At 73.4% G+C, this 54439-nt stretch carries 56 protein-coding genes and 1 riboswitch (2 of these 57 cut by a window edge); of the genes, 28 read left to right on the top strand and 28 right to left on the bottom strand.

Annotated features, from left to right (window positions below):
* On the top strand, nucleotides 1-298 hold the end of the coding sequence (gene dnaE / locus F6X51_RS05330) for a DNA polymerase III subunit alpha (protein WP_150962174.1). Its footprint begins 3203 nt before the window's first position; the window shows 298 of its 3501 coding nt (coding positions 3204-3501); its start codon lies beyond the left edge, outside the window; its stop codon occupies nucleotides 296-298.
* Nucleotides 299-400: 102 nt separating this feature from the next.
* Here dnaE and F6X51_RS05325 read toward each other — a convergent pair whose 3' ends face one another.
* Both F6X51_RS05325 and F6X51_RS05320 read right to left on the bottom strand, forming a co-directional pair.
* Nucleotides 401-1132: a gamma-glutamylcyclotransferase gene (locus F6X51_RS05325; protein ID WP_150962173.1), complete on the bottom strand. Its 732-nt coding sequence runs from the start codon at nucleotides 1130-1132 to the stop codon at nucleotides 401-403.
* 59 nt (nucleotides 1133-1191) lie between these two features.
* Nucleotides 1192-1644, bottom strand: coding sequence for a hypothetical protein (locus tag F6X51_RS05320; protein ID WP_246696632.1), 453 nt, complete (start codon nucleotides 1642-1644; stop codon nucleotides 1192-1194).
* Nucleotides 1645-1754: 110 nt separating this feature from the next.
* Here F6X51_RS05320 and recO point away from each other — a divergent pair, with 110 nt between their 5' ends.
* Together recO and parC are read left to right on the top strand one after the other, a co-directional pair.
* The gene (gene recO / locus F6X51_RS05315; protein WP_150962172.1) at nucleotides 1755-2486 is read left to right on the top strand and encodes a DNA repair protein RecO; all 732 of its coding nucleotides are present in this window, start codon (nucleotides 1755-1757) and stop codon (nucleotides 2484-2486) included.
* Nucleotides 2487-2536: 50 nt separating this feature from the next.
* On the top strand, nucleotides 2537-4786 hold the full coding sequence (gene parC, locus F6X51_RS05310; RefSeq protein ID WP_150962171.1) for a DNA topoisomerase IV subunit A: 2250 nt from the start codon (nucleotides 2537-2539) through the stop codon (nucleotides 4784-4786).
* A 203-nt stretch (nucleotides 4787-4989) separates the two neighbouring features.
* On the opposite strand, the gene infA is transcribed toward parC, so the two are convergent.
* Nucleotides 4990-5262, bottom strand: coding sequence for a translation initiation factor IF-1 (gene infA / locus F6X51_RS05305; protein ID WP_109890537.1), 273 nt, complete (start codon nucleotides 5260-5262; stop codon nucleotides 4990-4992).
* A gap of 235 nt (nucleotides 5263-5497) precedes the next feature.
* Nucleotides 5498-6619, bottom strand: a complete 1122-nt coding sequence (locus tag F6X51_RS05300; RefSeq protein WP_150962170.1) for a branched-chain amino acid ABC transporter substrate-binding protein — start codon at nucleotides 6617-6619, stop codon at nucleotides 5498-5500.
* 206 nt (nucleotides 6620-6825) lie between these two features.
* Here F6X51_RS05300 and F6X51_RS05295 point away from each other — a divergent pair, with 206 nt between their 5' ends.
* Genes F6X51_RS05295 through F6X51_RS05280 form a run of 4 tightly spaced genes read left to right on the top strand, consistent with a single transcriptional unit; the run spans nucleotide 6826 to nucleotide 9473 of the window.
* Entirely contained in the window at nucleotides 6826-7149 is a 324-nt protein-coding gene (locus F6X51_RS05295; protein ID WP_150962169.1) for an XdhC family protein, read from the top strand.
* Between the two features lie 2 nt (nucleotides 7150-7151).
* Nucleotides 7152-7853, top strand: coding sequence for an XdhC family protein (locus tag F6X51_RS05290; RefSeq protein WP_150962168.1), 702 nt, complete (start codon nucleotides 7152-7154; stop codon nucleotides 7851-7853).
* On the top strand, nucleotides 7850-8881 hold the full coding sequence (locus F6X51_RS05285) for a molybdopterin-binding protein (protein WP_150962167.1): 1032 nt from the start codon (nucleotides 7850-7852) through the stop codon (nucleotides 8879-8881). The genes F6X51_RS05290 and F6X51_RS05285 overlap by 4 nt, the downstream gene beginning before the upstream one ends.
* Nucleotides 8874-9473 (top strand): nucleotidyltransferase family protein, encoded by a 600-nt coding sequence (locus tag F6X51_RS05280; protein ID WP_150962166.1) that lies wholly within the window; start codon nucleotides 8874-8876, stop codon nucleotides 9471-9473. Before F6X51_RS05285 ends, F6X51_RS05280 begins: the two co-directional genes overlap by 8 nt.
* 21 nt (nucleotides 9474-9494) lie before the next feature.
* Here F6X51_RS05280 and F6X51_RS05275 read toward each other — a convergent pair whose 3' ends face one another.
* Nucleotides 9495-9653 (bottom strand): DUF2256 domain-containing protein, encoded by a 159-nt coding sequence (locus tag F6X51_RS05275; RefSeq protein WP_191970014.1) that lies wholly within the window; start codon nucleotides 9651-9653, stop codon nucleotides 9495-9497.
* Nucleotides 9654-9671: 18 nt separating this feature from the next.
* The gene (locus F6X51_RS05270; protein WP_150962165.1) at nucleotides 9672-10538 is read right to left on the bottom strand and encodes a methionyl-tRNA formyltransferase; all 867 of its coding nucleotides are present in this window, start codon (nucleotides 10536-10538) and stop codon (nucleotides 9672-9674) included.
* Nucleotides 10539-10673: 135 nt separating this feature from the next.
* On the opposite strand from F6X51_RS05270, the gene F6X51_RS05265 reads away from it, so the two are divergent.
* Both F6X51_RS05265 and F6X51_RS05260 read left to right on the top strand, forming a co-directional pair.
* Nucleotides 10674-11408: an SDR family NAD(P)-dependent oxidoreductase gene (locus F6X51_RS05265; protein WP_150962164.1), complete on the top strand. Its 735-nt coding sequence runs from the start codon at nucleotides 10674-10676 to the stop codon at nucleotides 11406-11408.
* A gap of 5 nt (nucleotides 11409-11413) precedes the next feature.
* On the top strand, nucleotides 11414-13054 hold the full coding sequence (locus F6X51_RS05260; RefSeq protein ID WP_150962163.1) for a cryptochrome/photolyase family protein: 1641 nt from the start codon (nucleotides 11414-11416) through the stop codon (nucleotides 13052-13054).
* Here F6X51_RS05260 and bcsS read toward each other — a convergent pair.
* Entirely contained in the window at nucleotides 13021-13788 is a 768-nt protein-coding gene (bcsS, locus tag F6X51_RS05255) for a cellulose biosynthesis protein BcsS (RefSeq protein WP_246696631.1), read from the bottom strand. The two genes, F6X51_RS05260 and bcsS, sit on opposite strands and share 34 nt — an antisense overlap.
* Nucleotides 13789-14131: 343 nt before the next feature.
* Between bcsS and F6X51_RS05250 the strand changes: the two genes are divergently transcribed.
* Nucleotides 14132-14734 (top strand): exopolysaccharide biosynthesis protein, encoded by a 603-nt coding sequence (locus F6X51_RS05250; RefSeq protein WP_281407627.1) that lies wholly within the window; start codon nucleotides 14132-14134, stop codon nucleotides 14732-14734.
* A gap of 19 nt (nucleotides 14735-14753) precedes the next feature.
* Here F6X51_RS05250 and F6X51_RS05245 read toward each other — a convergent pair whose 3' ends face one another.
* Genes F6X51_RS05245 through F6X51_RS28860 form a run of 3 tightly spaced genes read right to left on the bottom strand, consistent with a single transcriptional unit; the run spans nucleotide 14754 to nucleotide 16653 of the window.
* Nucleotides 14754-15578: a metal ABC transporter permease gene (locus tag F6X51_RS05245; protein WP_407658446.1), complete on the bottom strand. Its 825-nt coding sequence runs from the start codon at nucleotides 15576-15578 to the stop codon at nucleotides 14754-14756.
* Nucleotides 15579-15616: 38 nt separating this feature from the next.
* Nucleotides 15617-16522: a metal ABC transporter ATP-binding protein gene (locus tag F6X51_RS05240; protein WP_150962160.1), complete on the bottom strand. Its 906-nt coding sequence runs from the start codon at nucleotides 16520-16522 to the stop codon at nucleotides 15617-15619.
* Entirely contained in the window at nucleotides 16519-16653 is a 135-nt protein-coding gene (locus F6X51_RS28860; protein ID WP_281407626.1) for a hypothetical protein, read from the bottom strand. Before F6X51_RS28860 ends, F6X51_RS05240 begins: the two co-directional genes overlap by 4 nt.
* A gap of 209 nt (nucleotides 16654-16862) precedes the next feature.
* On the opposite strand from F6X51_RS28860, the gene F6X51_RS05235 reads away from it, so the two are divergent.
* Entirely contained in the window at nucleotides 16863-17363 is a 501-nt protein-coding gene (locus tag F6X51_RS05235; protein WP_150962159.1) for a Fur family transcriptional regulator, read from the top strand.
* Between the two features lie 40 nt (nucleotides 17364-17403).
* On the opposite strand, the gene F6X51_RS05230 is transcribed toward F6X51_RS05235, so the two are convergent.
* The gene (locus tag F6X51_RS05230) at nucleotides 17404-18909 is read right to left on the bottom strand and encodes an exopolysaccharide biosynthesis polyprenyl glycosylphosphotransferase (RefSeq protein ID WP_150962158.1); all 1506 of its coding nucleotides are present in this window, start codon (nucleotides 18907-18909) and stop codon (nucleotides 17404-17406) included.
* A gap of 409 nt (nucleotides 18910-19318) precedes the next feature.
* On the bottom strand, nucleotides 19319-19714 hold the full coding sequence (locus F6X51_RS05225; protein WP_246696630.1) for an antibiotic biosynthesis monooxygenase family protein: 396 nt from the start codon (nucleotides 19712-19714) through the stop codon (nucleotides 19319-19321).
* Nucleotides 19715-20170: 456 nt separating this feature from the next.
* On the opposite strand from F6X51_RS05225, the gene F6X51_RS05220 reads away from it, so the two are divergent.
* Complete coding sequence (locus F6X51_RS05220) at nucleotides 20171-20617, top strand: helix-turn-helix domain-containing protein (protein WP_150962157.1); 447 nt, start codon at nucleotides 20171-20173, stop codon at nucleotides 20615-20617.
* Here F6X51_RS05220 and F6X51_RS05215 read toward each other — a convergent pair.
* The 4 genes from F6X51_RS05215 to cbiE are packed head-to-tail and all read right to left on the bottom strand — an operon-like array spanning nucleotide 20604 to nucleotide 24452.
* On the bottom strand, nucleotides 20604-22001 hold the full coding sequence (locus F6X51_RS05215) for a cobyrinate a,c-diamide synthase (RefSeq protein WP_150962156.1): 1398 nt from the start codon (nucleotides 21999-22001) through the stop codon (nucleotides 20604-20606). The genes F6X51_RS05220 and F6X51_RS05215 overlap by 14 nt on opposite strands.
* Complete coding sequence (gene cobM, locus F6X51_RS05210; RefSeq protein ID WP_150962155.1) at nucleotides 21998-22780, bottom strand: precorrin-4 C(11)-methyltransferase; 783 nt, start codon at nucleotides 22778-22780, stop codon at nucleotides 21998-22000. The genes F6X51_RS05215 and cobM overlap by 4 nt, the downstream gene beginning before the upstream one ends.
* Nucleotides 22777-23214, bottom strand: a complete 438-nt coding sequence (locus F6X51_RS05205; protein ID WP_150962154.1) for a cobalamin biosynthesis protein — start codon at nucleotides 23212-23214, stop codon at nucleotides 22777-22779. The genes cobM and F6X51_RS05205 overlap by 4 nt, the downstream gene beginning before the upstream one ends.
* Nucleotides 23193-24452 carry a precorrin-6y C5,15-methyltransferase (decarboxylating) subunit CbiE gene (gene cbiE, locus F6X51_RS05200; protein ID WP_150962153.1) on the bottom strand — a complete coding sequence of 420 codons (1260 nt, stop codon included), beginning with the start codon at nucleotides 24450-24452 and terminating at the stop codon, nucleotides 23193-23195. The genes F6X51_RS05205 and cbiE overlap by 22 nt, the downstream gene beginning before the upstream one ends.
* Here cbiE and F6X51_RS05195 point away from each other — a divergent pair.
* Nucleotides 24451-25203, top strand: a complete 753-nt coding sequence (locus F6X51_RS05195) for a cobalt-precorrin-6A reductase (protein WP_246696629.1) — start codon at nucleotides 24451-24453, stop codon at nucleotides 25201-25203. The two genes, cbiE and F6X51_RS05195, sit on opposite strands and share 2 nt — an antisense overlap.
* A 98-nt stretch (nucleotides 25204-25301) precedes the next feature.
* On the opposite strand, the gene cobJ is transcribed toward F6X51_RS05195, so the two are convergent.
* The 9 genes from cobJ to F6X51_RS05150 form a co-directional block, all read right to left on the bottom strand.
* Complete coding sequence (cobJ, locus tag F6X51_RS05190; RefSeq protein ID WP_150962151.1) at nucleotides 25302-26072, bottom strand: precorrin-3B C(17)-methyltransferase; 771 nt, start codon at nucleotides 26070-26072, stop codon at nucleotides 25302-25304.
* Entirely contained in the window at nucleotides 26069-26854 is a 786-nt protein-coding gene (locus F6X51_RS05185; protein WP_150962150.1) for a precorrin-2 C(20)-methyltransferase, read from the bottom strand. Before F6X51_RS05185 ends, cobJ begins: the two co-directional genes overlap by 4 nt.
* Complete coding sequence (locus tag F6X51_RS05180) at nucleotides 26854-27486, bottom strand: precorrin-8X methylmutase (protein WP_150962149.1); 633 nt, start codon at nucleotides 27484-27486, stop codon at nucleotides 26854-26856. The genes F6X51_RS05185 and F6X51_RS05180 overlap by 1 nt, the downstream gene beginning before the upstream one ends.
* A 4-nt stretch (nucleotides 27487-27490) precedes the next feature.
* Nucleotides 27491-28804 (bottom strand): precorrin-3B synthase, encoded by a 1314-nt coding sequence (gene cobG, locus F6X51_RS05175; RefSeq protein WP_150962148.1) that lies wholly within the window; start codon nucleotides 28802-28804, stop codon nucleotides 27491-27493.
* The gene (gene cobN / locus F6X51_RS05170; protein WP_150962147.1) at nucleotides 28801-32229 is read right to left on the bottom strand and encodes a cobaltochelatase subunit CobN; all 3429 of its coding nucleotides are present in this window, start codon (nucleotides 32227-32229) and stop codon (nucleotides 28801-28803) included. The genes cobG and cobN overlap by 4 nt, the downstream gene beginning before the upstream one ends.
* 216 nt (nucleotides 32230-32445) lie before the next feature.
* Complete coding sequence (gene cobW / locus F6X51_RS05165; protein WP_150962146.1) at nucleotides 32446-33480, bottom strand: cobalamin biosynthesis protein CobW; 1035 nt, start codon at nucleotides 33478-33480, stop codon at nucleotides 32446-32448.
* Nucleotides 33477-33887: a DUF1636 family protein gene (locus tag F6X51_RS05160; RefSeq protein ID WP_246696628.1), complete on the bottom strand. Its 411-nt coding sequence runs from the start codon at nucleotides 33885-33887 to the stop codon at nucleotides 33477-33479. Before F6X51_RS05160 ends, cobW begins: the two co-directional genes overlap by 4 nt.
* 52 nt (nucleotides 33888-33939) lie before the next feature.
* Nucleotides 33940-34728, bottom strand: a complete 789-nt coding sequence (locus F6X51_RS05155) for a CbtA family protein (RefSeq protein ID WP_150962144.1) — start codon at nucleotides 34726-34728, stop codon at nucleotides 33940-33942.
* 28 nt (nucleotides 34729-34756) lie between these two features.
* The gene (locus F6X51_RS05150) at nucleotides 34757-34951 is read right to left on the bottom strand and encodes a CbtB domain-containing protein (protein ID WP_150962143.1); all 195 of its coding nucleotides are present in this window, start codon (nucleotides 34949-34951) and stop codon (nucleotides 34757-34759) included.
* A 34-nt stretch (nucleotides 34952-34985) separates the two neighbouring features.
* Nucleotides 34986-35178, bottom strand: a riboswitch (cobalamin riboswitch).
* Nucleotides 35179-35293: 115 nt separating this feature from the next.
* On the opposite strand from F6X51_RS05150, the gene cobU reads away from it, so the two are divergent.
* The 4 genes from cobU to F6X51_RS05130 all read left to right on the top strand — a co-directional run bounded on the left by cobU (nucleotide 35294) and on the right by F6X51_RS05130 (nucleotide 39426).
* Nucleotides 35294-35803, top strand: a complete 510-nt coding sequence (gene cobU / locus F6X51_RS05145) for a bifunctional adenosylcobinamide kinase/adenosylcobinamide-phosphate guanylyltransferase (protein ID WP_150962238.1) — start codon at nucleotides 35294-35296, stop codon at nucleotides 35801-35803.
* Nucleotides 35800-36411 carry a cob(I)yrinic acid a,c-diamide adenosyltransferase gene (gene cobO, locus F6X51_RS05140; RefSeq protein ID WP_246696627.1) on the top strand — a complete coding sequence of 204 codons (612 nt, stop codon included), beginning with the start codon at nucleotides 35800-35802 and terminating at the stop codon, nucleotides 36409-36411. The genes cobU and cobO overlap by 4 nt, the downstream gene beginning before the upstream one ends.
* Nucleotides 36412-36526: 115 nt before the next feature.
* Nucleotides 36527-37978 (top strand): cobyric acid synthase, encoded by a 1452-nt coding sequence (locus F6X51_RS05135; protein ID WP_191970013.1) that lies wholly within the window; start codon nucleotides 36527-36529, stop codon nucleotides 37976-37978.
* A 542-nt stretch (nucleotides 37979-38520) separates the two neighbouring features.
* Nucleotides 38521-39426, top strand: coding sequence for a methyltransferase domain-containing protein (locus F6X51_RS05130; protein WP_150962142.1), 906 nt, complete (start codon nucleotides 38521-38523; stop codon nucleotides 39424-39426).
* A gap of 27 nt (nucleotides 39427-39453) precedes the next feature.
* On the opposite strand, the gene cbiB is transcribed toward F6X51_RS05130, so the two are convergent.
* Nucleotides 39454-40458: an adenosylcobinamide-phosphate synthase CbiB gene (gene cbiB / locus F6X51_RS05125; RefSeq protein ID WP_150962141.1), complete on the bottom strand. Its 1005-nt coding sequence runs from the start codon at nucleotides 40456-40458 to the stop codon at nucleotides 39454-39456.
* Here cbiB and cobD point away from each other — a divergent pair.
* The gene (gene cobD, locus F6X51_RS05120) at nucleotides 40435-41478 is read left to right on the top strand and encodes a threonine-phosphate decarboxylase CobD (RefSeq protein WP_150962140.1); all 1044 of its coding nucleotides are present in this window, start codon (nucleotides 40435-40437) and stop codon (nucleotides 41476-41478) included. The two genes, cbiB and cobD, sit on opposite strands and share 24 nt — an antisense overlap.
* Before the next feature lie 3 nt (nucleotides 41479-41481).
* Here the strand turns inward: cobD and F6X51_RS05115 are convergent, their stop codons facing one another.
* Nucleotides 41482-42657 carry an MFS transporter gene (locus tag F6X51_RS05115; protein WP_150962139.1) on the bottom strand — a complete coding sequence of 392 codons (1176 nt, stop codon included), beginning with the start codon at nucleotides 42655-42657 and terminating at the stop codon, nucleotides 41482-41484.
* 336 nt (nucleotides 42658-42993) lie between these two features.
* Between F6X51_RS05115 and F6X51_RS05110 the strand changes: the two genes are divergently transcribed.
* From F6X51_RS05110 to F6X51_RS05085, 6 genes are all read left to right on the top strand, one after another.
* Complete coding sequence (locus F6X51_RS05110) at nucleotides 42994-43197, top strand: hypothetical protein (protein WP_150962138.1); 204 nt, start codon at nucleotides 42994-42996, stop codon at nucleotides 43195-43197.
* A gap of 143 nt (nucleotides 43198-43340) precedes the next feature.
* Nucleotides 43341-44750, top strand: a complete 1410-nt coding sequence (locus tag F6X51_RS05105) for a malonyl-CoA decarboxylase (RefSeq protein ID WP_150962137.1) — start codon at nucleotides 43341-43343, stop codon at nucleotides 44748-44750.
* 43 nt (nucleotides 44751-44793) lie between these two features.
* Nucleotides 44794-46314 carry a malonate--CoA ligase gene (locus tag F6X51_RS05100; protein WP_150962136.1) on the top strand — a complete coding sequence of 507 codons (1521 nt, stop codon included), beginning with the start codon at nucleotides 44794-44796 and terminating at the stop codon, nucleotides 46312-46314.
* A gap of 124 nt (nucleotides 46315-46438) precedes the next feature.
* The gene (locus tag F6X51_RS05095) at nucleotides 46439-47596 is read left to right on the top strand and encodes a YihY/virulence factor BrkB family protein (RefSeq protein ID WP_150962135.1); all 1158 of its coding nucleotides are present in this window, start codon (nucleotides 46439-46441) and stop codon (nucleotides 47594-47596) included.
* Nucleotides 47597-47674: 78 nt separating this feature from the next.
* Nucleotides 47675-48106: a peptide-methionine (R)-S-oxide reductase MsrB gene (gene msrB / locus F6X51_RS05090; RefSeq protein ID WP_150962134.1), complete on the top strand. Its 432-nt coding sequence runs from the start codon at nucleotides 47675-47677 to the stop codon at nucleotides 48104-48106.
* A 271-nt stretch (nucleotides 48107-48377) separates the two neighbouring features.
* A complete protein-coding gene (locus F6X51_RS05085; RefSeq protein WP_150962133.1) occupies nucleotides 48378-49319 on the top strand; it encodes a CYTH domain-containing protein in 942 nt (313 codons plus the stop codon).
* Nucleotides 49320-49356: 37 nt separating this feature from the next.
* On the opposite strand, the gene F6X51_RS05080 is transcribed toward F6X51_RS05085, so the two are convergent.
* Complete coding sequence (locus F6X51_RS05080; protein ID WP_322098519.1) at nucleotides 49357-49785, bottom strand: L,D-transpeptidase; 429 nt, start codon at nucleotides 49783-49785, stop codon at nucleotides 49357-49359.
* A 225-nt stretch (nucleotides 49786-50010) separates the two neighbouring features.
* Between F6X51_RS05080 and F6X51_RS05075 the strand changes: the two genes are divergently transcribed.
* The 4 genes from F6X51_RS05075 to metF all read left to right on the top strand — a co-directional run.
* Complete coding sequence (locus F6X51_RS05075; RefSeq protein WP_150962132.1) at nucleotides 50011-51405, top strand: dicarboxylate/amino acid:cation symporter; 1395 nt, start codon at nucleotides 50011-50013, stop codon at nucleotides 51403-51405.
* 7 nt (nucleotides 51406-51412) lie between these two features.
* On the top strand, nucleotides 51413-52324 hold the full coding sequence (locus F6X51_RS05070) for an ROK family protein (protein WP_246696626.1): 912 nt from the start codon (nucleotides 51413-51415) through the stop codon (nucleotides 52322-52324).
* Nucleotides 52325-52458: 134 nt separating this feature from the next.
* On the top strand, nucleotides 52459-53472 hold the full coding sequence (locus F6X51_RS05065; RefSeq protein WP_150962131.1) for an ArsR/SmtB family transcription factor: 1014 nt from the start codon (nucleotides 52459-52461) through the stop codon (nucleotides 53470-53472).
* A gap of 79 nt (nucleotides 53473-53551) precedes the next feature.
* Nucleotides 53552-54439 carry the 5' portion of a methylenetetrahydrofolate reductase [NAD(P)H] gene (gene metF / locus F6X51_RS05060; RefSeq protein ID WP_150962130.1) on the top strand. It continues 33 nt past the right edge of the window, so only the first 888 of its 921 coding nucleotides appear in the window; it begins with the start codon at nucleotides 53552-53554; its stop codon lies beyond the right edge, outside the window.

Genomic DNA, 54439 nt, shown 5'->3' with positions numbered 1-54439 from the left:
CCAGGCCAATCTCGAGGGCGAGGACGTGCGCGCCCGCATCCAGACCGCCGAGCCCCTCGACCAGGCGGTGGCCCGCTACCAGAAGGGCATGCGCATCTATCTCCGCGACGAGCGCCCGATCGTCTCCGTGCAGCAGCGCCTCGCGGTGCGGGGCGAGGGCGAGGTCTCCCTCATCCTCCTCCTCGACGGGGGCGAGCGCGAGGTCGAGGTCAAGCTGCCGGGCAAGTACCAGGCGACCCCGCAGATCGCGGGCGCCCTGCGGGCGGTGCCGGGGGTGGTCCAGGTCGAGGTGAACTGACGCCGGGCCGCGCATCTCGGCCGATGCCCCGGCGGCGCGCCGCATCGGCGCGTCCGGCTGGACGGCGGCGCGACCGCAGACCGGCGCGCCCGCGCATCGCGCTCAGCCCGGACCCGGCTCCGCCCGCGGACCCGGGACCGGCCCGAGGGGCATCCCGCAGCCCCGCAGCCGCTCGGCGACCAGCGCCTGCAGCGCCATCAGGTGCCGGTCGCGGATGCCGAGTTCGGCGCAGGCCTCGGCCGTCCGCAGCAGGTACTCGGCGCTCGGCCCGAGATGGCCGCAGGCCAGCGCGATCTTCTCGGCGATCTCGGCCTCGGTGAGGCGCCCGGCGTAGCGGTCGCCGAGGCGGTTGACCACGAAGGCGAGGGCGTGGACCCGGCCCGCCGCCGTGTCGACGGGCAGCCAGCGCGCCTCGTAGCCGCTGCCCTTCATCTCCCGGCGCCAGACCGGCATCAGGGTCGCCACCGGGTCGCTGCCCTCCAGCCGGAAGGCGACACCCTTGCAGAGGCCGCCCCGGTCGAGGGCGAGCACGAAGCCCGGCCGCTCCCGCGTGCCGCGGAAGCGGCGCTGCAGCAGGCAGAAGCGGCGGTGGAAACCCCGCACGGTGCCGATGCGGCGCTCGCGGACGGCGAATTCCGGCTTCCACATCAGGGAGCCGTAGGCGAAGACCCAGATCTCCCCGGCGGGCCCCGGCTTGCCGGCGACGGCGCCCTCGAGGCCGGGCAGGAGTTCCGCGTCGGTCAGGAGGTGCAGGGCGGTGGCGTCGTCCTCGACGGGATCGGGGTGGGCGCGGGCGATCAGGTCGAGGGTGAGGGAGAACGGTGGGGGCGCCATGCCCCTCAAGGGAGCATCGCCGCGGCGCCCGCGCAACCCTCCCCGGTGCGCGCAAGGCCTCAGCCGCGCCGCGCGGCGTCGGTTTCGAGTTCGGGGAAGGGCACCGCGCGGTGGCCGCTGCAGGCCTCCTCGTCGTCCGCCACGACGCTCAGGCGCTGCGTCCCGATCTCCTCGCGGATCACCACCTTGGCGCGCTCGGCCTCGAACGGGGCGCGGCCCCGCATCCGGCTCGTGACGCAGTAGAGCGTGCGCCCGCCATCCTCGAAGGGCCCGGCGATGCGGCTCTTCTCGAAGCGCACCGGCAGCACCGACACCGACCCGAACTGCACCTGGGCGAGGGCGAGGGCGGCGACCCGCTCCCTGAAGGTCGCGGGGGCCGGCGCCCGGGCCAGGATGGGCGGCGGCCCGGAGCCGGTGCAGCCGCCGAGGAGCCCCGCGAGCAGAAGACTCGCGAGCAGGCTCTCGGGGAGGCGAGCGAGGCCGGGGACGGGGGCGGGGCGGGCGCGAATCACGGCGAGTCTCCGGCGGAGCCCCGAGATTATCGTTGCCCCCGCAACCGGAAAAGGCCGTGCGCCCCGGGATTTTGCTCACAATCCCGCGCCAGAATCCTTATCTGTCTGCCATGCAATGGAGCGACGACGCCCTCGTGCTCGGCCTGCGCAGGCACGGCGAAACGGGGGTCATCCTCGAGGCGATGACGGCGGCCCACGGCCGGCATCTCGGCCTCGTCCACGGCGGCCGCTCGCGCCGGATGCAGCCCGTGCTCCAGCCCGGCAACCGGGTCCGCGTCACCTGGCGGGCGCGCCTCGACGAGGGCCTCGGCGCCTACGCGGTCGAGCCCCTCGAATCGGCGGCCTCGCGGCTCATCGGCTCGGGGCTCGCCCTCTACGGCATCACGCACCTCGCCGGCCTCCTGCGCCTCCTGGCCGAGCGCGATCCCCATCCGGGCCTCTACGCGGCGGCCCGGGTCCTCGTCGCCCATCTCGACGACCCCGCCATCGCTCCGGCCCTGATGGTGCGGTTCGAGCTGGCGCTCCTCGGCGAGCTCGGCTTCGGCCTCGACCTCGACGCCTGCGCGGCGACGGGCGCCAACGACGCGCTGATCTACGTCTCGCCGAAGAGCGGGCGCGCGGTCAGCGCCTCGGCCGGCGAGCCCTACCGCGACCGGCTCCTGCCGCTGCCGGCCTTCCTGTCCGACCGGCGCGGCGCCAACCGGGTGCCGGGCCCCGAGGATGTTCGTCAGGGGTTTACCTTGACGGGGTATTTCCTGGCCCATCACTTCTGGGCGCCGCGCGGCCTCGCGGTTCCGGAGGAGCGGGCACGATTCGTCGCACTCGGGCTCCCCCCCGCGTGAGTTTGTTCGTGATATGTTCCATTGTTTGAACACACCTGATCGGATTTGACATGGGCCAGCCCTTCGAGCCGCCAACCGGCGACGGCATCGAGAGCGTCGAGCTGAAATCCGCGCTGGAGGAGCGCTACCTCGCCTACGCGCTCTCCACGATCATGCACCGCGCCCTGCCGGACGCGCGCGACGGCCTCAAGCCGGTGCATCGGCGCATCCTCTACGGCATGCGCCTGCTCCGCCTCGACCCGAACACGGCGCACAAGAAGTGCGCCAAGATCGTGGGCGACGTCATGGGCGACTTCCATCCCCACGGCGACCAGGCGATCTACGACGCCCTGGTGCGCCTCAGCCAGGACTTCGCGCAGCGCTACCCGCTGATCGACGGACAGGGCAATTTCGGCAACATCGACGGCGACGGCCCGGCGGCCTACCGCTACACCGAGGCGCGCCTCACCGAGGTGGCGCGGCTCCTCCTCGACGGGATCGACGAGGACACGGTCGATTTCCGGCCCTCCTACAACGGCGAGAAGGACGAGCCCTCGGTCCTGCCCGCCGCCTTCCCGAACCTGCTTGCCAACGGCAGCCAGGGCATCGCGGTCGGCATGGCGACCTCGATTCCGCCCCACAACGCGGCCGAGCTCTGCGACGCGGCCCTCTACCTGATCAGCCATCCCGAGGCGACCTCGGCCCAGCTCAACACCTTCGTGCAGGGCCCGGACTTCCCCACCGGCGGCATCCTCATCGATTCCGCCGAATCCATCCGCGAGGCCTACCGCACCGGCCGCGGCGCCTTCCGGGTGCGCGCCCGCTGGGCGAAGGAGGATCTCGGGCGCGGCACCTGGAACATCGTCGTCACGGAGATCCCCTACGGCGTGCCGAAGGCGCGGCTGATCGAGAAGCTCGCGGAGCTGCTGCAGGAGCGCAAGCTGCCGCTGCTGGCCGACGTGCGCGACGAATCGGCCGAGGACGTCCGGGTGGTGCTGGAACCGCGCTCGCGCAGCGTCGACCCCGTCATCCTGATGGAATCCCTGTTCCGGCTGACCGAGCTCGAAGCCCGCATCTCCCTCAACATGAACGTGCTGGTCGGCGGCCTCGTGCCCCGGGTGATCGGGCTCGCCGAGGCCCTGCGCGAGTGGCTCGACCATCGCCGCGTCGTGCTCCAGCGCCGCTCGCGCCACCGCCTCGGTCAGATCGAGCGGCGCCTCGAGATCCTCGGCGGCCTGCTCATCGTCTATCTCGACCTCGACGAGGTGATCCGCATCATCCGGGAGGAGGACGAGCCCAAGCTCGCCCTGATGAAGCGCTTCGAGCTGACCGAGGTCCAGGCGAACGCGATCCTCGATACCCGCCTGCGCTCCCTGCGCAAGCTCGAGGAGATGGAGCTGAAGCGTGAGCTCGACGCGCTGACGAAGGAGAAGGAGGGGATCGAGGTGCTTCTCGGCTCCGAGAAGGAGCAGTGGAAGTCGATCACCCAGCAGATCCGCGCCGTGAAGAAGGCCTTCGGGCCCGAGACCGCGATCGGGCGCCGCCGCACCAGCCTCGAGAACCCGCCCGATACCGCCGGCATCGACTTCACCTCGGCCCTCGTCGAGCGCGAGCCGATCACCGTGATCGTGTCGAACAAGGGCTGGATCCGGGCGCTGAAGGGGCACGTCGCCGACCTCTCGGGCGTCGCCTTCAAGGGCGACGACACGCTGAAGATCGCCTTCCCGAGCGAGACCACGGCGAAGATCCTGGTGCTCGCCTCGAACGGCAAGGTCTTCACCCTCGACGCCTCGAAGCTCCCGGGCGGGCGCGGCTTCGGCGACCCGATCCGCCTCATGGTCGACCTCGATGACGGCACCGAGATCGTCGCGGCCTTGCCCTACCAGCCGGAGGGCAAGCTGCTGATCGCGGGCTCGGACGGACGGGGATTCCTCGCGCCGGCGGATGCGCTCGTGGCCAACACCCGCAAGGGCAAGGGCATCCTCGGCCTCGACGGCGACGCGAAGGCCGCGCTCCTCGTGCCGGCGCAGGAGGGCGACCACGTCGCGGTCTGCAGCGCGGACAAGCTGCTCCTCGTCTTTCCCCTGTCGGAGCTGCCGGAACTCGCCCGCGGCAAGGGCGTGCGCCTGCAGCGCTGCCGCCAGACCACGCTCGTCGACGCCTGCGTCTTCGGCCTCGGCGAGGGCCTGCCCTGGCGCGACGGCTCGGGCCAGTCCCGCCTCGCCAACGCGCAGATCCTGGAGAAGTGGATGGGCCACCGCGCCGAGGCCGGCACCCTGATGACCCGCAGCTTCCCGAAATTCGAGCGCTTCGGGAAGTAGGACGCGACCCGGATCCCGGACCCGTCCGGGATCCGGCCCGATCGTTCATCCCGGGACGAGCGTGCGAGGCGCGAGCCGGCAGCGGCGGCGCATAGCCGCTCCGGAGGTTTCCTCAGGTCCACGACAAAGCGGCCCCGGTCACGCGTGGCCGCGCATCCGAAGGCCGCTCGAGCCTCGATGAAGGATGTGGAGCGGGGCGGCGCTCAGCGGCGCCGGAACTGGCCGCCGCGGACCGGGGGACGCGGACCCGAGCGCTCGTCCTTGTGACGGAACACGAGGCGGCCCTTCTCCAGATCGTACGGCGACATCTCGACGGTGACGCGGTCGCCCGCGAGGGTCTTGATGCGGTTCTTCTTCATCTTGCCGGCCGTGTAGGCCACGATCTCGTGGCCCTGGTCGAGCTGCACGCGGTAGCGGGCATCCGGCAGGATCTCGAGAACGAGACCGTCGAACTGCATCAATTCTTCTTTCGCCATCCACCATCTCCAGCCGGGATGCCTGACGGGAAGGCGTCCCGGGGCCCAAATCTCCAGCCAATCAGCAAAACGCCGGGGCGGCGGGTCCGATCCCATCGGATGCGCGAGGCCGTCAAGCGTAGCTCGGATGTAATGTTCGGAGGATGCCGACGCAAGCTTGCCGGCTCCGCAGGCGGTCTCCGATCGACAGGAAACCGGCCTCATCTGCGCCAAATGCCCGTTTTCGGCCGTCTCGTCAGGGCGCGACTTCGTTGCCCGCATAGTCGAGGCGCCCGTCCGGCGTCCGGCGCCAGACCCGGAGGGTGACGTCGCTCGGGCTCGGATCGCCCCGTCCGTCGAAGCCGATCTCGCCGACGACCGTCCGGAACGGACCGCCCGCGTGGAGGGCCGCCGCGACCTTGCGGCCGTCGCCGGTCCTCGCCCGGGCGATGCCCTGGGCCAGGATCTCCACCGCCGCGTAGGCCTCGGCCGCGACGGCGTCGGCTTCCGGGCTCCGCGGAGCCGGCCGCGCGCCCTTCGGGTCGGGCAGCCGGTGCGGCTCGGGGGTCACCGTCATCAGCGTACCGTCGCCGCCGGGCCCCGCATTGGCGGCGAAGTCGCGGTCGAGGATGCCGTCGCTCGCGATCACGGGCGCGTCGAGCCCGGCCTCGCGCAGGGACCGGACGAGGAGCGCGCCCTCCGGCGCGAGGCCGCCGAAATACACCGCGTCGACCCGCGCCGCCTTCAGCTTGGCGACGAGGTCCGACGCGTCCCGGGCGCCCCGGGGCAGGCTCTCGAACACGGCCTCGCGGTGGCCCCGCGCCTTGAGCTTGCGGGCGACCTCGTCGGCGAGCCCCCGCCCGAAGCTGCTGCGGTCGTGCACGAGGGCGATGCGGCCGCTGCCGTAGCGGTCGGCGAGGTAGGCGCCGGCGAGCGCCCCCTGCTGCGCGTCGCTCGCCACGGTGCGGAACAGGTTCCACTGGCCCCGGCCGGTCAGGGGGGGCCAGGTGGCGCCGGGGGTGACCACGACGATGCCGGCCTCCTCGTAGACCGGGGCGGCCTGGGCGGTGACGGCGGAGCTGAGCGGCCCGACCACGAGGCTGATCCCCTCCGCGGCGAACCGGCGGGCGAGCGCCACGCCCTGGCGGGCGTCGCTCGCATCGTCCCCCACCGCGAGGACGAGCTTGCGCCCGCCGGCGCCCCCCGCCCGATTGATCTCCGCCACCGCCTGCTCGGCCCCGAGCCGCAGCCCCTGCCCGAAGGCGGCGTCGGGGCCCGTGAGCGGCGCCGACAGGCCGATGCGCAGTGGCGCGGACGCCTGCGCCCATGCGCCATGGGGCAGGAGCAGGAGGGCGAGGAGCAGCGGCCACGACGTCATCGGAACTTGCCTCCCGGGGGCGGTCCTCAGGACATCCTGGGCTCCGCCTTGATAATCCGGCGCCCCACGTGCGCAAAGGCACGCGGGAACGCGGATACGCCGCGCGGTGCCTTGCAGCGCGGGCGGTGGAATTTACGTGGCCCGATCTCATCTAGGAAGGCGGGGAGGCCGTTCGCGTGCAGGCCAGGCCCCGGGACCCCGCGACCATGATCTCCACCGAAACCGATATCCTCGCCGCGGCCGAAGGCTGGCGGCGCGACGGGCGCCGCGTGGCGCTCGCCACGGTGATCGAGACCTGGGGCTCGGCCCCCCGGCCCGTCGGCAGCCACCTCGTCATCGACCAGGAGGGCAACTTCCTCGGCTCGGTCTCCGGCGGCTGCGTCGAGGGGGCCGTCATCACCGAGGCCCTGGACGTGATCGAGGCGGGGCAGCCGCGCGTCATCGAGTTCGGCGTGGCCGACGAGACCGCCTGGCAGGTCGGCCTCTCCTGCGGCGGGCGCATCCGCATCTTCCTCGAGCGGATCGACTGACGATGCGCGCCGACACCCTCGCCCAGCTCAACGCCGAGCGCGCCGCCCGCCGCGCCGCCATCCTGGTGACCGACGTCGCGGACGGGCACCAGCGCCTCGTGCGCGAGGCGGACATCGCCGCCGATCCCCTGTCCGAGACCCTCACGGCCCACCTCGTCTCGGGCAAGAGCGGGCTCGCGGCCGCGGAGGGGCGCCAGCTCTTCCTCACCGTGCAGGTGCCGCCCGTGCGCCTCGTGGTGATCGGGGCGGTCCATATCAGCCAGGCGCTCGCCCCGATGGCGGCGGGCCTCGACCTCGCCGTCACGGTGATCGACCCGCGCACCGCCTTCGCGACGCCGGACCGCTTTCCGGGCGTGCCCCTGGTGGCGGAATGGCCGGAGGCCGCCCTCGCCGGCCCGGTCCCGGCCCTCGACCGCTACTGCGCGGTGGCGGCCCTCACGCACGACCCGAAGATCGACGACCCGGCCCTGATCGCGGCCCTGCGGGCGGGCTGCTTCTACGTGGGCGCGCTCGGCTCCCGGAAGACCCACGCGAGCCGCGTCGCGCGCCTCGGCGCGGCGGGCTTCACGCCGGACGACAGCGCGCGCATCCACGCACCGATCGGCCTCGACATCGGCGCGGTGAGCCCGGCCGAGATCGCGCTGTCGATCCTTGCTCAGATCGTCGCGACGCTGCGCCGGGAGAGAATCAGGGCCGTTCCGTGAAATTCGGCCCCGTTCCCATCCGGGAGGCCGCCGGCCTCATCGCGGCCCACTCGGTCAAGGCCGGCGCGGTCTCGCTGCGCAAGGGCAACCCGATTCCGCCCGAGGTCGCCGTCCGGCTGCAGGACGAGGGCGTGCGCGAGGTGGTGGCCGTCACCCTCGAGCCCGGCGATGTCGGCGAGGACGCGGCGGCCGAGCGCCTGGCCGGGCAACTGCTCGGCCCCGGCCTGCGCCGCGACGCGCCCTTCACCGGCCGCTGCAACCTGTTCGCGACCCGGAACGGCCTGCTCCAGGTCGGGCGGTCCGGGATCGACGCGGTGAATTCCGTCGACGAGGCGATCACGGTGGCGACCCTGGCCCCGTTCAAGCCGGTGGTGGCCGGCGAGATGGTGGCGACCGTCAAGATCATCCCCTACGCGGTGCCGGGTTTCCTCCTGGAGGAGGCCTGCGGGGCGGCCCGTCCCGGCCTCCTCGGCGTCGCGCCCTACCGGCTCGCCCGCGTCGGCGTCGTCTCGACGGTGCTGCCCGGCCTCAAGGACGCGACAATCGACAAGACCCTGCGCAACCTGCGCCGCCGCCTCGCCCCGACCGGGGCGGAGATCGCCACCGAGCGGCGGGTGCCGCATGCCCGCGAGGCCGTCGCGCGGGCCCTGGCGCAGGTGATCGAGGCGGGGGCGGAGATCGCCGTGATCTTCGGAGCCTCCGCGATCGCCGACCGGCGCGACGTCATTCCGGCGGGGATCGAGGCGGCGGGCGGCACCGTCGCGCATCTCGGCATGCCGGTCGATCCCGGCAACCTGCTGCTCGTCGGGGCCCGGGGCGGCGTGCCGGTGATCGGGGCGCCGGGCTGCGCCCGCTCGCCGAAGGAGAACGGCTTCGACTGGGTGCTGCACCGCCTGCTCGCCGGCCTGCCCGTCACCCGCGCGGACATCGTGGGGCTCGGCGTCGGCGGCCTCCTGATGGAGATCGTGTCGCGGCCCCAGCCCCGCGCCGGCGGCGCCAGCGCCGAGACGGAGGAGGACGATGCCTGAGGCGGCCGTCGCCACCGTGCTGCTCGCGGCCGGCCGCGGCACTCGCTTCGGTACGGCCCCGAAGCTGCTCGCCGACCTCGACGGCCGGCCCCTGGTGCGCCACGCGGCCGAGGCGGCGCTGGCCGCCTCGGCCCGGCCGGTCGTCGTCGTGCTCGGCGCCCACGCGCAGGCCTTGCGGACGGCGCTGGCCGGGCTCGACCTCGTCCTGGTCGAGAACCCGGATTACGCGGCCGGCCTCTCGACCTCCCTGCGCGCCGGGCTCGCGGCCCTGCCGGCGGCGATCCCCGGCGCCCTCGTGCTCCTCGGCGACATGCCGCGCGTCACTCCGGCCCAGCTCGACCGGCTGGTCGCGGCCTTCGCGGCGGCCGACCCGCGTCCCGCCGCGGTGGTTCCGGTCCATGCCGGGCGCCGCGGCAACCCGGTCCTCCTGAACCGGCACCGCCTCGCCCCCGACCTCGCGCGCCTCAGCGGCGACCGGGGCGCCGGGCCGATCCTCGCGGGCCGCACGGACGTGCTGGAGATCCCGGGCGATGCGGGCACCGCCCTCGACATCGACACGCCTGCGGCGCTCGCGGGACTGGGCGGGGATTAGCCGCGCGGGCCCGGATCCGCCTCATCCGGGCCGCCCCCGCTTCGCCTCCGCCCGGCAGCGGTCGGAGCAGTAGCGGACCTCGTCCCAGACCCGCTCCCACTTCTTGCGCCAGGCGAAGGGCTTGCCGCACCGGGCGCAGGTCTTCGTCGGCAGGTCGCCCTTGCGGCGCATCGGCGGCATGATCGGCTCCGGTCCGGGTCAGCGCCCGATCTGCGCCGCCTCGCTCACCGGCACCGGGCTCCAGCGGGTGAGGACGATGTAGCCGTCGCGTGCCGCCACCACGACGCTGCGGCGGTAGCGGTGGACGACGGTGCCGGGCGTCAGCGTGTGGGCCTCCCGCCAGCCGTCGGCTGCGGCGACGAAGACCCGGGCATCGCCGAGGCGCGCGATGGTCTCGATGGCTCCGAAGGCCCGGACCCGGCGCAGCACAGCGTCGACGTCCTTGCGGAAGTCGAGGGTGCGGTCGGCGTCGCTGACCCGGGCCCAGTAGGAGCCGTCGCCCTGGGGCTCGGGCCGGCGCCAGCGCTGGGGCAGTTCCCGGGCGATCGGCCCCGCGGCGAGGCGGCGGGCCGCCATCTGGCACTTGGCGAGCAGGCTCTCGTGGGTCTCCTGCGGCGAGACCGGGAAGAGGTCCTGCGCGAGGATGTCGCCGGTGTCGAAGCCGTCCTCCGACAGGGTGTGGGCGGTGACGCCCCAGGTCTCGTAGCCGTCGAGGATCGCCTGGAACAGCGGGTAGGGGCCCCGGCCCGTGGGCAGGGGCGAGGGGTGGACGTTGATCCCGTAGGCCGCCCGCCCGCGCCAGCCCGTCACCAGCCAGGGATAGCCCGAGACGACGAGCGCCCAGTCCTTGCCGTGGGCCGCGTGGAGCGCGTCGAGGTCGGCCTGCCGGATGCGCGAGAGCTGCATCGGCAGGCGGCGCTGGCGGGCCTGGGCCACCACCACCTCGTTGTGGTCGTAGAGCCCGTCGCAGGGACGGGTGAACAGCTTGACCGGCGTCCAGCCGGCCTGGACCAGCGCATCGAACACACCACCGAGGAAGTCGATGCCCGCGAAGGCGAATTTCATGACGATCCTGACGCCGAACGGGCGATCCGAGACACGGGGCCTGCGACCATACGGAGCGGGCGGTTGCGGCTGCGGCAACTCCACGCGGGCCATCCGCGCGTTACCTAAGGGATCCTGAGGGGAAAGGGAGCGCCGATGCAACGGGTTGTGATCTACGGCGGCACCGGGGGGATCGGGCGGGCCACCGCCCGGGCGCTCAGGGCCCGCGGCTACCCCCTCCACCTCGTCGCCCGCGACGCCGCGCGCCTCGAGGAGGCGGCGGACCACCTCGGCGACACCACCATCACGGCGGGCGACGCCACCGAGCCGGGCTTCGCCGACCAGGTCGCCAAGGAGGCCGGGGACCGGCTCGGCGGCCTCGTCTACGCGGTCGGCACCATCAACCTGCGCCACCTCGTCCGGCTCACGCCCGAGGACATCGAGACCGATTTCCGCGTCAACGCCCTCGGGGCCTTCCTGGCGGTCCAGGCGGCGGCCCCGGCCCTCAAGGCGGGGGCCGGCGAGGCGGGGGCGGGCGTTGTGCTCTTCTCCACCGTGGCGGTCGCGCAGGGCTTCCCCTCCCACGCCTCCGTGGCGATGGCGAAGGGCGCGGTCGAGGGGCTCGCCCTCTCGCTCGCCGCGGAACTCGCCCCGCAGGTGCGGGTCAACGTGGTGGCGCCCTCGCTCACCCGCACGCCGCTCGCCGCCGCCATCACGGGCAACGAGACCCTCGCTTCCGGGATCGCCTCCATGCACGCCCTGCAGCGCCTCGGCACGCCCGAGGACATCGCGGCGCTCGCGAGCTTCCTCGTCTCGGCGGAGGCGGGCTGGATCACCGGCCAGGTCATCGGCGCCGATGGCGGCCGCTCGATGCTGCGCACCAAGGGCTGAGGCGCGTGCCCCGAAGCGAGGCGCGGCCGCCGGCGCCGCGGATTCTGCGTTTCCTCCTCGGGGATCAGCTTCACCGCCGCATCGCGACGCTGACCGACCTCGACGCGGAGCGCGACGTCGTGCTCCTCGTCGAGGTCGAGGCGGAGGCGACCTATGTCCGCCACCACAAGCAGAAGATCGCCTTCCTGTTCTCGGCCATGCGCCACTTCGCGGCGGAACTCGCGGCCGAGGGCATCGCGGTCGACTACGTCCGGATCGACGCGCCCGGCAACAGCGGCAGCTTCACCGGGGAGCTCGAGCGGGCGCTCGCCCGGCACGCCCCCGACCGGGTCGTCGTCACCGAGCCCGGCGAGTGGCGGGTCTGGGAGATGATGCGGGGCTGGCGCGCGGATCTGCCCGTGCCGCTGGAGATCCGCCCGGATAACCGCTTCCTCTGCCCCCGCGCGGACTTCGCCGCCTGGGCCGGCGACCGGCGGGCCCTGCGGATGGAGACCTTCTACCGCGGCATGCGGCGCCGCACCGGCTTCCTGATGGAGGGGGCGGAGCCCGTCGGCGGCCAGTGGAACTTCGACCACGACAACCGCAAGCGCCTGCCGAAGGGCCACGCGGTGCCCCCGCGCCGCGGCTTCGAGCCCGACGCGACGACCCGCGCCGTCCTCGACCTCGTGGCGATCCGCTACGCCGACCATTTCGGCGATCTCGACGGCTTCGCCTGGCCGGTGACCCGGGCGGATGCCCTCGCGGCGCTCGCGCATTTCATCGAGGCCTGCCTGCCGTCCTTCGGCGATTACCAGGACGCGATGAAGGCCGGGGAGCCCTTCCTCTACCACGCGATGATCGCCCCGGCCCTCAATGCGGGCCTGCTCACGGCCGAGGAGGTCTGCGCGGCGGCCGAGCGCGCCTTCCGGGACGGCGCGGCGCCCCTCAACGCCGCCGAGGGCTTCATCCGGCAGATCCTCGGCTGGCGCGAATACGTGCGCGGCCTGTACTGGGCCCGCATGCCCGATTACGCGCGGACCAACGCCCTCGAGGCCGTCCGCGATCTGCCCTGGTTCTACTGGTCGGGCGAGACCGCGATGAACTGCCTCGCCCAGTGCGTCGGCGACACGCGGGCCCAGGCCTACGCCCATCACATCCAGCGCCTGATGGTGACGGGCAACTTCGCCCTGATCGCCGGGATCGACCCGGCCCAGGTCGAGGAATGGTACCTCGTCGTCTACGCCGACGCCTACGAGTGGGTCGAGTTGCCCAACGTCCACGGCATGGTCCTGTGGGCCGATGGCGGGGTGATGGGCTCGAAGCCCTACGCGGCATCGGGGGCCTATATCGACCGGATGTCGGATTATTGCGGCGCCTGCGCCTACGACGTGAAGGCCAAGGCCGGGCCGACGGCTTGCCCGTTCAACTACCTCTACTGGAACTTCCTGATCGAGAACGAGGCGCGCCTCGCCGGCAATCCCCGCATGGCGATGCCCTATCGGACGCTCGCCAGGATGGGCGACCGGCGCCGGGCGGAGATCCGCGCCGATGCGGGCCGCTTCCTCGACGGCCTCTCCGCCGCGAAGCAGGACCCACCGGACGGCCAGCTCAGCCTCGGCCTCGCCGGTCCCCCTCAGAGGTCGGTCCAGGCCGAGACCGCGACGTAGGGGCTGCCCGCCCCACCGCTCGATTCGAACTGGAAGCCCGCCGAGGCCCGCAGGCCGAAGCGGCCGATCGCGAAATCCGTCCCGTGCAGGCCGATGCTCCACTTCCGGTAGCCGGTCCGGTCGGCATAGAGGCCGACCTCCGGGCCCAGATAGGTGTCCCAGAGCCGGTAGCCGAGGGCGATCCGGGTCCAGGCATCGCCGCGGGCCGAGCCCAGGATCGCGGTGGCGGCCAGGAGGGTGTCGGTGCTCGGCCGGGCCCAGACCTCCCCGTGCAGGCGCAGGCCGGTGCGGCCCGGGAAGACGTACAGGGTGTTGCCGTCGAGGATCGCCTCGCGGCTGCCCTCGACCCCCGCATAGGCGGCCACCACGCCCCAATCGGCGAACCACTGGTAGCCGACGAGCGCCGAGCCGAGGAACGTGTGGCGCGCGAGGCTCGCCACCCCGGCCCGCGTGTCGCAGGTGCAGGAGCTCCGCTCCACGCGCCGCCCGATCCCGGCGCTCGCGAGCGCGACGAAGCCCGGCCGGTCGAGCCGGTCGAGGGCGATCTTCGCGCCCGCCGTCGCGAAGGTCGAGGCGGCGGCATCGAGGCTCCCGAACAGCAGCGTGCTGGCCTCGCCCTCCGCCGCCGGGGCGCCCGTCGCCATCGGGGTCCCGGTCGCCATCAGGGCCAGCGCTCGGGCGAGCCGGCGGCGCCGCAACAGGACGGCGCGGCGGCGCTGGGCGGGACGAGGCAACGTGGTCCTCACGGAGCCAACCTGTGAAGCAATGACGAGGCGGTCTCGGAAGACTATGGTTCAGATCAGCTTGTCGACTCTCATCAATATTGCGAGAGCGAACATTTCAATCATATCTGTTCAACTATAGAGCAGAAAACAATTCGCGCTCGAGTGATTAATACTCTAGGTTATATGATTGGCGGGAATATTAACCTGAGCGAGGCTCGGCGCCGGTTGTGCGTCCGCGCACCGGTCGGGCGATCCGCCGCCGAGCTCGGCGGCCCGCCGGGTCCCCCCGCGCTTGGCGCTGGGTCCGAGATCGGCTAGAGCCCCGGCCGGGAACAGCAGCCAGCGGCCAGCCTTGTATTCAAGTGCACGAACTTCCGACGTCCTCACCGTGCTCGCGAGCCAGGAGGGCGATCGGCTGACCGTCGGCGACATCGTCGCCGTGCTGCGCGATCGTGCCTTCGCGCTGCTCGTGGTGCTGCTCGGCCTGCCGAACTGCCTGCCGATGCCGCCGCCGATCCCGCTGATCTGCGGCCTGCTGCTGATGCTCGTGGCCGCGCAGATCGCGGCCGGGATGTCGGCGCCCTGGCTCCCCCGCATGCTGCTCGAGCGCTCGATCGCCCGCAGCGACGTGGAGCGGGCGGTGAAGCGGGCGGTGCCGCTGCTGCGGCGCCTGGAGCGCTGGTCGCGCCCGCGCATGAGTGTGTTCGAATCCGCGCTCGGCATGCGCGGCATGGGCCTGATCCTGCTCACCCTCGCGATGGCGCTGATCGTGGCGGCCCCCGTGGTCGGCCAGATTCCCCTCGGCCTCGCGGTCTGCCTCGTCGGGCTCGGCCTGGTGGAGCGCGATGGCGTCGTCGTCCTCGTCGGGCTCGGGATCGGGGCGCTCGGCGTCGCCCTCAATGCGGGCTTCGTCTACGCGATCGTCGCCGGCATCATGAGCCTGTTCCACCTCTGAGCCCGGATCGCCGGGCTCCTCAGGCCTCGAGGTGGCGCGGCCGCACGAGGCGGTAGAGGAGGCCGCCGCGGGGGCCGACCAGCATCGAGGCGAGATAGAGCGCCCCGGCCGAGAGCACGATGGCCGGGCCGGTCGGCAGGTCGGCGTGGTAGGACAGGCTGAGGCCGGTCAGGCTCGCCAGCGTCGAGACCAGCATCGAGGCCGGGATCAGTCCGCTGAGGTCGCGCGCCCAGAACCGCGCCGTGATCGCCGGCAGCAGCATCAGACCGACGGCGAGCAGCGTACCGAGCGCCTGGAACCCCCCGACGAGATTCATCACCACGAGCGCCAGGAAGGCGAAGTGGACCGGCCCGCCCGCCCGGCTCACCGTGCGCAGGAAGAGCGGGTCGACGCATTCCATCACGAGGGGCCGGTAGAGGGCGGCGAGCGCGAACAGCGTCACGGTGGCGATGCCGCCGAGGAGCAGCAGGGCGGCATCGTCGAGCGCCAGCACGGTGCCGAACAGGATGTGGAGGAGATCGATCTGCGAGCCGCGCAGCGACACGAGCAGGACGCCGGCCGCCAGCGAGATCAGGTAGAAGGCCGCGAGGCTCGCATCCTCCTTGAGCTGTGTCGAGCGGGTGACCAGCCCGGCGAGCAGCGCCACCGTCAGGCCCGCCGCGAGGCCGCCGAGGGTCATCGCGGGCAGCGACAGGCCCGCCACCAGGAACCCCGCCGCGGCGCCCGGCAGGATGGCGTGGCTCATCGCCTCGCTCATCAGGCTCATGCGCCGCAGCATCAGGAAGACCCCGACCGGCGGGGCCGAGAACGAGAGCGCGAGGCAGCCCACGAGGGCCCGGCGCATGAAGCCGAATTCCAGGAAGGGCGCGACCAGGGCGTCGATCACGCCGCGTCTCCGTGCCGGTGGGGAGGGGCGTGCACCGTGCCGTGCTCGGCGTAGCGATGCGGGGCGTGGTCGTGCTGATGGTGATGACTGTGCGCGTGGTCATGCGCATGGTCATGCGCGTGATCTTGCGCGTGATCCTCGGCGGCGGCGTGCGCGTGCCCCGCATGGTCGCGGGCGCAGATCGCGGCGTTCTCGTCCCAGGCCTCCGAGATCCGAGTGGCGCGGGCGAGGTTGGCCGGCGTCAGCACCGTCCGGGTCGGCCCCCAGGCCACGGGCTCGCGGGCGAGGAGCAGGGTCGAGGGGAAATGCGCCCGCACCTGCCCGAAATCGTGCAGGGCGGCCACGATGGTGCGGCCCTCGGCGTGCCAGCCCCGGATCAACGCGACCAGATCCCCGGTGGTGCGGGCGTCGATGCCCGTGAAGGGCTCGTCGAGGAGGATCACGCGGGCATCCTGCAGGATCAGCCGGGCGAACAGGGCGCGCTGGAACTGGCCCCCCGAGAGGGTGCCGATCGGCCGGTCCTCGAAGCCGTCGAGGCCCACCGCCCGGAGCGCCGCCACCACCTCGGAGCGGCGCCCGAGCAGGCTGCGCCAGGGGCCGAGGCGGCGCCACAGGCCCATGCTGGCGAGGTCGAGGACGCTGAGCGGGAAGGTGCGGTCGATCTCGTCGGCCTGGGGCAGGTAGGCGATCGCCTCGCCCGAGCGCTCGATCCGCCCGTCGAGGGCCGGGATCTCGCCGACGATGCCCTTGAGGAGGGTCGACTTGCCGGCCCCGTTCGGGCCGACGAGGGCGAGGAGGTCGCCCGCCGGAATCGTGCCGTCGAGGTGGTGCACGGCCGGGTGCCGGTCGTAGCCGAGGGTGAGGCCGCGCAGGCCGATCGCGCCGGGCCGGGGCATCGTCATGAGCCGAGCGCCCACAGGATCGCGAGCCAGAGCAGGCCGGAGAGGGCGCCCGCGCAGGCACAGCGCAGCCCGAGGCCGGCGCGGAAGAGCGAGGCACGGGGCAGGCGGGAGGTCCGGTCGGTTGATGTCACGGTGAGGCCGGTTCGATGGCAGGCGCGGGCGTCGGCGTGCCGGTGTCGCCGCCCCGCGCCCCGCGGAGGATTTGCCGGGGCCCGGGCGGCGTCTTATATTCCGGGCTGATACACTGTAACACCCGCCGAGTTCAATCGGGGCCCGTGCCCCGGGCTCAGGGTCCCGCGGGATGGCGGGCCCCCGCGGGCGGCTCGATCGGGGGGATGGAATGCACGAGCATGCGGCCGCCCATGACAGTTGCTGTGGCGGCGCCACGGACGCGCTGGCCCGCGCCGAGCGCTTCTGCGGCGAGCGCGACCTGCAATTCACCCGCCTGCGCCGGGACGTGCTGCGCACCGTCGCGGCCGAGGGCAAGCCCCTCGGAGCCTACGACATCGCCGAGCGCCTGAGCGGCACGGGCAAGCGCGTCGCCGCGGTCTCGGTCTACCGCGCCCTCGACTTCCTCACCGAGCACGGCCTCGTCCACCGGATCGCCAGCCGCAACGCCTTCGTCTCCTGCGGGCACAGCCACGGGGAGGGGGCGGGCCTCGTTTTCCTGATCTGCCGCAGCTGCGGCAGCATCGACGAGACCACTTCGCCGGAGATCGAGGACCAGCTCGGCCGCACCCTGGCGCGGGCGGGCTTCCGCCCGACGAGCCGCATCCTCGAGGTCGAGGGCGAGTGCGGCGCCTGCCTCAGCCGCGAGGCGCACGCCCACGAGGGTGCCTGAGGGAGAACGCCCGAGGAAGGGCGCCTGCGGCGGCCCCGACTCAGAAGGCGTTCCTGTAGGCGCGAGGCGAGATCACGGTCTGGACCATGATCCGGATGTCGAACCAGATCGACCAATGGTCGATGTAGTGCAGGTCGTGCTGGACCCGGCGCGCCATGTCGAGGTCGGTCAGGGTCTCGCCGCGCAGGCCGTTCACCTGCGCCCAGCCGGTGATGCCGGGGCGCACGTTGTGGCGGCGGGCGTAGAGGGCGATGCGGCGTTCGAAGCTGCGGTCATGCGCCAGCGCATGCGGGCGCGGGCCGACGAGGGACATCTCGCCCAGCACCACGTTGAGGAGCTGCGGCAGCTCGTCGAGGTTCGAGCGGCGCAGCATCGCGCCGACCCGGGTGATGCGGGAATCGTTGCGGCTGGCCTGCCGGAAGGCGGCATTCTCCTCCATCTTCATGCTGCGGAACTTGAAGACGCCGAAGGGCTGCTGGTTGAAGCCGTAGCGCTTCTGCCGGAAGAAGACCGGCCCCGGGCTGTCGAGCTTGATCAGCACCGCCACCGCGGCGAGCAGCGGCGCGAGGAGCATGAGGGCGGCGAGCGCGACGACGAGGTCGAAGGCGCGCTTCAGGAGGATCTCGCCGAGGTTCAGCGGGCGCCGCCCGATATTGATGCCCGACAGGCGGCCGACGCGGGAGATCTGCATGTCGGGGAAGCGGTCGAGCACCGTGCCGGGGCGCAGGTGCAGGGCGGCGGGCACGCGCAGGAAGGCGTCGATGCAGCGCTCGACATCGGCGGTCTCGGCCCAGGGCACGAGGATGAAGACGTCGTCGGGGCGCAGGAAGCGCACCACCGAGACGGCGAGGTCGAGATCCTCCGACATCTGCGCCTGCCGGGCGGCGGCCTCGGCGGCCGGGTCGATCCGGCGCAGGTAGCTCGTGCCGATGACGCGCAGGCCGAGCGCCTCGGCGTCGTTGCCGGCGTAGAAGCGCGCGATGTCCTCCTCGTAGCCGACGAGGTGGATCCGGCTCACCGAGGCCGAGGCCGGGGTGATGCCCCGGCGCACCAGGGCGATCATGCCCGCGCGCATGCCGAGCATCGCCGGCAACCCGACCACGAAGAGGGTGACGGCGACGACGCGCGAGAAGTCGGTGGTGGTCTTGGTGGCGAAGCCGAGGACCAGTACCACCGCCCAGGCGGCGAGCCAGAGCGAGGCGGCGCGCCGCAGATGCGGCTTCAGCGCCAGCGCGTTCTCGATGCTGTACTCTTCGCGGAACAGGTTCGTGAGCAGGACCACGATGGCGATGAGCCCGGAGATGCGCAGGCTGCGGGTCTCGGCCATCGGGATGAGCCGGCCGGTCAGGGAGAAGTGGTAGGCCGCCTCGATCAGCAGGCCCGTGCCGCAGATCGTGACGAAGTCGGCGACCGCGATGGTCGCCGAGATGCCGAGGCGGAAGGCCGCCCGGCTGCGGCGCGGCAGCAGCGACGCCCAGACGTCGCGGCGGCGCGGGGCGCCGGCCGGCAGGCTCTGGAAGGTCTCGGGAAGCCGTTCGTGAAACATCGGGCGCTGCGTTCCGTCATGAACCGGATTCTGTCCCGAACTGAAACAAGGCTGCGTTCAGTCCCGGATCTCCGAGACGTTTGCGCAAGCTTCAGGCCCCAGTCTTGAGTACCGATTCAGAGCGTCCCGCCTGCCGGCGCGAGTAGTGGTTTCACGCAACACGCGCAACGCGGGCAGACCGCGCGGCCGCCGCGGAAACACCCCCGCGGGGCCCCGCCGCGGCGAATCTCCCCGCTGCGGAAACAGGTTAATGAATTCGATCGGATTGTCGGCGCGTCGATCAAATAATTGTGATTGACGAGTGCGACGCGGCTCCCTCGCCGATTGAGCGATTTTTGCGCACTCGCTGCCGCCGCAATCCCAGCCCGGCGCGCGGGACGCCGCGCCGGGCGCGGGCCCGAGCGAAGCGTCAGGCGGCGGCGTCGGCCGAGCCCGCGGCGGTGTCCTCCCGCGCCACATCCTCCCGCGCCACATCCTCCCGCGCGACGTCCTTCCGAGCGACGGTCTGGATCGTCTCGAAACCCTCGAATTGCGGGTGGCCGAGATAGAGCGGCTTCGTGCTCGGCGCCCGGCTATGGACCTTGCGGAACTGCTCGGAGCGGGTCCAGGCCTCGAAATCCGCCTTCGAGCGCCAGATCGTATGGGAGGCGTAGAGGACGTGGTCCTCGTGTTCCGGTCCGCGCAGCAACTGGAATTCGACGAAGCCCGCCATCTCGCCGAGGTGACTGTCGCGCCCGAGCCAGACCTGCTCGAAATCGTCCGTCGCGTCCTTGACCACCTTGAATCGATTCATGGCGATGAACATGGGCTCGTCTCCATCCTGTCTTGCTGCGGGATACCTGCGCCGGGACCGTAGCGGCGGCATCGGCGCCGGGGAATTCGGCGCATTGACGCGACGGATGCGGCGGCCGCCGGGAGAACCCTCCAGTTCGACCGGGCGGCCCCGATCACTCAGCATTAATTGTCCGTCAATTCCGGAAGGTGATCTCCCATTAGGCTTGCAATCGTTAAGCCCTTCGTGGTCAAGTTGTTGCCAAGGCAACCGTTCGCGAGGCCTGGACAGAGCCCGCTTCCGATCACGTCGGCGTGATTGAAAAGCGTGGTTTCTGCGGGCGTTAGGGCCTGATGCCTTCGGAAGCGAGATGGTAGGTCAACTGCCGCCGCATGTCCGTGTCTCGGATCGCATCTTCGAAATGCAGGCTCGTCCCGCCGATGGTCCGTCGGCGGAGTGGGCGAACTCGCAGAAGGACCAGTTTGAACCATGATGCCCAAGCAGACCACCGACGTCGATCGCCTCGTCGGCATCCGGATCACCGCGCTGCGCAAGGCCCGCGGGATGAGTCAGACCGCGCTCGGCACCGCGGTCGGCGTGACCTTCCAACAGGTGCAGAAGTACGAGAAAGGGCAGAACCGCGTCGGCGCCGGCCGCCTGCGCGAGATCGCCCGCCTGCTCGAGGTGCCGGTCTCCGCCTTCTTCGAGGAGAACGAGGCCGGATCCCAGGGCCAGGGGGACGTGTTCGGCTTCCTCAGCGCGCACGGGGCCATCGAACTCCTGCGCGCCTACGCGCTGATCGGGGACGACCAGATGCGTCGCGACGTGCTCGCCCTCGTGCGCACCGTCTCCCGGCTCGGCCAGCCCCCGGCCCCGGACGAGGCCGCGCCCGCGCCCGCGCCCGCGCCCGCGAACGTCGAGGTCACCGAGGCCTGAGCCCGGTTTCGGGGCCTGCGGATCCGGGAAATTCGGGAATCCGGGGCCCGCCCCGTGGGCCACCGGCTTGATCCCCCGCGATCAGGTGGAAGAAGCTTCCGGTGACGTGGCCGCTGCGGTGGCCGGCGAGCCCCTGCGGGACGCCCTCCGCATCGGTGACCCGCGCCAGCGCGTTCCCGGCGACGGGCGGCGCGGTCAGCTCGCTCGCGTAGTGGAACTCGTGGCCGACGCAGCGGCTCCCCGCGCCCCCGAGCACGCCGTCCGCCAGGAGCGTGGCGACCCGGTAGCCGAGGTGGAGCCTGCGGCTCCGGTAGGAGGTCGCCACCGGCAGCAGGCCCGCCATGGCGTGGGTGACCCCGGCCGCGTCCTCCAGCCCCTCGCCCAGCACCATGTAGCCGCCGCACTCCCCGTGGACGGGCTTCGCCCGGGCGAAGCCGCGCAGGCCGGCGAGGAAGCGCGTCGCCGCGGCGAGCCGCCCCGCATGCAGCTCCGGGTATCCGCCGGGCAGCCAGCAGGCGTCGCAATCGGGCGGCGGCGGCGCGTCGGCGAGGGGTGAGAACGGCACGATCTCGGCGCCGGCCGCGCGCCAGCCCGCCGCCATGTGCGGGTAGAGGAACGAGAAGGCCTCGTCGGAGGCCACCGCGACGCGCTGGCCCGGCGGCCGGGGCAGGGCGCCCGCGCCGGGCGCGGGACCGGCGCCGCCCGCGCAGGCCAGGACCGCGTCGAGGTCGAGCCCGGCCTCCGCGAGGTCGGCGAGCCGGTCGAGGCGCGCGTCGAGGTCCGCGGTCTCCCGCGCCTGGACGAGGCCGAGATGGCGCTCCGGCAGGACGAGGCTCGCATCCCGCATCAGCGCGCCGAGGACCGGCAGGCCGATTCTCGCGAGCCCCGCCTCGACGAGGCGGCGGTGGCGCGCGCTCGCGACCTTGTTGAGCACGACGCCCGCGATCTGCACGCGGGGATCGTAGCGGGCGCAGCCGAGCGCCACGGCGGCGGCCGATTGCGCCGCCCCCGAGACGTCGAGGACGAGGAGCACCGGCCAGCCGTAGCGCGCCGCGATGTCGGCATTGGCGCCGGTGCGGCCCTCGCCGGCCACGATCCCGTCGAACAGGCCCATCGAGCCCTCGGCGACGACGAGGTCGGCCCGGTCCGTGGCGAGCGCCGCCACCGCGTCGAGGAGGGCGTCCGGCATGGCGAAGCTGTCGAGGTTGAAGCTCGGATGCCCGGTGGCGGCCTGATGGAAGGCCGGGTCGATGTAGTCCGGGCCGCATTTCGCGCCGCGCACCGCCAGCCCGCGCCGGCTCAGCGCCCGCATCAGCGCGAGGGTGACGGTGGTCTTGCCCGAGCTCGACCGGGGCGCGGCGATCAGGAGGCCGGGCGGGTTCATGGTTCGGACCGGCCCAGGGCGGCGCCCGTCGGCCGGAAGCGGCGGTCGTAATCGACGGAGTAGAGCGCGCTCTCCCGGAACGCCCCGGGCGCCAGCGCCGGCCCGACCAGGATCAGGGCGGTGCGCTCCAGCCCCGCCGCGGCGACGGCCGAAGCGATGTCCGCGAGGGTGCCGGTGATCACGCGCTCGTCCGGCCAGGTCGCGCGGAACACCACCGCGACCGGGCAATCCGGCCCGTAGAAGGGCGTCAGCTCGGCCACGATCGTCCCGGTGACGTGGATCGAGAGGTGGAGCGCCAGGGTCGCGCCGGTCGCCGCGAAGGCCGCGAGCGTCTCGCGCTCCGGCATGGCGCTGGCCCGGCCCGAGGTGCGGGTCAGGACGACGGACTGGGCGAGGCCCGGCACCGTCAGCTCGCGCCCGAGCCGCGCCGCCGCGGCCGCGAAGGCGGGCACCCCCGGCGTCACCGTGTAGGGGATGCCCAGCGCCTCGAGGCGGCGGGTCTGCTCGGCGAGGGCGCTCCAGATCGAGAGGTCGCCCGAGTGCAGCCGGGCCACGTCCTCGCCGCGGGCCTCGGCGGCGGCGCACTCGGCCATGATCGCGTCGAGGTCCAGGGGGGCGGTGTCGACGATGCGGGCCCCCGGCGGGCACCAGCCCAGGATCTCGGGCGCCACCAGGGAGCCGGCATAGAGGCAGACCGGGCAGGCCGCGATGCGGTCGCGGCCGCGCACCGTGATGAGGTCGGCCGCGCCCGGGCCGGCGCCGATGAAGTGGACGGTCATGCGTGCGGCTCCGCCGGCTCGGGGTCCCGCGGCTCGGGGTCCCGCCCGGGTCGCGCCAGCGCGCAGGTGGCCCCCGGGCTGGCGATGCGGGGCAGGATGAGGCGGGCGCCGTCGCCGGCCGCCGCGAGGGCCGCGGCCTCCGCCAGGGACCCGATGCCGCGCAGGCGCTCGATCCGGGGCGAGCGCGTCGGCACCCGTGCGTCGACCGCCGCGAGCGCTGCCGGCGCCACGCCGAGGGGCACGAGCCCGAAGGCCCGCGCCGCCTCGCGGCAGGCGGGCGCGTCGGCCCGGTCGGCGGCGGTGGCCAGCGCCCCGAGGTCGTCGGAGGCGGCCTCGCGCAGCGCGCGGCGCAGGAGCGCGACGATCTCGGCGGCCGGCGTGCCGCGACGGAAGCCGATTCCCGCGACGACGCTCACGGCTTGGTCCAGGCCCATTGGGTGACGGGCATGGCGGCGCGCCAGCCGTGCAGCCCGCCGACCGGATCGGCCCGGGCCACCGAGAGCCGCCGCAGGGTGCCGCCCCGCTCCGCGAAGGCCGCGAGCAGCACCGCCTCGGCCTCCAGCGTCACGGCGTTGGCGACGAGCCGCCCGCCCGCGGGCAGCGCCGCGATGGCGGCGGGCAGGAGGCCGGGGGCGCCGACGCCGCCGCCGACGAAGATCGCGTCCGGCGCCGGCAGGCCGGCGAGGGCCGCCGGCGCCTCGCCCTCCACCACCGCGAGGTCCGGCACCCCGAGCGATTCGGCGTTGCGCCGGATGCGTGCGGCCCGCTCCGGCCGGGCCTCGATCGCGACCGCGCGCTGGGCGGGGTGGCGCAGCATCCACTCGATCGAGACCGAGCCCGCGCCCCCACCGATATCCCACAGGCGCTGGCCGAGGCGCGGCGCCAGGGCCGCCAGGGTCACGGCCCGGATCTCGGCCTTGGTGAGCTGCCCGTCATTCTCGAACCAGGCGTCGTCGAGGCCGGGAGCGAGGGGCACCGGGCGGGCCCCGGGCTCGGCCGCGACGGCGACCGCCAGGGTGTTGAGGGGGGCGATCCCCGCGAGGTCGAAGCCGGCGGCGGCGGCCTCGCGGACCCGCTCGCGCGGGCCGCCCATCGCCTCCAGCACCGTCAGACGCGAGCCGCCGAACCCCCGCGCGCGCATCAGCTCCGCGACGGCGGCGGGGGTGGTCTCGTCCCAGGACAGGACGAGGAGGCGGGCGCCGGGCTGGAGATGGGGCACGATCCGGGCGAGGGCCCGGCCGTGCAGGGTCAGGCAGGCGCATTCGGCGAGCGGCCAGCCGAGGCGGGCGCAGGCGAGGCTGAAGGCCGAGGGCTGGGGATAGGCCCGGATCTCGGCGGCCGGCACGAGGCGGGCGATCTCGGCGCCGATGCCGTAATGGAACGGGTCGCCGGTGGCGAGGATGCAGGTCGGCTGCCCGCGCCGGGCCAGGATCTCCGGGTAGGCCGCCGTGATCGGGCTCGGCCAGGGGCGGCTCTCCGCCGCCAGGGGGCCGGCCAGGGCGAGGTGGCGGCGCCCGCCCCAGACCAGGCGGGCGCCCGCGAGGGCCGCCTCGGCCGCGGGCGACAGCCCGGCCCGGCCATCCTCGCCGATGCCCACGATGGCGAGCCAGGGCGCGCCGGCCGCCCCGACCCCGCTCGACACGGGCTCAGCCCTCGTGGACAAGGCGGCCATGCGCATCCTCATCCTCGGGGGCACCGGCGAGGCGAGCGCCCTGGCGCGGGGCCTCGCCGGCGCGCCCGGCCACGACGTCACCCTCTCGCTCGCCGGCCGCACCGCCGCGCCGAAGCCCGAGCCCGTGCCGACGCGGACCGGCGGGTTCGGCGGCCCGGACGGGCTCGCGGCCCATCTCGGCGCGAACCGGATCGACCTCCTGGTCGACGCGACGCATCCCTTCGCGGCCCGGATGTCCCGCAACGCCGCGCTCGCCGCCGCGCGGGCCGGCGTGCCGATCCTGGCGGTGCGCCGCCCGGCCTGGACCCGCCAGCCGGGGGATGCCTGGACCGAGGTCGCCACCGTGGCGGAGGCCGCCGCGGCGCTCGGGCCCGCGCCCCGCCGCGTCTTCCTGACGATCGGCCGGCAGGAGGTCGCGGCCTTCGCGGCCGCGCCCCAGCACGATTACGTGGTGCGCACGATCGAGCCCCTCGGGGCCGCGCTGCCGGTGCCGCGCCTCACCGCGATCGAGGCCCGCGGCCCCTTCGACGCGGACTCCGAGGCGGCGTTCCTGGCAAGCCGCGCCATCGCGGTCCTGGTCAGCAAGAACTCGGGCGGGTCCGCCACCGCCGGCAAGATCCTGGCCGCCCGCCGCCTCGCCCTCCCGGTCGTGATGATCGCGCGTCCGCCCAAGCCCGCCGTGCCGGCGGTGCCGGATGCGGAATCGGCCCTGGCCCTGATCCGGTCCGGGGCGGTGCTCGGCTCCGGCTGAGGCGCGCGCCGGAGCGGTCGCCTCCCTCAGCCCAACCTTCTCCCGGACGGGAGAGGGGGCGCGTCGCCCCACCCGCACCGATCGCGACACCCGCACCATCAGGCCGGCTCCGCGGGGGGCACGCTGCGGGGGGTGTAGACGTAGGGCCGCGCCCCGGGCCCGCGCGGGATCAGGCGGGTGGCCGAGGCGCCGATGATCACCAGCGTGGCCATGTCGGCGGGGGCGTCGCGGGCCTCCGCCAGGGTGAGGACCCGGATCGCCTCGTCGGGGCGGGTGACGGCGCGGGCGAGCATGACGGGCGTTCCGGGCGCCCGGATCTCGGCGGCGAGGCCGAGGGCGGCGCCGAGCTGCCAGGGGCGGGCCGCGGAGATCGGGTTGTAGAGCGCCACCACGAGATCGGCGCGCAGCACCGCCTCCAGCCGGGCCGTGATCACGTCCCAGGGCTTCAGGTTGTCCGAGAGGGAGAGCGCGCAGAAATCCCCCCCGAGGGGCGCCCCGAGCCGGGCGGCGGCGGCCAGCATCGCGGTGATGCCGGGCTCGACCGTGATGGGGAGCCGGCGCCAGGCCGGGTCGCCGGCCTCGACGGCCTCGAACACCGCCGCCGCCATGGCGAAGACGCCCGGATCCCCGCCCGAGACCACCGCGACGCGCCGGCCGGCGGCGGCGAGCGCGAGGGCGTGGCGGGCGCGGTCGACCTCGACGCGGTTGTCGCTGGCATGCCGCCGCAGGCCGGCGCGCTCGGGCACGCGGGCGACGTAGGGATGATACCCGATCAGGTCCTCGGCGGCGTCGAGGGCGGCCTGGGCGGCGCCGGTGAGGAGGCGCGGGTCGCCGGGGCCGAGGCCGATGATCGCGACGCTGCCGCTCACGGCCGGCGGCCCTCGCCGGGCACCAGCACCATCGAGAAGTAGGGGGCGTCGTCGTCCGGCTTGTCGGCGAGCGCCACCACGCGCTCCCCCGCCATGGTGCCGCGCTCGACATAGACCGCCCGGGCGAGGAGCCCGGTCTCGGTGAGCGCCGCGCGGACCTTCGGCAGGTGGCGCCCGAGCTTCATGATCACCGCCGCGTCCGTGCCGCGCAGGCGCTCGACGAGGGCCGGGTGCGGCAGGGTCGCGGGCAGGACCGTCAGGACGTCGTCGCCCCAGGTGATCGGGGTGCCGGCCCGCGTCCAGCAGCCGGACATGCCGGTGACGCCGGGCACCACCTCGACCGGGAAGCGGTCCTTCAGCCGGCGCCAGAGATGCATGAAGGAGCCGTAGAAGAAGGGGTCGCCCTCCGACAGGATCGCCACGTCGCGGCCCGCGCCGAGGTGGTCGGCGAGCCGCCCGGCCGCGTCGTCGTAGAAGCCCGCGAGCGCCGAGACGTACTCAACATGGTCCGGCGGCAGTTCGGTGGTGTAGGGGTAGACCAGCGGGAACTCGCGGGCCGGGTCCCTGAGGATCGCGTCCGCGATGGTGCGGGCGTTGCCGCGCCGGCCCTTCTTGCAGAAATGGACGAGCACGGGGGCGCGCTCCAGCACCCGCATGGCGCGGACCGTGAGGTATTCCGGCTCGCCCGGCCCCATGCCGACCCCGTAGAGGGTGCCGGTGGCGACGGCGGCGAACGCCGACCCGTCCTCGCCCCCCAGCGCGATGCGCTCCCCCGCCTCCATCACTCGACCTCGTTCGCCAGCGCGTTGACGGCCGCCGCCGCCATGGCGCTGCCGCCGCGCCGCCCGTGCACGACGCAGAACGGCACCCGCCCGTCGCGGGCCAGGGCCTCCTTCGATTCCGCCGCGCCGACGAAGCCGACCGGGATCCCGATCACGGCGGCGGGGGCGCCGACGCCCGCGTCGAGGAGCTCGAGCAGGCGGAACAGGGCGGTGGGCGCGTTGCCGACCGCCACCACGCTGCCCGGCAGGTGCTCGCGCCAGAGCTCCATCGCGGCGGCGGAGCGGGTCGTGCCCATCGCGGCGGCAAGCTCCGGCACGCGCGGGTCGCCGAGCGTGCAGATCACCGGGTTGCTCGCCGGCAGCCGCGTCCGGGTGACCCCGTCGGCCACCATGCGCACGTCGCACAGGACCGGGGCGCCGGCCTTGAGCGCCGCCTCGCCGGCCTCCGCGAAGGTCTCCGACACCTCCACGTCCCGGGGCAGGTCGGTCATGCCGCAGGCGTGGATCATCCGCACCACGACGCGCTCGGCGGCGCCCGTGAACCGGGCGAGATCGGCCTCGGCGCGGATCATCGCGAAGGAACGGGCATAGATGGCTTGCCCGTCGCGCAGGTAATCGAGGCGCGCGCTCATGTGGTCAGGTCCTGAAAGCGTGATCGAGGCCGAGGGCGGAATCCGCCCTCCTTACGCGCTCCAGCGCCGCCTCGAAAGTGAGTTGCATCGCCGGTTCCGCGCCGGGCGTCCCGCCGAGCACGAGGCCGTAGCGGCCATCCGCGCCGACGAGGGTGAGGTCGGCCGCGCCCGGATGGGCGCAGCCCTTGGGGCAGCCCGAGACGTGGGCGCGCAAGCCCCGCGCCGCGAAGGGCCGGAACGCCTCGGCGAGGCGGGCGGCGTCGGCGAGGGTCGGCGTCGTGCCCGAGGCGCAGGCCGGCGCGCCCGGACAGGCCGCCACCGCCCGGCGGGGATCGTCCGGCTCGGTGACGAAGCCCTGCGCGGCGAGCGCGGCGAGCGCGCCCGCGGCGGCGGCCTGGTCGGCTGCGGCCAGCACGAAGCCGCGGGTCGGTGCGAGGCGGATCTCCGGCGCCCCGAGCCCGTCCGCGATCGCGGCGAGGCACTCGAGCCCGTCCGCGCCGCAGCGCCCGAACGCGGCCTCCACCACGACGGCGATCCGCCCCGGCGCGAGCGGGATCAGCCCGGCGGGCAGGGCGGCGTCGCGCGCCCCCGCTCCGGTCCGGGAGAGGTCGGTTCCGCGAGCGCGGAACGGTGCGGGAGCGCCGGCGCTCCGGGCCACTGCGGCCCGCTCGGCATCGGTGAGGTCGCGCAGGCGCCGGCCCCCGGTGCCCGCGAAGGCCGCGAGGGCGGCGGCCACCGCGTCGGCGAGGCGGGTTGTCCCGATGGGGCCGAGCCAGAGCGGGCCGTCCTCCGCCGCGAGGCCGAGGGCGGCCTCGTCGGGCCCGGTGGCGCGCACGAGCACGTCCGCGCCGGTCTCGCCGAGGGGCCAGCGCAGGCCCTCGACCGCCACCAGGGTCTTGGCCGGCAGGCCGGGCAGGGCGCGGCCCAGGGCCTCGACCGCGCGGGCGATGCCGGCGGCATCGAAGGCCTCGGCCGGGTCGAGGCCGCCGAGCGGGTGCGTCAGGGTCAGGCGCTGCGGGCCGCCGTCGTGGCGGGCATCGCCGAGCCCGGCGGCCTCGACGGCGGCGGCGAGGGGCCCGCGCGTCTCCGCGCGCACGCCGCGGATCTGCAGGTTGGCCCGGGCGGTGACGTCGACATGGCCGTTGCCGAAATCCCGGGCCGCCCCCGCGACGGCCCGCGCCTGCGCCGGGCTGAGGCGGCCGCCCGGGGGATGGATGCGGGCGAGCAGGCCGTCGCCGGTCGGCATCGGGCGGGCGAGGCCGGGGCACCAGCCCCGGCGCGACGGCGCTGTCGGGGCGATCCGGCGGGGGACGCTCACTCGGCGGCCTCGCGCATCAGCTCGTCCGCCGCGCGGGCGTTGCGGCGCGAGTGCCAGAGGCCGCGCGCCCGCGCCGCGTCGAAGCGCTCGAGGATCGCCCGGGTCGCGGCGGGGTTGGCCGCGCGCAGGGCCTCGAACACCTCCGCGTCGGCGATCCAGGCGCCGTAGAGCCGGTCGAGGTCGGCGTCGCTGACGGCCCGCGTCGTCGCGGCGAGGACGAAGACCGCGTCGAGTCCCTGCGCCAGCTCCTGCGCGCCCCGGTAGCCGTGGCGGAGCTGCCCGGCGATCCAGCGCGGGTCGGCGAGGCGGCCCCGGATCAGGCGGGCCACGTCCTCCCGCGCGCTGCGGGCCTTCGGGGCCTCGGGGTTCGAGACGTCGAGGCTGTAGAGGGCCGGCGCCGCGCCGCCCAGGTCGGCGGCGGCGGCGAACCCCCCCATGGCGTCGGCGGCGGCGTCCCCGTCGAGGAGGTCGCGCTCGGCCACGTCGAAGGCGTGCAGGTAGGCATCCGCCCCGGCGACGCGGGCGGCGAAGCCCGGATCCGCCGCCGCCTCGGCGCCCCCGTAGGCGTGGGTGGTGGCCGCGAGATAGGCCCGGCCGAGATCGGCGCGGGCGTCCCAGGCCCCGTCGAGGGCGGTCTCGGCCGCCCCCGCGCCGTAGCGGCCCGGCGCCGCGCCGTAGACCCGGGCGCCGGCCTCGCCCCGGCGCCGGGCGGCGGCCAGCGGGTTCTCGGCATCCTCCTCCTCGCGGGCCGCGACCGCGCGGGCCGCCCGGTCGAGGAGCGCGAGGGTGTCCGGGAAGGTGTCGCGGAAGGCGCCGGAGACCCGCAGGGTCACGTCGATGCGCGGCCGGTCGAGGAGGGCGAGGGGCAGCACCTCGAAGCCGGTGACACGGGTGCTGGCGTGGTCCCAGACCGGGCGCACGCCCATCAGCGCCAGGGCATGGGCCACGTCCTCGCCGCCGGTGCGCAGCGTCGGCGAGGCCCAGAGGTCCATCACCACCCGGGCCGGGTACGCGCCCTCGTCCTGCAGGTAGCGCGTCACCACCGTCCCGGCCGCCCGGGTGCCCAGGAGGGCGGCGGCCCGGGTCGGGATCGCCCGCGGGTCGAGGGTGGTGAGGTTGCGGCCCGTCGGCATCACGTCCTGGCGCCCGCGCGAGGGCGAGCCCGCGGGGCCGGGGGGCACGAAGCGCGCGTCGAGGGCGGCGAGCAGCCCGGCCCGCTCGGCCCCGGCGCAGGCCCGGACCGAATCGGGCGCAGTGGCCTGCTCCCCTGCCGGCACCCGGCCGAAGACGTGCAGCCCCTCGCGAAACACGGTCTCGCCGAGGTCGCAGAGATGCGCGTCGAGGGCGGTGAGCGCGTCGGCCATCGGGGTGTCGGGGGTGATGCCGGCCCCGTCGAGGAGGCCCGCCGCGTCGGCCTCGTCCAGGATCGCGCGGGCGATCAGCTCGGCCCGGCGCGGGTCGAGCACGCTCGCGGCGGCGTATTCCTCGACGAGCTCGCGCAGGCGCGCGGCCTCCGGGGAGAGCCCGGCCGTGCCGGTGCGCGGGGTCAGGTGGCCGAGGGCGATGCCGCCGAGCCGCCGCTTCAGGGGCGCGGCCTCCCCCGGATCGTCGACGATGAACGGGTAGATGACGGGAAGCGCCCCGATGGCGCGGGCCGGCCAGCACGCGGGGGAGAGGGCCACCGCCTTGCCGGGCAGCCACTCGGTGGTGCCGTGGGTGCCGAGATGCACCAGCGCGTCGAAGTTCTGCCGCAGGCCGAGGTAGAACGCCAGGTAGGCGTGCGTCGGCGGCTCGTCGGGGTCATGGTACCCGGCCTTGCGGTCCTCGCCCCGGCCGCGGTCGGGCTGCAGGAAGACGGCGAGGGGTGCGACTTCTCCGGAGACGTCGCGTCCCTCACCCCAACCCTCTCCCGCACGGGAGAGGGGGCCCGTCGCGCTGCCGGTGCCGTTTGCGCAGGGCCGCGTGGGCGGAGCGGCGGCGAGGGGGCCCGCCGGCGCCACCGGGAAGCGGAAGGCCCCGTCGCGGCAGGCCGGATCCGCCTCGGGGGTGCCCCAGCGGGCCAGGAGGGTGTCGCGGGCGGGCTCCGGCAGGCCGGCGAGCCAGGCGCGGTAGGCGCCGAGGGGCACCGCGAAGCCGGCCGCGTCGCCCGTGAGCGCCCGCATCAGGGCGCCGGCCTCGGGAATCGCGCCCACGGCGTAGCCGGCCGCCGCAAGGTCGGCGAGGATGGCGCGGGCGCTCTCCGGCGTGTCGAGGCCCACCGCGAAGCCGGCGCGGCCGCCGCGGGCCGGGTAGTCCGAGAGCACCAGGGCGACCCGGCGCTCGGGGCGCGGCAGGCGGGCGAGGCGGGCCCAGGCGGCGGCCCGGTCGGCGAGGGCCGCGATGCCGGCGGGGTCCGGCACGGCGCGGCGCTCGGCGAAGCCCGCCACCTCCGGCGCCTCCTCCTTGAAGGCGATGGGGAAGCCCGCGAGCCGCCCGTCGAATTCGGGCAGCGCCACCTGCATGGCGAGGTCGGCGGCGTTGAGGCCCCGCGCCGAGGCCACCCAGGCCGCCCGGGGGGCGCCGACCGTGTAGGCCTGCAGCACCGGGCAATCGGCGGCGTCGAGGACGAAGCCCGCATCGTCCCGGGCCGCGAAGGCGGTCGCGGCCAGGATCACGGCCGGCCGGCGCGCCGCGATCGCGACGCGCAGGGCCGCCAGCGCCTCCGGGTCCTTGAGGCTCGACACCGCCAGGATCACCGGGCTCAGGCCCCGCGCCGACAGGGCGGCGGCGAGCGCCGCGACCGGGGCGCCGTCGCCCGCGAGCACGGCCGAGCGGTAGACGAGGAGGAAGGCCGGCGGCCCCGTCCCGGCCGCCGCGAGGGCGGTGCCGAGGGGGAGCGGCCCGCAGCCGGGGCACCAGGGGAAGCCGCGCGGCAGGGGCTCCGGCGCCTCGACCGGGCCCGGGTGGCCGATCTCGCCCGCGAGCCGGCCGAGCAGGCGGCGCAGGTTGTCCGGCCCCCCGGCCCGGAAATAGGCGTCGAGGACCGGCGCGAGGTGGGGGGCGGTGGCGTAGGCGTCGAGGCGCGGGTCCGGCCGGTCGTCGCCGGGCAGCACCACCAGGATCACCCCGTGGGCGCGGGCGGCGGCCAGGGTCCGCTCGAGGCCGTAGCGCCAGTAATCGAGCCCGCCGAGGCAGCGGATCACCACGATCCGGGCCTTGGCGATCACCCGGTCGACATAGAGGTCGACCGACATCGGGTGGCGCAGGCGCGCCAGCCGGGCGAGCCGCAGGGAGGGCAGGCCGGGCCGGGCGGCGTGGGCGCGCGCCACCCCGTAGAGATCGGAATCGGTGAACGACAGGAAGACGATGTCGCCGGGCTCCTGCCCGAGGTCGACCGCCGCCTCGCCCTCGTCGAGGGACACCGTGTCGATGCGGATGAGGTGCATGGCCCGGGCCCGCTCAGGCCGCCGGGCCGGGCGACGCGTCCTGAGCCGGCCGCGGCCGGGCCGGGACAGCCACGCCGCCCACGAGCGCGGCGCGCTCCGCCCGGCGTTCCTGCCGGGCGAAGGACGCCGCCACGCTCATCGGCCTCGTGATGCGCTCCAACATCCTGGTTTTGTGTCCCTCGGGCCCGGCATGATAGCGCGGCGGGCCCCGCCGCCCTATCCCGCCAGTGCGGCGGCGACGGCACCCCGGTCGAAGCCCTTGAGGCCGATCACCACGAGGCGTCCGTCGCGGGGCTCGGCCGGCTTCCAGGGCCGGTCGAAATGGTGCGCGACGCGCCGCCCGACGCCCTGGACCACGAGGCGCATCGGCTTGCCCTCGATCTCCGCGAAGCCCTTGATGCGCAGGACGCCGGGCGTCTCGGCGGCCCGCTCGACCCGCGCCGCGAGGTCGCCCGCGGTCACGGCCGGGCGGACCGCCATCGCGACGGTCTCGAAATCGTCGTGGTCGTGGTCCTCGCCCTCGCCGTGATGCGAGGGGCGGGCGTCGAGGTCGTCCTCGGCCGCCGCGCCGAGGCCGAGCAGCACCCGCGGGTCGATCGCGCCGTGGGCGGTCTCCACCACCTTCACGGCGCGGGGCAGTTGCCGTTCGACCTCGGCGCGGACCCGGGCCAGGGCCCCGGCGTCGAGGAGGTCGGCCTTGTTGAGCACCACGAGGTCGGCGCAGAGGAGCTGGTCCTCGAACACCTCCTCGAGGGGGTTGTCGTGGTCGACGCTCGGGTCGGCGACGCGCTGCGCCGCGAGGGCGGCCGGGTCCTCCGCGAAGGCGCCGGAGGCCACGGCGGGGCCATCCACCACCGCCACCACGCCGTCCACCGTCACCCGCGAGCGGATCGCCGGCCACTGGAAGGCCTGGACCAGGGGCTTCGGGAGGGCGAGGCCCGAGGTCTCGATCAGGATGTGCTCGGGCGGGTCGGCGCGTCCGAGGATCTGGTTCAGGGCGGGCACGAAATCGTCCGCCACGGTGCAGCAGATGCAGCCGTTCGGCAGCTCGACGATCTGGTCCTCGGTGCAGCCCGCGATGCCGCAGGCGGCCAGGAACGAGCCGTCGAAGCCGACATCGCCGAACTCGTTGACGAGGATCGCGAGGCGGCGCCCCTCCGCCCGCTCCATCAGGTGGCGCACCAGCGTCGTCTTGCCGGCCCCGAGGAACCCCGTGACGATGGTGCACGGGATCTTCTGCACGATGCTCATTCGGCGGCTTCCGGAATCGGGGGCGGGACGGAGGGCGGGAAGGGCGGGATGCGGGCGACGACGCCCTTGCGGAAGGCCTCGGGCCGGGCGCGCCAGGGCACGATGCCGTCCGGCGTGGCGGCGTAGAGGCCGATCCCGTCGAGGAGGGCGGCGGCGGAGGCCGCGGGGTCGAGGTCGCCGTAGACGTAGGTCCAGCGTCCGGCCGAGGCGACCGCCACCGTGCAGGGCCGCCTGCAGACCGAGAGGCACTCCACCGGCTCGATCCGCAGGCCCGGCACCGGCGCCTCGGCGAGGCGCGCCTCCAGGGCGGCTCGCAGGCGCGCCCCGGCCCGGATCTCGGCGCTGTCGCCCTCGGCCCGGCAGGTGGTGCAGACGTAGAGCACCACGTCGCCTTGGGATCCGGGCACCGTCCGGTCAGGCCGGGTTTGATCGGGCCGGGTTTGATCAGGCCGGGTTTGATCAGGCATGGGCCGGCGCCGGGGCGGTGCGGCCGAAGGCCTGCCAGGCCCAGCCGAAGGCGAGCCCAATCACGGCCCAGAACACGAACGCGATGGCGAGGGAGCGGGCGGCGAACTGCGCCGCGAGGCCCGCGGGCAGGGGCGAGGCCGTCGCCGCCACCTCGGGCGCGCCCGCCACATGGGGGGCGACGAGGAGCACGAGGCCGCCCAGGATGGTGACCGGCACCCGCCGGATCGCGATCAGGTAGAGCCCCATGGCGGTCGAGGCCGCGGTCATCAGCCACCACGCCTGGCGCGCGGCGAGCGGCGCCGCCTCGCTGCCGGGCAGCTCCGGCGGCAGGCCGAGCGCCGGCGCCAGCGCCACCGCCAGGAAGCCCGCCACCGCGAAGCCGAGGCCGCGCTCGAGGGTCGGGGCCCGGCCGCAGGCCAGCATCACGGCACCGAGGAGGAGGGCGTAGCCGACGCCGCCGATCAGGGTCGCGAGGCCCGTGAAGGCCATGCGGGGCAGGCCGGGGCCGGGCTGCCACGCGGCCGCCGCGCCCGAATCCGCCTCCGCCTCCGAATGCGCCGGCGCGCCGGAATGGGCATGCGCCAGGACGATCGGCAGGGCGCCGGGCAGGGCGCCGGACCGAAGGACGGGCGGGTGCCCGGCGCTGGCCTGCGCGTCGTGCGTCTCGTAGCGCTCGGCCGCGACGATGAGCGGCGAGGTCAGGGCGAGCTGAAGGCCCGTCGCGACGACGGCCGCGAGGAAGCCGGCGACCAGGGCCGCCGACAGGAGCCGGATGATCATGATGCGCGGGTGGTTCGGCGCGGGGCGATCAGTGGCAGGGGAAGTTCTGGGTGTGCCGGAAGTCGTGCGCGGCGTTGTGAAGCGCCGAGGCCGGCGCGAAGCCCGCCAGGAAGACGAGGCCGAGCCCGAGGAAGGCCGCGATCGCGACGGCCGTGCGGGCCTCGCCGGCGCGGAGCCCGGCCGCGCCGAGGGTCTGGGTACCGAGGGTCTGGGTCGTCGACATCGTCAATCTCCAGCCGCCCCGCCGGCGGCGTTCGAGGATCACGCGGGGGACGGCAGGTCTCCTGGCTCGCGGATCGCTGCGCCTGCCGCCTTCCCGGCTCGCGCCGGTGGCCGTCTGGCAGGAGCTAGCCGCTCACAGTTGCGGGGGCAGCCGCGGCCTCGAGGCGAACCTCTCACCGCATTCCCTTTTCACCCCGTCTCCGGGGCACCGTCCGGATAGGCTTCTACCCTGTCGCGGGCCGGCGCACAACGCGGGGGATCGGCGAATCGGCGGGGGCCGCCGGCTTTGACCCGCGCCCCCCGCTCGGGCAAAGGAGCGTCCATGCGGCACTCCCCGTTCCGGATGACCCTGGTGCTCGGCGGCGCGCGCTCGGGCAAGAGCGCCTACGCGGAGGCGCTGATCGAGGCCGAGCCCGGGCCCTGGCTCTACCTCGCCACCGCCCAGGCCTGGGACGAGGAGATGCGGGCGCGCATCGCCCTGCACCGGGCCCGGCGCCCGGAGGGCTGGATCACCCGGGACGTGCCGATGGACCTCGCCGAGGCCCTGCGCCTGTCGGCCGGCCCGGTCCTGGTCGATTGCCTCACCCTCTGGCTCACCAACCTGATCCTGGCCGAGGCCGACGTGCCGGCCGCGGGCGCGGCCCTGGCCGGGGCCTGCGCGGCGGCGCCGGGGCCGGTCGTCCTCGTCTCGAACGAGGTCGGCCTCGGCATCGTGCCCGAGAACGCCCTCGCCCGCCGCTTCCGCGACGAGGCCGGGCGCCTGCACCAGCGCCTCGCCGCGCGCGCCGACCGCGTCGTCCTCACGGTGGCGGGCCTGCCCCTCGTCGTGAAACCCCCCGGAGGAACCCCGTGAGCACCGAGACGAGCGACGCCGCGCGCCACCGCGAGAAGATGGAGAAGCGCAAGGCCGTGCAGGATGCCGAGGTGGCGGCCAGGACGATCGAGAAGGGCCTGCTCATCGTCAATACCGGCCCCGGCAAGGGCAAGACCACGGCGGCGCTCGGCCTCGCGCTCCGGGCCCTCGGGCGCGGCCGGCGCGTCGGCGTGGTGCAGTTCATCAAGGGCGGCTGGGACACGGGCGAGAAGCACGCCCTCGCGGCCTTCGGGGACAGGGTGTCCTGGCACACGATGGGCGAGGGCTTCACCTGGGAGACGCAGGACAAGGCCCGCGACATCGCCGCCTGCCGCGAGGCCTGGGCCAAGGCGCTGGAACTGATGGCCGACGCGCGCATCGGCCTCGTCCTCCTCGACGAGCTCAACATCGCGCTGCGCTACGACTATCTCGACCTCGACGCCGTGGTGGGCGCGCTCCGGGCCCGGCGCCCCGGCCTCCACGTCGTGGTCACCGGCCGCAACGCCAAGCCGGCCCTGATCGAGGCCGCCGACCTCGTCACCGAGATGGGCAACGTCAAGCACCACTTCTCCGCCGGCGTGAAGGCGCAGGAGGGGATCGAGTTCTGATGGCCCCCGAGGCGCCGGCGCGCAGGCGCGCCCCCCGCCGCGGCCCGGCGGGTCCTTTCATGAGCTTCTTCGCATGAGCTTCTTCGCATGAGCTTCGTCGCATGAGCTTCGTCACATGACCCGCGCCCTGATGATCCAGGGCACCGGCTCCGACGTCGGCAAGTCGCTGATCGTCGCGGGGCTCGCCCGCGCCTTCACCCGGCGGGGCCTGCGGGTGCGCCCGTTCAAGCCGCAGAACATGTCGAACAACGCCGCCGTGACGGGGGATGGCGGCGAGATCGGGCGGGCGCAGGCGCTGCAGGCGCGGGCCGCCGGGGTGGCGCCCTGCGTCCACATGAACCCGGTCCTGCTCAAGCCCCAGAGCGAGGTCGGCGCGCAGGTGGTGGTGCAGGGCCGCATGGTCGCGACCGTGAAGGCGCGCGACTACCAGGCCTGGAAGCCGCGCCTGATGGGCGCCGTGCTGGAGAGCTTCTCGCGGCTTCGGGCCGAGGCCGACCTCGTGCTGGTCGAGGGGGCGGGCTCGGCCTCCGAGGTGAACCTGCGGGCCGGCGACATCGCCAATATGGGATTCGCCCGCGCCACCGGCACGCCGGTCGTCCTCGTCGGCGACATCGACCGGGGGGGCGTCATCGCGAGCCTCATCGGCACAAAGGTCGTGATCGACCCGGCGGATGCGGCGATGATCCGCGGGTTCCTGGTCAACCGCTTCCGCGGCGACCCGAGCCTGTTCGCGGACGGGATGGCGCTGATCGCGCGGCGCACCGGCTGGGAGGCCCTCGGCCTCGTGCCCCACTTCCCCGACGCGGCGCGGCTCCCGGCCGAGGACGTGCTCGGCCTCGCGGGCTCGGCCGGGGGCGCCACGGTGGTGGCCGTGCCGGTGCTGCCGCACATCGCCAATTTCGACGACCTCGACCCCCTCCGCGCCGAGCCCGGCCTCTCGGTCGTGCTGGTCCGGGCCGGCATGGCGATCCCGGGCGACGCCGCCCTGGTGCTGCTGCCCGGCTCGAAGACCACCATCGACGACCTCGACGTCCTGCGGGCGCAGGGCTGGGACCTCGACATCCGGGCGCATCTGCGCCGGGGCGGCCGGGTGCTCGGACTCTGCGGCGGCTACCAGATGCTCGGCCGGACCCTGAGCGACCCGCACGGGATCGAGGGCGAGCCCCGCACCGTGCCGGGCCTCGGCCTCCTCGACGTCGAGACCGCGATGACGCCCCTCAAGCGCCTGGAGGCGGTGTCCGGCACGAGCCTGCCCGACGGCGTGCCCTTCCGCGGCTACGAGATGCATGTGGGCGACACGGCGGGCCCGGACGCCGCCCGCCCGCTGCTGCGCTTCGGCGACGGCCGCCCCGACGGGGCGGTCTCGGCGGATGGCCGCGTCGCCGGCACCTACGTGCACGGCCTCTTCGCCGACGACCGCCAGCGCGCCGCCTGGCTGGCGCGCCTCGGCACCGCGGCGACCGGGGCCTCCTACGAGGCCGGCATCGAGGCCGCCCTCGACGGCCTCGCCCGCCACCTCGAGGCGCATGTCGATTGCGACCGCCTGCTCGCCCTCGCGGCGGGCTGAGGGCGGCCCCGGGGCCTTCACGCCACCGGTGTCGGACCAAGCAGGGGCAGCACGCCGCGCCCCCTCTCCCGTGCGGGAGAGGTTTGCCCGCGGAAGCGGGCTGGGGTGAGGGGTGCGCGCTCTCCGGAGAGGTCGCACCCCTCACCCGGTCGGCTGGCGCCGACTCGACCTCTCCCGGACGGGAGAGGTGAGGCGCCGCCGTCCGCGTCATGCCATGCGGTTGGATCTGGCGCGGGTGGCGCGACGCGCTCCCTCTCCCGGACGGGAGAGGTGGGTGCACCACCCTCCGCGTCATGCCAGGCCGTTGGATCTGGCGCGGGCGGGGCGCACCGTCCGCGCCATCGGGTCCGCGATGGCTGAGCACAATCGCCGATTGCGATGATCGGATTCAGGAAACCGAAAGGCCTGGCGCGCCTCTGATCGTCCTTAGCCGTCGCGGGCGGACGAGGGGCGTCGGGCGCACCTCGTTCCGGATCATCCCCCGGGATGCGATCCGGGATGTCCGGTCGAGGGCACGGGGTGTCGACGTCGGGGTGAGGTGGATGAGGGACGAGGCGCGTCATCTCGGCATGTCCGTGCTGGGACTTGCTTTTCTGGGTGTGGCCTGGACCAAGGAACAGCTTCGCGGATACGCCCCCGATCGCCTGCCGAAGACCGATGCCGAGGGGCGCATCGCCTACCTCCTGAACGTGTTCGCGTCGCTGCGCCGCTTCCTGCCGGAGGGAACCGACCTGCGCGGCCGGGACGTGCTCGAGGTCAGCCCGGGGGCCTCCCGAGGCAACGGCGCCCTGTTCCTGGCGATGGGCGCCCGGTCCTACCACGCCATCGACGTGTTCGGCCTCGCCGCCGGCGAGGACCCCGCGCTCTACGGGCGCCTGCTCGACCGCTTCGGCGAGACCGCGGACGCCCCCGCCGGCTGCGCCGCCGACTTCGCCGCCGATCTGGCCCGGGCCCGCGCCCTGACGGCGGGGGGCCCGTCCGAGGCCTTCAGCTACGCGGTCGGCCGCAGCTTCGACATCCCGGCCCTGGCGGACGGCCGGGACTTCGACCTGATCGTCAGCTGCGCCGCCTTCGAGCATTACGACGACGTCCCGGGCGCCATCGCGGGGTTGACCCGGGTCGCGCGGCCGGGCTGCGTCACCGCCCACATCATCGACATGCAGACCCATTCCCGCTGGATCCGCGAGCACGACCCCAACAACATCTACCGCTACCCCGAGGCGCTCTACCGCGTCTTCGCCTGCCCCGGTCAGCCGAACCGGAAGCGCCCCGTGGACTACGTCCGGGGCTTCGAGGCGCAGGGCTGGCGCGACGTCCGGTTCGAGCCCGCGCGGACGATCGCCCCGGCGCTGCGCAAAGCCTCGCTCACCGGGCTGGCCGCCCCCTTCGACGACCCCGCCATGGCGATGACGGTGCTCGACGGCGCCCTGACGGCGCGCCGGCCCTGAGGGGCGCGGCGCCCCGCCCGACCCGCCTCAGGCGCCCGCCAGCAGGAAGCCCGCGCCCGCCAAGGCGGCGGCGATCCCGAGCAGAAGCGCGCAGGCGGTGCGGTAGAGCGCGAGCGCTCCCTCGACATCGGCGGGGCCGGCCTCGGCCCGCCCGTCGCCCATCCAGGCATCCGCCACCCGGGTCCCGCCATAGACCCGGGGACCGGCGAGCCGCAGCCCGAGGGCGCCGGCCATCGCGGCCTCGGGCCAGCCGGCATTCGGCGAGCGGTGGCGCCCCGCATCCCGCGAGACCGCCCGGTGCGCCGCCCGCGCCGAGGCGCCCCGGTGGAGCGCCGCCGCCGCCACGATCAGCGCCGCCGAGAGCCGGGAGGCCGGCAGGTTCACGAGGTCGTCGAGGCGGGCCGCGGCCCAGCCGAAGGCCTCGTGGCGCGGGGTGCGGTGGCCGATCATGCTGTCGGCGGTGTTGATGCCCTTGTAGAGGGCGCCCCCGGGCAGGCCCCCGAGCCCGATCCAGAACGCGGGCGCCACGATGCCGTCCGAGAAGTTCTCGGCCAGGCTCTCGATCGCGGCCCGGCAGATGCCGGCCTCGTCGAGGGTCTCGGGGTCGCGCCCGACGATCATGGCGACCGCCCGGCGCCCGCCGGCGAGGCCGCCGCCCCGCAGGTCCCGGGCGACCCGGGCGACGTGGTCGTGCAGGCTTCGCTGAGCCGGCAGCCCGGCGCACATGAGCCCGACGAGGAGGAGGCCGGCCACCGGCCCGGCGAGCCCCGCCGCGGCCGTCAGGGCGAGCGCGGCCCCGCCCACGGCGGCGATCAGGACCCCGAGCGCCAGCACGCCCTTGCGCTTGCGAGCCCGCGCCCCGCCCCGGTTCAGCCCGGCCTCGAGGGCGGCGATCCCCCGGCCGATCCAGGTGACAGGATGCCCGGCCGCCCTGTAGAGCGCGTCCGGATAGCCGGCCGCCGCCTCGATCGCGAGGGCGAGGGCCAGGGCAGCGAGCGTGTCGGGCGGATGGAAGAGGGCGGTCCAGGACATCTGATCTCGCTATCGGCGGATCCGGCCGGGGCCGGCCCCCCGGCGCCGATCGCGCACGGGGGCGACCTCGACGCGGCGCGGCGCCTGTTCCCCGGCGCGCCGGAGCCCTGGCTCGACCTGTCGACGGGGATCAACCCGGTCCCCTATCCCTGTCCGCCGCTGGAGGCCAGCCTGTTCCGGCGCCTGCCCTCGGGCGCCGACCACGCCGCCCTGCGCGCCGCCGCCGCCGCCGCCTATGGCTGCGCGCCCGATGCGGTCGTGCCGGCCCCGGGGACCCAGATCCTGATCGAGACGATCCCGCGGCTTCTGCAACCGAAGCGTGTAGCGGTCGTCGGACCCACCTATGCCGAGCATCAGGCGGCCTGGATCCGGGGCGGCCACGCCGTCGCGGCGGTGCCGGATCTCGGGGCGGCCGGGGATGCGGCGGTGATCGTCGTCGTCAATCCGAACAACCCGGACGGATTGGTGCACTCCGTTCATGATTTGTTCAATGCGGCGGAGCGCCTGGCGGCGCGCGGCGGCTTCCTCGTGGTGGACGAGGCCTTCGCGGATCTGGAGCCGATCCGGAGCCTCGCCCCGCGGCTCCGGCCCGGCCTCGTCGTGCTGCGCTCCTTCGGAAAGACCTACGGGCTCGCCGGGATCCGCCTCGGCTTCGCGCTGGCCGAGGCCGCCCTCGCGGACCGGATCGCGGCCGCCCTCGGGCCCTGGGCGGTCTCGGGCCCGGCGCTGGCGATCGGCCGCGCCGCCCTCGCGGACGCGCCCTGGCGCCGCGCCGCCGCCGCCGCCCGGCAGGCCGACGCCGCCCGCCTCGACCGCCTGATCGCCCGCGCGGGGGGCCGGGTCGCGGGCGGCACGGCGCTCTTCCGCACGGCCGATTTCCCGAACGGAATCAACCTGTTCCGCCGCCTCGGCGAGGCCGGGATCTACGTCCGCCGCTTCGAATCCGCCCCGGACCGCCTGCGCTTCGGCCTGCCCGCCGACAAGGCGCAATGGTGCCGGCTGTCGCGGATCCTGCGCTGAGTCTCAGGCCCTGGCCGGGTGCCTGTCGCGCAGCGCCACCAGCGAGGCGAGCCCCGCCAGGACGAGCCCCACGGTGCAGACGCCGGGCCAGCCGACGAGCAGGTAGGCCTGCGATCCCGCATAGGCCCCGAGCGCCCCGAACACGAACATCACGGTGAACAGCACCGTGTTGATGCGCCCCCGCGCCCCCGGCACCAGCGCGTAGGCCCGGGTCTGGTTGGCGATCAGCGCCCCGTTCAGGCCGATATCGATCAGCAGCACCCCGATCACCACCGCGGCGAGCGACCCCCCGGCGGCGAACCAAAGCACTGTAAATGCAGCGAAAACCATCAGGCTGCCGCCGAGCACCACCGGCCGCGCCCCCCGCCGGTCGGTGAAGCGCCCCGAGAGCGGGGCCACGAAGGCGCCCGCCACCCCGATGACGCCGAACAGCCCGGCCCCGGCCGCTGTGAGGTCGAATGGCGGCGCCTCGACGAGGAGCGCCAGCGTCGCCCAGAACGCGTTGAAGCCCGCGAACAGCAGCGCCTGCGACAGGCTCGCGGTCCGCAGCACCGGCTGCGTCCGCGCGAGGTAGAGGATCGACAGCATCAGGGCGCGGTAGCGCAGGGGCTTCGTCCGGGGCGTGCGCGGCAGGGTCGCGGCGGCGATGCCCGCCATGGCCAGCGCCACGCCGGCGGCCGCGAAGAACACCGCCCGCCAGCCGAACTGCGCCCCGACGAGGCCGCTCACCGTGCGGGCGAGCAGGATGCCGGTGAGGAGGCCCGTCATCACCTGCCCGACGATCCGTCCCCGGCTCGCATCCGGCGCCAGTTCCGCCGCGAACGGCACGGCCTGCTGCGCCGCCGAGGCCAGGATGCCGATGACGAGGCTCGACAGGGCCAGGAGGGGGAGGTTGGGGCTCGCACCCGCCAGGAGCAGGGCGAGGCCGAGGCCGAGCAGCTGTCCCATGATGAGGCTGCGCCGCGGCAGGCTGTCGCCGAGCGGCACGAGGCCGAGGATGCCGAGCCCGTAGCCGACGAGGCACGCCGTCGGCACCCAGAGGGCTGCCCGGTCGCCGAACTCCGCCACCAGCAATCCGAGCAGGGGCTGATTGTAGTAGATGTTGGCGACCGCGCCGCCCGCGATCAGCGTCAGGCCGAGGCGGGCCCGGGCGGTCAGACCGTCTCCGGCGATGCTCATGCGGCGGTCCCCGGGGTCGACGGGCGAGCAGGTGGCATCGGCATGGGGCTGGCGGCTCGGCTTCTCGGGGCGGGGCTTCCGCCTAGGCCGCGCCCCGGCGCTTTGGCAACCACCCAAGGCCCATCGGGGCTAACGGGCGCCGATTCCGGGGCAGGCTTTCAATATCCGGGAGCGATCCCCATATCGTCCGGGAGGCTGCGCGTGGAGAGACCGCTCGCGCATCCCGTGACAGGCCCTTGGAAACCTTGCGGTTTCAGGGTTTCATCGGACCCCGGCAGGCGCTCGTCACCGATTCGCCGCCGCAGCTCGGTCTCGTGACACATCAGGGAGTTCCGCATGCAGAACTACCGCGTTCATTTCGCCAAGCAGATCCTCGGTGTGCCGTTCACGGTCGGCTCCGTCGGAATCCAGCGGGCGCGCGATCCCGAGCGGGCGCGCCGCGCCGCGGAACTGCGCTTCGCCCGGCAGCACGGCGTCGAGGATTGGCGCGAGCGCGCCGACCATTCGGAGATCGAGGCCTCGGGCGGCGAGCGCGCCTGACGCGCATGCGTCTCGCGCAGGCGGGACCGAGCGGCAGCCTCTGGTCCCGGCGGCCCTAGCGCCTTAAACTGCGAAGCTGACGGTCCCGGACTTGCGGGGCGGTGTCTCACACCGGCGGGCGGCGAAGGAGCGGACGGCGTTTCATGGCGGCGATCTCTTTCTTCGGTGACCTTCTCCAGACCATCAGCGACCGCGGACGAGACCTGATCAGCTTCGGGCGAGGCGACATCGCCGCCCGGGCCAATCCGTCCGAACTGGTCCGGTTCTGCGACGACCTGATCTCCCGGCGCGGCGAGGCTTCCGGCGTCGCCCTCGCGCGCCTGATCCTCGATCGTTACGCGAGCTTCCCGAAATCCGAGCGCCTCGCCTTCCTGCGGCTGATCGCACAGGAATTCGACGCCGATCACGACGCAGTCGAAGCGGCCATCGCGGCCTACCGCTCGGACCCGACGCGGGCCCGGCTCGGACGTCTCCACGGGGCGGCCGAGCCCCGCAGCCAGGAATTGATCCGGCGTCTCAACCTCGCGCGCGACGGGACGCTCGCCCTCGTGCGGATGCGCGAGGACCTGTTCGACCTGCGCAACGTCCTGCGCGCCGAGGAGGATGCGGATTCCGACCTGATCGACGCGGTCGACAGCCTCGACGGCGACTTCGAGCACCTGTTCGCCTCCTGGTTCAACAGGGGGTTCCTGGTGTTGCGCCACATCGACTGGACCACGCCGGCGCATATCCTCGAGAAGATCATCCGCTACGAAGCGGTGCACGAGATCCAGGGCTGGGACGACCTGCGGCGGCGCATCGAGCCGACCGACCGGCGCTGCTTCGCCTTCTTTCATCCGGCCCTGGCCGACGAGCCGCTGATCTTCGTCGAGGTCGCGCTGACCGGTGCGATCGCGCCCGCCATCACGCCGATCCTTGCCCACGAGCGCGAGCTGCAGTCCCTGCGGGCGGCCACCACGGCGGTGTTCTACTCGATCTCGAACTGCCAGAAGGGCTTGGCCGGCGTCACGTTCGGCAACTTCCTGATCAAGCAGGTGGTCGAAGACCTCGCCCGCGAGATTTCGAGCCTGAAGACCTTCGTGACCCTCTCGCCGGTGCCGGGCTTCGCCCGCTGGCTCGACCGCGAGCGCCGGGCCGACGCGCCGCAGGGGCTGACGCGGGAGGATGTCGAGGCTCTGCGCCTGATCGACGAGGGCGATTGGCCCCACGACAAGGCCAAGTGCGAGGCCGTCCGCAAGGCCCTGCTGCCGGCGGCGGCGGCCTACTTCCTGCGCGCCAAGAACGAGCGCGGCCGGCCCCTCGACCCGGTCGCCCGCTTCCATCTCGGCAACGGCGCCCGGCTGGAGCGCCTGAATTTCCTCGGCGACACCTCGCCGAAGGGGCTCAAGCAATCCTACGGCCTGATGGTGAACTACCTCTACGATCTCTCGGCGATCGAGAAGAACCACGAGACCTACGCCAACCTCGGCACGGTCGCGGCTTCGGGCACCGTGAGCCGCGAGCTTCGCGCGAATCTGCCGCCCCCGCGCGCCGTGGTGCTTGCCGAGGCGTGAAGCTCTCGTCAAAAAAACGGCCGGTGTGCTAAGGGCCGCGCGCATGAGCAACCACCTCTTCGATCTCGTGCGGGGCAATCTCCCCGCCGATCCGGCAGCCAAGGCCTTCATCGAGACACCAGAGGGCCGGCGCTACAGCTACGCGGATCTGCTCGCGCGATCCGGCGCCTACGCGAGCGCCCTGGCGGCGCTCGGCGTGAGGACGGGCGACCGCGTCGCCGTGCAGGTCGACAAGAGCCCGGAGGTGATCTTCCTTTATCTCGGCGCCGTCCGGGCGGGCGCGATCTTCCTGCCGCTGAACACGGCCTATACGGGGCCCGAGATCGCGTATTTCCTCGCGGACGCGGAGCCGGCCCTGTTCGTCTGCGATCCCGCCAAGCGCGAGGCCCTGACCGAGGTGGCGGCCCGGGCCGGCGTGGCGCAGGTGCGCACCCTCGGGGGGGACGGGCACGGCACCATGGCGGAGGCGGCCGACACGGCCGCGACCGACGTCGCGGACGTCGCGCGCGGACCGGACGACCTCGCGGCCATCCTCTACACATCGGGCACGACCGGGCGCTCGAAGGGCGCGATGCTCTCCCACGAGAACCTCGCCTCGAATACCCGGACCCTCGTCGATGTCTGGCGTTTCACGGCGGACGACGTGCTGATCCACGCCTTGCCGGTGTTCCACACCCACGGGCTGTTCGTGGCGACCAACATCGTGCTGGCGACGGGGGCCACGATGCTGTTCCTGCCGAGGCTCGACGCCAAGCAGATCCTCGGTTTGATGCCGCGCGCCACGACCCTGATGGGCGTGCCGACCTTCTACACGCGGTTGCTGAAGGAGCCCGGCTTGTCGCGCGAGGCCGCGGCCCACATGCGCCTGTTCATCTCGGGCTCCGCCCCGCTCCTCGCCGAGACCCATCGCGAGTGGGAGGCCCGCACCGGCCACGCGATCCTCGAGCGCTACGGCATGACCGAGACCAACATGAGCACCTCGAACCCCTACGAGGGCGCCCGGATCGCCGGCACGGTCGGCTTCCCCTTGCCGGACGTGGCCCTGCGCGTCGTCGACCCGGAGACCGGCGCGGCCCTGGGGGCCGGCGAGGTCGGTATGATCGAGGTGAAGGGCCCGAACGTCTTCCAGGGGTACTGGCGCATGCCGGAGAAGACGGCCTCGGAGTTCAAGGCGGACGGGTTCTTCATCACGGGCGACCTCGGCAAGGCCGACCCGGATGGCTACGTGCACATCGTCGGGCGCGGCAAGGACCTGATCATCACCGGGGGCTTCAACGTCTACCCGAAAGAGATCGAGACCGAGATCGATGCCCTGCCGGGCATCGTCGAATCCGCCGTGATCGGCATCCCGCACGCCGATTTCGGGGAAGGGGTCACGGCGATCGTGGTGGCCGGCGCGGGCGCGCCCGACGAGGCCGCGATCCTGTCGCATCTCGAGGGCCGGCTCGCCCGGTTCAAGCTGCCGAAGCGGGTCCTGTTCGCCGACGATCTTCCGCGCAACGCCATGGGCAAGGTGCAGAAGAACCTCCTGCGCGAGGCCCATGCACAGCTTTATCGGGGTTGATTCGCCGCGGCCGCGTTGCCACGCGCGCGCACTGCGGGAAGGATGATCGGAACAGCGCGCCCGTACTGACGTTTGTGCTGCCGCGCCCGCATTGCGGCGCAGCCTCCCCTGGTTCGGTTCCTTCATGCCGTCGTCTCCCTCCCGCACGCCCGATCCGCAGCCCGACGGGGGGGCCCGCGCGATCCTGTGGACGCTGTTCCTCGGCTCGGCGCTGATCGCGCTCGCCGCCGCCCCGAAGCGCGCGCGGGGGATGCCGGGCCCTGAGCCCGAACCGGTCGGCGCCGGCAACGGAGGCGCGCGTTCGCATTCGGGCCGCTCCGCGGAACTCGTCGCCGCCACGCAGGCCAACCGGGGCCGAGCCGCCGAGAGTCCGACCGAGATCACCGGCTCCGGCTGGAAGGACATCGCCGTCCGGGTCTACCTGGAATTCAACAAGGACCGGGTCCTCTCCGTCGCCGCGGGCGTCACCTTCTACACCCTGCTGTCCCTGTTCCCCGCCCTGGCGGCTCTGGTGACGAGTTACGGCCTCTTCGCCGACGTCAACGTCATCAACGAGCATCTCTCGGCCATGCAGGGCGTGCTGCCGTCCGGCGCCATCGAGATCATCGGCGAGCAGGTCAAGCGCATCGCCGCCAAGGGGGGAGGCACCCTCGGGATCACCTTCTTCACCAGCCTGCTGATCTCGCTCTGGAGCGCCAATGCCGCCATGAAGGCGATGTTCGATGCGCTCAACGTCGTCTACGAGGAGGAGGAGAAGCGCTCCTTCGTGATGCTGAACCTGCGCTCCCTCGCCTTCACGGGCGGGGCGCTCCTGTTCATCATCTTCGCGCTGACCTCGATCGTGGTCCTGCCCGTCGTCTTCAAGTTCGTCGGGATCAGCGATGCGGCGTGGTTCATCGCGCTCCTGCGCTGGCCGGCGATGATGCTGGTGCTGCTCGGTGGCCTTTCCGTCCTCTACCGCTACGGCCCGAGCCGCGAACGTGCACGCTGGCGCTGGGTCGGGACCGGGAGCGCGGTGGCTTGCCTTCTCTGGTTCATCGCCTCGCTGCTCTTCTCCTGGTACGTGGCAAGCTTCGGCAACTACAACGAGACCTACGGGTCGCTCGGCGCCGTGATCGGCTTCATGACCTGGATCTGGATCTCGGCCACGATCGTGCTCATGGGCGGCGAGATCAACGCGGAGATGGAGCATCAGACCGCCAAGGACACGACGACCGGGCCGGCCCTGCCGATGGGGGATCGTGAGGCCCGGATGGCCGACACGGTCGGCGCGGCGGCGTGACCTGCCGCCGCCGGGTGAGGTCGCGCCGAGCCGCCGGCGTCACCATATGGGGCTGATCGATAGCAGACGGAGGAACCGATGGCCGAACGGAATGCCGGCGCGTCAGCCGAGACCCGCACCGAGCGCGAATGGCGCGAGACGCTGACTCCCGAGCAGTACCGGGTCCTGCGCGAGCACGGGACCGAGCGCGCGGGAACGAGTTGCCTCCTGGCCGAGAAGCGCCCGGGCACCTTCACCTGCGCCGGCTGCGGGACGCCGCTCTTCGTCACCGGGACCAAGTTCGAGTCCCGCACCGGCTGGCCGAGCTTCTTCGAGCCCCTCGAGGGCGCGGTCGAGACGAATGTCGATCGCAGCCATTGGATGGTGCGCACGGAAGTCCATTGCGCCCATTGCAAGGGCCATCTCGGCCACGTCTTCGACGATGGTCCGCCCCCCACCGGCCTGCGTTACTGCATGAACGGCGTCGCGCTGGCCTTCAAGCCGAAGGGCAACGAGCCCGGTGGTGGATGATGGGGAAAGCCCGCGGGTGAGCGGTGTCATTTCGCACGTGGTCTTGATTTCGACGCCTTTTTGCTTAGTCCCTGTTTGACCTGAGGCCCCAGCGGCTCTCCGGCCCGAGGATTTGGCGGGGCGGAATGAAGATCTTGTCCCGTGACGGCGAGGCTATTCGTCGTCCTGTCGACAATCCTCATGTCCGGCCTTGGGCTCGAAGTCACGACGGCAGAATGCGTCCGCTCCCATGGCCCGTGGGCCGGGACGGGCGATTGCGCGGAGGTAGAGTATGAGCGTCGTTCGGCGGTTTCTCGTGGCACCGGCCCTGGTGCGTCTGATCCGCAAGGAACGCGGTGGATCCCGCATCACCGAGGGTTACTTCGCCCCCCAGGCGGGCCGCACCTCCTTCGTGCGCGTGGACGGGCAGCAATGCCACCTCGTCCTGGTGACCGCAGGTGCCGACGGGTCTTCCAGCGAGGAGCGAACCGACGTGCCGCGTGCCCACGGCGACGCGCTCCTCGACGTCTGCAGCGGCAAGGCCGCCTATGACCGCACCACCCTGCCGGTGGCCGGCCGCGACGTGGTGATCGATCGCTACGTCAGTCCCGGCAGCCTCGATCTCGTCAGCATCACCTTCGATAATGAGAACGATGCCAACGCCTTCGTGGCCCCGGTCTGGTTCGGGCGCGAGGTCTCCTCGGATGCCGCCTACGAGCGCCACACCGTCGCACTCCAGGGCCCACCGCAAGCCGCCGAGGTCGGTCTCAGCAACGCCGCCCTCGATGCCGTGCTCGACCTGATCGAGCCGCGCTTCGGCTTCGGACGCTACGGTTCCGGCGCCAAGGCGAGCGAGGGAGGGCCCAGCCTGGGAAAGTCTGGTGAGGACGACGGCGGCGTGGTGAACGCGCTGCGTCGGATCGCCGGGAACGGTTCGGCGGCCGCGGCGCCGGCGGCAGCCGCCGTCGCGGTGGCGGCCCCCGCCGAGGTGCGTGCACCGGAGCCCGAGCCGGCGCCTGAGCCCGTACAGGCCGAGGCCGAGGCGACGCATGCCGAGCACAACGAGGCCGCCCCGGGCGATGCCCGTATCGACGACGTGATCGAGAGCTTGTCGCAGGCCCTCGGCGCCGCGATCCAGCAGCCCCAGGAGCCGGCCCACGACCAGGCCCGCGAGGACGACCCGGCCTCCGCCTTCGAGCGCTGGACCGTTCGCCCGCGTCGCAGCCAGCAGTGAGCGTGGCGGCCTGAACGGCCGCCCGAGATCCGCGGCGTCAGTTGCGGATCACCACTCGGGCTCCGCCATGCAACCGGGTCAGGCGGAACAGGGCGCGCGCGTGCCCCGGGCTGAGGCGGATGCAGCCGTGGCTCGCCCGGCGTCCGAGGTGCCCGACCGCGTAGGTTCCGTGAATGGCGTAGCCGCCGCGGAAGAACATCGCGTGCGGCATCGGCGATCCATGATATTTGCGCGAACGCCACATCGGCGCCATCAGTCCCACCCGGTAGCTGCCGTTCGGCGTGACGAAGCCCTGCCGCGCCGTCGAGACCGGCCAATCGTAGGCGAGGCTTCCGTCGACGTAGACCCGCATGCGCTGGCGCGATTGATCGATCTGCGCGAGGATCCCCGCGAAGGCCGGCGCACCGAGCGCGCAGGCGAAGATCCCACCGAGGATGGCGATTCGAAGAGCGCGCAGGGGTTGCACGGCCGGGCTCCGGTTTGTCGAAGCGCGGGATATTCCGGCGCCTCAACCTTGAGTGCGTCGAAGCGTGCCGGCGGGAAAGATTTGTTCTGGGGTCATCGACAGCTTTTGTAACACCTCGGTGAAGCCGAAATACTGAGCCCGTGTTGAGCGGCGCCGGTAACTCCGCTAGCGTCAAGACCAATTAAAGACCGGGAGGGTGCACGCACGCGTGCACGGGTGATCGACATGGCCCAGGCGACGACCCATGGAGCGACGACGGCCGCGGCTGCCCCGGCAGCCAGCGAGCCCTGGTACAAGGTCCTCTACATCCAAGTGCTGATCGCCATCGCCCTCGGCGTCGCGGTCGGCTACTTCTACCCGGAATTCGGTAAGTCCCTGAAATGGCTTGGGGATGCCTTCGTGGCGCTGATCAAGATGATGATCGCGCCGATCATCTTCTGCACCATCGTGCACGGAATCGCCTCGATCGGCGACCTGAAGAAGGTCGGCCGCGTCGGCCTCAAGGCCCTGATCTATTTCGAGGTCGTCTCTACGATCGCGCTCCTGATCGGAATCCTCGTGGGCGAGGTGGTCCAGCCGGGCGCCGGCTTCCACGCCGATCCGGCCAAGCTCGATGCCAGCAAGGTCGCGACCTATGCCAGCAAGGCTGCCGCCGATTCGACCATCGCCCACATCATGGCGCTGATCCCGAAGAGCTTCTTCGACGCCTTCGCCACCGGCGACCTGCTCCAGGTCCTGTTGATCTCGATCCTGACCGGCGTCGTCGTCACCGGCATGGGCGCGCGCGCCGCCGGCATCTCGCACGCCATCGACACCGCCGGTCAGGTCTTCTTCCGAATCATCGGCCTGATCGTGAAGCTCGCACCCATCGGTGCCTTCGGCGCCATGGCCTTCACCATCGGCGAGTACGGCATTCAGAAAGTCGTGGATCTCGCCTGGCTCGTCGGCACCTTCTACGTCACCGCGATGCTGTTCGTGATCGTGGTCCTCGGCTCGATCGCGCGCTTCGCCGGCTTCTCGATCTTCCGCTTCCTCGCCTATATCAAGGACGAATTGCTGATCGTGCTCGGCACCTCATCCTCCGAGACCGTGCTCCCGCACATCATGACGAAGATGCGTCGCCTCGGCGCCTCTGATTCGGTCGTCGGCCTCGTCATCCCGACCGGCTACTCGTTCAATCTCGACGGCACCAACATCTACATGACCCTGGCGACGCTGTTCCTCGCGCAGGCGGTCGGCGCCGACCTGTCGATCGGGCAGTACGCCACCATCATCCTCGTCGCGATGCTCACCTCGAAGGGCGCCTCGGGTGTCACCGGGGCCGGCTTCATCACCCTGGCGGCGACGCTCGCCGCCATCCCGAACAACCCGGTCCCGGTCGCTGCCATGACCCTGGTGCTCGGCATCGACAAGTTCATGTCCGAGTGCCGGGCCCTCACGAACCTCATCGGCAACGGCGTCGCCTGCGTCGTCGTCAGCCGCTGGGAAGGCGAACTCGACGTGACGAAGCTGAACGAGGTGATGGCCAACCCGATCTCGATCGGCACCCACATCTCCGACGAGTCGCCCCAGCCGATGGACACCGACAGCAGCGCCCCGAAGGTTGCGGCAGCCCAGTGACCCGCGCGTGAGCGGGGCGCCGCTGCGCCTCGGCCTCGACCTCGGCGGAACCAAGATCGCCGGGATCGTCCTCGACCACTCGGGCCAGACCCGGGCGGACGCGCGAATCGCGTCGCCGCGCGGCGATTACGCGGCGACGCTCGCTACCAGCCGCGCCCTGGTGGCGCGGCTGGAGGACGAGGCGGGGGACCGCTGCAGCGTCGGCATCGGTATGCCGGGCGCCGTCTCGCCCGCTACGGGTCTCGTCAAGAATGCGAACTCCACTTGGCTCAACGGCCGGCCCTTCGTGGCCGATCTTGCGGCAATGTTGGACCGGCCGATCCGCGCCGAGAACGATGCCAATTGCCTCGCCGTCTCGGAGGCGATCGACGGGGCGGCCTCGGGCGCGGAGATCGTCTGGGCGGTCATCCTCGGCACCGGCGTGGGATCCGGTATCGCGCTCCGGGGCCGCGCCCTGTCCGGCCGGGGTCGGATCGCGGGTGAGTGGGGTCACAATCCCCTGCCGCGCCCGCGCGACGACGAGCGTCCGGGACCGGCCTGCTATTGCGGGCGCACGGGCTGCATCGAGACCTGGCTCTCGGGTCCTGGACTCGCGGCGGACCATGCCAGGCGCACGGGCCAATGCCTGCCCGGGGAGGCGATCGTCGCGGCGACGCGGAGCGGGGATCCGGACGCCCAGGCGACCCTCGCCCTCTACGTCGAGCGGCTCGGCCGAGCGCTCGCGCATGTCGTCAACATCCTCGATCCCGACGTCATCGTGATCGGCGGCGGGCTCTCGCGCGTGCCGGAACTCCTGGAGGCCCTGCCCGGGGCGACCGCGCCGCACGTCTTCTCGGACGCCTTCGACACGCCGATCCGCGCGAGCGCGCACGGCGATGCCTCCGGTGTCCGGGGGGCCGCCTGGCTCTGGGGACGGTAAGGCACGCGCCTCAACGACGCCGTCGGCGAGAGGAGAGGCTGCGAGTCGAGAGACGGCCGCAATCGTCCTGCCCTGCCGGCCCGATGCGGCGAAACCGCTTGCCAACCTCGCGCGCCTCACATAAAGATATCTTTATGTCTAGCGAGCGCACCATAGCGACCCACGAGGTCCCCTTCGCGGAGGCGCTGGGCGTGCTCCGCGCGGCGGCCGAGGAGTCGCGCCTGCGCATCCTGGCGCTGCTTGCCGAGGGCGAGCTCTCGGTCTCGGACCTCACCGACATCCTCGGCCAGTCGCAGCCCCGCATCTCGCGTCACCTGAAGCTCCTCGTCGAAGCGGGCCTGATCGAGCGCCATCGAGAAGGCGCCTGGGCGTTCTTCCGTCTGCGCGAAGGCCGGGCCGGCCTCGTCGATCCGCTGATCGCGGGTCTCGACCGGCAGATGCCGCCGCTGTCGGAGGATCGCGCCCGTCTCGAGGCGGTGCGGGGCCAGCGCGCCGAGGCGGCGCAGAGCTTCTTCGCCCGCCTCGCGCCGAAATGGGATCACCTGCGCTCACTTCATGTGCCCGAGACCGCCGTCGAGGCCGCGGTGCTCGATGTCGTCGGCCCGCGCCCGATCCAGAGCCTGATCGATCTCGGCACCGGAACCGGCCGGATGCTCGGTCTCCTGGCGCCTCGGGCTGCGCGTGCGACCGGGCTCGATTCGAACCACGCCATGCTGTCGGTCGCCCGCGCCAACCTGGAGCGGGTGGGCCTGTCTCGGGTCGATCTGCGCCAGGGCGACATCCACGCTCCGCCCTTCGGCCGCGGCAGCTTCGATCTCGTGGTGGTGCACCAGGTGCTGCATTACCTCGACGACCCGGCCCGCGCGCTTCGCGAGGCGAGCCGCCTCGTCGCTCCGGGGGGACGCCTGCTCGTTGTGGATTTCGCCCCCCACGAACTCGAATTCCTGCGGGAGACCCAGGCGCATCGGCGCCTCGGCTTCGCCGCCGACCAGATCTCCGGCTGGCTCGCCGATGCGGGGCTCGGCGCGGTCGAGACCCGCGACCTCGCCCCGATGGCACAGGCCGAGCACCAGCTCACCGTCACCCTCTGGCTCGCGGCGGAGCGCCGGGAGATCATCGAAGCGGAGTCGGAGCGCGCCGTCGCCTGAGCCCTCTGGGCACCATCGTCCCGACGTGTCGCGCCGGGACCCGCCAGACCGTCTGAACCGAAGACATAGAGGACGTCCCATGCCCGCATCCACCTACCGCGCCAGCCGCGAGGGCTGCCGCCCGATCCGGGTCTCATTCGAGTTCTTCCCCCCGAAGACCGAGGAGATGGAGAAGACGCTCTGGTCGTCGATCGAGCGCCTCGCGCCCCTCCACCCGAGCTTCGTCTCGGTGACCTACGGGGCCGGCGGCTCGACCCGCGAGCGCACCCACAACACCGTCGCCCGCATGGTGCGCGAGACGAACCTCAAGCCCGCCGCCCACCTGACCTGCGTGAACGCCACCAAGGACGAGGTGGACGAGGTGGTGCGCGCCTATTGGGAGGCGGGCGTCCGTCACATCGTGGCGCTCCGCGGCGATCCCGCCGAGGGCGTCGGCAACGCCTATGCGCCGCACCCGGGCGGGTATCAGCAGACCTGCGATCTCGTCGCCGGCATCAAGCGCATCGGCGATTTTCAGGTCTCGGTCTCGGGCTATCCCGAGAAGCATCCGGAGGCGACGTCCCTCGACGCCGACATCGATGCCCTGAAGGCCAAGGTCGATGCGGGCGCGGATCGCGCCATCACGCAGTTCTTCTTCGAGAACGACGTCTACCTGCGCTACGTTGACCGGGTGCGCGCGCGCGGCATCGACATCCCGGTCGTGCCCGGTATCCTGCCGGTTCAGAACTTCAAGCAGGCTTCGAACTTCGCCCGCCGCACCGGCGCCTCGGTGCCCGAGTGGCTGGCCCACCGCTTCGAGGGCCTCGACGACGACGTCGACACCCGTCGCCTGATCGCGGGCGCCGTGGCGGCCGAGCAGGTGCTCGACCTCGTGGACCGGGGCATCCACGATTTCCACTTCTACTCGATGAACCGGGCCGACCTCGTCTACGCGATCTGCCACCTCCTCGGGCTGCGCGCCGAGAAG

The sequence above is a fragment of the Methylobacterium planeticum genome (assembly GCF_008806345.1).
Lineage (GTDB): Bacteria > Pseudomonadota > Alphaproteobacteria > Rhizobiales > Beijerinckiaceae > Methylobacterium > Methylobacterium planeticum.
Note: the sequence above shows the minus strand (reverse complement) of the source record. Positions and strands in the feature narration are given on the sequence as shown.

Excerpts from the sequence above, each read along its gene's own strand:
- cbiB (WP_150962141.1), bottom strand. The coding sequence starts at position 40,458 with ATGTCCTGGACCGCCCTCTTCCATCCGCCCGACACGCTCGCTGCCCTG.
- F6X51_RS05265 (WP_150962164.1), top strand. The coding sequence starts at position 10,674 with ATGCAACGGGTTGTGATCTACGGCGGCACCGGGGGGATCGGGCGGGCC.
- F6X51_RS05110 (WP_150962138.1), top strand. The coding sequence starts at position 42,994 with ATGCAGAACTACCGCGTTCATTTCGCCAAGCAGATCCTCGGTGTGCCG.
- parC (WP_150962171.1), top strand. The coding sequence starts at position 2,537 with ATGGGCCAGCCCTTCGAGCCGCCAACCGGCGACGGCATCGAGAGCGTC.
- F6X51_RS05215 (WP_150962156.1), bottom strand. The coding sequence starts at position 22,001 with ATGAACCCGCCCGGCCTCCTGATCGCCGCGCCCCGGTCGAGCTCGGGC.
- F6X51_RS05185 (WP_150962150.1), bottom strand. The coding sequence starts at position 26,854 with ATGGAGGCGGGGGAGCGCATCGCGCTGGGGGGCGAGGACGGGTCGGCG.
- F6X51_RS05280 (WP_150962166.1), top strand. The coding sequence starts at position 8,874 with ATGCCTGAGGCGGCCGTCGCCACCGTGCTGCTCGCGGCCGGCCGCGGC.
- cobW (WP_150962146.1), bottom strand. The coding sequence starts at position 33,480 with ATGAGCATCGTGCAGAAGATCCCGTGCACCATCGTCACGGGGTTCCTC.
- F6X51_RS05295 (WP_150962169.1), top strand. The coding sequence starts at position 6,826 with ATGATCTCCACCGAAACCGATATCCTCGCCGCGGCCGAAGGCTGGCGG.
- F6X51_RS05065 (WP_150962131.1), top strand. The coding sequence starts at position 52,459 with ATGTCTAGCGAGCGCACCATAGCGACCCACGAGGTCCCCTTCGCGGAG.
- cobM (WP_150962155.1), bottom strand. The coding sequence starts at position 22,780 with ATGACCGTCCACTTCATCGGCGCCGGCCCGGGCGCGGCCGACCTCATC.
- F6X51_RS05195 (WP_246696629.1), top strand. The coding sequence starts at position 24,451 with ATGCGCATCCTCATCCTCGGGGGCACCGGCGAGGCGAGCGCCCTGGCG.
- F6X51_RS05235 (WP_150962159.1), top strand. The coding sequence starts at position 16,863 with ATGCACGAGCATGCGGCCGCCCATGACAGTTGCTGTGGCGGCGCCACG.
- F6X51_RS05155 (WP_150962144.1), bottom strand. The coding sequence starts at position 34,728 with ATGATCATCCGGCTCCTGTCGGCGGCCCTGGTCGCCGGCTTCCTCGCG.
- F6X51_RS05245 (WP_407658446.1), bottom strand. The coding sequence starts at position 15,578 with ATGCGCCGGGCCCTCGTGGGCTGCCTCGCGCTCTCGTTCTCGGCCCCG.
- F6X51_RS05290 (WP_150962168.1), top strand. The coding sequence starts at position 7,152 with ATGCGCGCCGACACCCTCGCCCAGCTCAACGCCGAGCGCGCCGCCCGC.
- msrB (WP_150962134.1), top strand. The coding sequence starts at position 47,675 with ATGGCCGAACGGAATGCCGGCGCGTCAGCCGAGACCCGCACCGAGCGC.
- F6X51_RS05075 (WP_150962132.1), top strand. The coding sequence starts at position 50,011 with ATGGCCCAGGCGACGACCCATGGAGCGACGACGGCCGCGGCTGCCCCG.
- F6X51_RS05150 (WP_150962143.1), bottom strand. The coding sequence starts at position 34,951 with ATGTCGACGACCCAGACCCTCGGTACCCAGACCCTCGGCGCGGCCGGG.
- F6X51_RS05230 (WP_150962158.1), bottom strand. The coding sequence starts at position 18,909 with ATGTTTCACGAACGGCTTCCCGAGACCTTCCAGAGCCTGCCGGCCGGC.
- infA (WP_109890537.1), bottom strand. The coding sequence starts at position 5,262 with ATGGCGAAAGAAGAATTGATGCAGTTCGACGGTCTCGTTCTCGAGATC.
- F6X51_RS05105 (WP_150962137.1), top strand. The coding sequence starts at position 43,341 with ATGGCGGCGATCTCTTTCTTCGGTGACCTTCTCCAGACCATCAGCGAC.
- recO (WP_150962172.1), top strand. The coding sequence starts at position 1,755 with ATGCAATGGAGCGACGACGCCCTCGTGCTCGGCCTGCGCAGGCACGGC.
- F6X51_RS05275 (WP_191970014.1), bottom strand. The coding sequence starts at position 9,653 with ATGCCGCCGATGCGCCGCAAGGGCGACCTGCCGACGAAGACCTGCGCC.
- F6X51_RS05240 (WP_150962160.1), bottom strand. The coding sequence starts at position 16,522 with ATGACGATGCCCCGGCCCGGCGCGATCGGCCTGCGCGGCCTCACCCTC.
- F6X51_RS05225 (WP_246696630.1), bottom strand. The coding sequence starts at position 19,714 with ATGTTCATCGCCATGAATCGATTCAAGGTGGTCAAGGACGCGACGGAC.
- F6X51_RS05220 (WP_150962157.1), top strand. The coding sequence starts at position 20,171 with ATGATGCCCAAGCAGACCACCGACGTCGATCGCCTCGTCGGCATCCGG.
- F6X51_RS05270 (WP_150962165.1), bottom strand. The coding sequence starts at position 10,538 with ATGAAATTCGCCTTCGCGGGCATCGACTTCCTCGGTGGTGTGTTCGAT.
- F6X51_RS05130 (WP_150962142.1), top strand. The coding sequence starts at position 38,521 with ATGAGGGACGAGGCGCGTCATCTCGGCATGTCCGTGCTGGGACTTGCT.
- F6X51_RS05100 (WP_150962136.1), top strand. The coding sequence starts at position 44,794 with ATGAGCAACCACCTCTTCGATCTCGTGCGGGGCAATCTCCCCGCCGAT.
- F6X51_RS05300 (WP_150962170.1), bottom strand. The coding sequence starts at position 6,619 with ATGACGTCGTGGCCGCTGCTCCTCGCCCTCCTGCTCCTGCCCCATGGC.
- F6X51_RS05325 (WP_150962173.1), bottom strand. The coding sequence starts at position 1,132 with ATGGCGCCCCCACCGTTCTCCCTCACCCTCGACCTGATCGCCCGCGCC.
- F6X51_RS05115 (WP_150962139.1), bottom strand. The coding sequence starts at position 42,657 with ATGAGCATCGCCGGAGACGGTCTGACCGCCCGGGCCCGCCTCGGCCTG.
- F6X51_RS05180 (WP_150962149.1), bottom strand. The coding sequence starts at position 27,486 with ATGAGCGCGCGCCTCGATTACCTGCGCGACGGGCAAGCCATCTATGCC.
- F6X51_RS05205 (WP_150962154.1), bottom strand. The coding sequence starts at position 23,214 with ATGGGCCTGGACCAAGCCGTGAGCGTCGTCGCGGGAATCGGCTTCCGT.
- cobN (WP_150962147.1), bottom strand. The coding sequence starts at position 32,229 with ATGCACCTCATCCGCATCGACACGGTGTCCCTCGACGAGGGCGAGGCG.
- cobU (WP_150962238.1), top strand. The coding sequence starts at position 35,294 with ATGACCCTGGTGCTCGGCGGCGCGCGCTCGGGCAAGAGCGCCTACGCG.
- F6X51_RS05095 (WP_150962135.1), top strand. The coding sequence starts at position 46,439 with ATGCCGTCGTCTCCCTCCCGCACGCCCGATCCGCAGCCCGACGGGGGG.
- F6X51_RS05085 (WP_150962133.1), top strand. The coding sequence starts at position 48,378 with ATGAGCGTCGTTCGGCGGTTTCTCGTGGCACCGGCCCTGGTGCGTCTG.
- cbiE (WP_150962153.1), bottom strand. The coding sequence starts at position 24,452 with ATGGCCGCCTTGTCCACGAGGGCTGAGCCCGTGTCGAGCGGGGTCGGG.
- cobD (WP_150962140.1), top strand. The coding sequence starts at position 40,435 with ATGGAAGAGGGCGGTCCAGGACATCTGATCTCGCTATCGGCGGATCCG.
- F6X51_RS05135 (WP_191970013.1), top strand. The coding sequence starts at position 36,527 with ATGACCCGCGCCCTGATGATCCAGGGCACCGGCTCCGACGTCGGCAAG.